The sequence below is a fragment of the Pseudomonas sp. YA1 genome (genome assembly GCF_058680555.1).
Genome location: NZ_JBZWBG010000014.1, coordinates 110657 through 165702, shown reverse-complemented (window position 1 = coordinate 165702; position 55046 = coordinate 110657). Strand labels below are relative to the sequence as shown.

Genomic DNA, 55046 nt, shown 5'->3' with positions numbered 1-55046 from the left:
CACGTTTACCGACGTGTGGGTGACGCTGCGCTTCCTTTTCTGGACCGTCTTCTCCAGCGCCTCGCCGTTGGCCTCGCAGCGCTCCTCGTACGCACCGGTCTCGCGGGTGACGGTATAGGACAGGTACCTCACCTCGAACTCGTAAAGCTCGTAGTAGCGCGGCGTCAGTGCGAGGCTGAACAGCTCGGAGTACGACGAGGTGGTGACGTGGGCCGCATGGGTCTTGGAGGCGGGATCGCGGAAACGCAGGGTCAGGCGGGTGGACGGGTCGTTGCTGCCGGTGTTCTCGAAGCCGACCACGCCGGTGACGAAGCTGGGCGGATCGCCGGCGCGCATGGAGAACCAGGACGACACCGAGCCCTGGTTCGCCGGGTTGATGTTGCAGCCCGCCAGCGATGCCATGCAGGCGAGCACGGCAGGTAGCTTTCCTTTTCTGGGCGTCATTGAAATCCCTTTGCTCGCGACAGGAGGAAAATATCGTTAGGAAACAACGTTGGAGGCCGGCAAGGATACCCGACTGGCGCACGGGTCGCATCATTATGACATCACGCCGCCCGCCGGCGTTGCCGCGACCGTTCGTCGAACCTGTGAATTCCGGTAGTTTCCCTTGCCGTCGCTGGCGTCCCAGGATCGGGATTTCCTGTGTTCGCCGGGAGGATCCTGGCGTGTCCACGACCAGCCTCTGCCCCTCCGCCACGCGGGAACACGGTCCCGGCGCGAAACGCGTCCTGCCTCTGCTGTTCCTCACCTGCCTGCTGGATGCCGCTGGCGTCGGCCTGATCGTGCCCCTGCTGCCGACGCTGATCGGCGGCGTGGCGCCGCTGGCGGTCCGCGACGCGGCCACCTGGGGCGCCGCCCTGGTGATGACCTTCGCGCTGCTGCAATTGTTCTTTTCGCCGGTCCTCGGCAGCCTCAGCGACCGCTTCGGACGCCGCCCCGTCCTGGTCCTGGCGATGCTCGGCTTCGCCCTCAGCTATCTGCTGCTGGCGCTGGCCGACAGCCTCTGGATGCTGTTCCTCGGTCGCGCGCTGGCCGGGCTCACCGGCGCCAGCGTGGCCACCGCGATGGCCTGCGCGGCTGACCTCGGCACGCACGGGCAGCGCACCCGGCACTTCGGCTGGCTGTACGCCGGCCTCGCCCTGGGCATGATCCTCGGCCCCGCCCTCGGTGGGCTGCTGGCGGTGCACGGCACGACGCTGCCGCTGTTGCTGGCCGCCGGCCTGTGCCTGCTCAACGCCCTGCTCGCCGGCCTGTTCCTCGAGGAAACCCTGCCCCCCGCGCGACGCCGCCGGCTGGATCCGAGGCGGATGAACGCCTTGCGCTCGATCAGCGGCCTGGCTCGGCAACCCGGGGTCGGACGCCTGCTGGCGGTGCTTGCCCTGGTATTCCTCGGCCTGCAGGCGGTGATGGTGGTCTGGCCGTTCTTCGTGATCGAGAAGTTTCACTGGAGCAGCGCCTGGATCGGCTACTCGCTGGCCCTCTACGGCGTACTCGCGGTGCTCGCCCAGACCCTCGGCGTGAACCTCTGCAAGCGGCGCCTGGACGACGCCCGCCTGCTGCGCCTGGGCCTCGCCCTGCAAGGCTGCGGCCTGCTGCTGTTCGCCCTGGTCGACTCGTCATTCTGGCTGGTCTGCGCGCTGCTGCCCTTCGCGCTCGGCAGCCTCGCCACCCCGGCCATGCAGGGGCTGCTCTCGGCCCGCGTGCCGGTCGATCGCCAGGGCGAGTTGCAGGGCGTGCTGAGCAGCCTGATGAGCCTCGCCGCGATCGTCGGTCCGCCGCTGATGAGCGGCCTGTTCCACTGGGGCAGCGGTCCGCTCGCGCCAGTGCCCCTGGCCGGCGCGCCATTCCTCGCCGGCGCCCTTCTCGTTCTGGCCGGGCTGGTCCTGGCCTGGCAACTTCGACCTACGGGAGAAGACCGATCATGGACCGGATAGACATGGGCGTGCTGGTGGTGCTGTTCAATCCTGGCGACGACGACCTGGAACACCTTGGCGAACTGTCGGCGGCCTTTCCGCAACTGCGCTTCCTCGCCGTCGACAACTCGCCGCACAGCGATCCGCAGCGCAACGCCCGGCTGCGCGGGCAAGGCATCGCCGTGCTCTACCACGGCAACCGGCAGGGCATCGCCGGCGCCTTCAACCAGGGGCTCGACACGCTGTTCCGGCGCGGCCTGCAGGGTGTGCTGCTGCTCGACCAGGACTCCCGTCCCGGCGGCGCCTTCCTCGCCGCCCAATGGCGCAACCTGCAGGCATGCAACGGCCAGGCCTGCCTGCTCGGTCCACGGATCTTCGACCGGGGCGACCGGCGCTTCCTGCCGGCCATCCACCTCGACGGGCTGGCGCTCAGGCAACTGTCCCTGGACGGCCTGACGACCCCACAGCGCACCTCGTTCCTGATCTCCTCCGGCTGCCTGCTGACCCGCGAGGCCTACCAGCGCCTCGGCCACTTCGACGAGGAACTGTTCATCGACCACGTGGACACCGAGTACAGCCTGCGCGCCCAGGCGCTGGACGTGCCCCTGTACGTCGACCCGCGGCTGGTCCTCGAGCACCGCATCGGCACGCGCAAGACCCACCGCCTCGGCGGTCTCAGCCTCAGCGCGATGAACCACGCCCCGCTGCGCCGCTACTACCTGGCGCGCAACGGCCTGCTGGTCCTGCGCCGCTACGCCCGGTCCTCGCCGCTGGCCCTGCTGGCGAACCTGCCGACCCTGACCCAGGGCCTCGCGGTGCTCCTGCTCGAACGCGACAAGCTGCTCAAGCTGCGCTGCCTGGGCTGGGGCCTGTGGGACGGCCTGCGGGGGCGCGGCGGCGCACTGGAGCGCAACCGCCCGCGCCTGCTGAAGCGCCTCGCCGGTCCGGCCGTGGCGTCCGTAGCTTCCGGCAAGGCCAAGGCCTAGTCGGCGAAACGCATTCCCGCATAGGGCGCTTGCCGGCACGCCGCGAGCCGGCTGCGCAGGTCGCCGACGTGGGCCTCCAGGCGATGGCCGTCCGGGTCGAGGAAGTAGAACGAATCGCCCTCGCTGCGGTTCTGCTTCCATTCGCGCACGCCATGCGCGCGCAGCTGCGCGGCGAAGCGGGCGAAGTCCGCGGCGGCGATGCCGAAGGCGTAGTGCGTGTAGTCCGCGGCCGGCCCGCCGTACTGCGGCTCCCGGGACAGGCACAGCCACAGCGAACCCAGTTCGAGATAGGCGCCCTGGTCCCAGCGCGCTTCCAGGCGAAAGCCGAGAAGATCGCGGTAGAAGGCGATGCTGGCCGGCAGGTCGGCGACCGCCAGGGTCAGGTGATTGAGACCGGTGAGCATGGGGGCTCCTTGCAAGGTGTGGCGGGAGGTCGATTCAGGCACGTCCCAGCCAGTCGCCGCGGATCATTTCCATCAGTTGGCGCAAGCCGGGTTGCGGCTGGCGTCGGCTCGGATAGTAGAGGCAGAACGGCGCGCCCATCGAGGTCCAGTCCGGCAATACCAGTTGCAGCCGGCCGCTACGCAGCTCCTCGGCGATTCCCACCTCCAGGCAGTAGGCCAGGCCGACACCGTCCAGGGCCGCGGCAACCGCCGTATTGCTTTCGTTGACGCTGAAGGGGCCGGGCACGTCGACCTCGACCATCCGCTCGCCGTCGCCCAGTTCCCATTTGTAGAACGAGTTGTCGCCCAGGCGCATGCGGATGCAGGCGTGCCGCAACAGGTCGTCCGGCCGCTGGGGCACGCCGTGGCGCGCCAGGTAATCGGGCGACGCGGCCACCACCCAGCGCAGCTCCCCGGTCAATGGCACCGCGACCATGTCCTGGGGCACCGTGCCGCCGTAACGGATGCCGGCGTCGTAGCCGTCGGCGACGATGTCGACCATGCGGTCCTCCACCGAAAGTTCCAGTTGCAGGTCCGGATACGCCTCGGTGAAGCGCCTGAGGACCGGCCCCAGCAGCAGCCGCGAGGCATCGCGCGGCACGTTCAGGCGCAGCCGGCCCACCGGCGAGGTGCGATAGGCATCGAGTTCGCCGAGCGCCTCGCCGATCACCTGGAAACCATCCTCCAGCTTGGCCGCCAGCGCGCTGCCGGCATCGGTCGGCACCACCGAACGGCTGGTACGGTTGAGCAGCTTCACCCCGAGCCGCGCCTCGAGGTTGCGCATGCTGTGGCTCAGCGCCGAGGTACTGACACCCAGCTCCTGGGCCGAGTGGCGGAAGCTGCGGCGCCGGACGATGGTCATGAAGACGTTCAGGTCGGCGAGTTCGGAACGGGTGAAAGCCGGCATTCCAGGGCTCCTGGCAGTTCTCGGAGGTCAATGCAGCATTGAGCCACATTCAATCTCGGGTGATCTAGAGTAATCGCTCCGTGCCGCCGAGCGCATTGCCGGCAAGCGTTTTCCCGATCTGCAGGAGTATTTCCATGAGCGTTGAAAGCATTCGCATCGAGGGTATCGACACGCCGGTCTCGCGCATCGGCCTCGGCACCTGGGCCATCGGCGGCTGGATGTGGGGCGGCGCTGACGACGCGACGTCGGTGGAAACCATCCGGCGTGCGGTGGAATCCGGGATCAACCTGATCGACACCGCGCCGGTCTATGGCTTCGGCCATTCCGAGGAGGTCGTCGGCAAGGCCTTGCAGGGCCTGCGCGACAAGGCGGTGATCGCCACCAAGGCGGCGCTGGAGTGGAGCGACGCGGGCATCCACCGCAACGCCTCCGCCGCACGCATCCGCCGGGAGGTCGAGGACTCGCTGCGGCGGCTGAAGACCGATCGCATCGACCTGTACCAGATCCACTGGCCGGACCCGCTGGTGGCGCACGAGGAAACCGCCGGCGAACTGGAGCGCCTGCGCCGCGACGGCAAGATCCTCGCCATCGGCGTGAGCAACTATTCACCGGAACAGATGGACGGGTTCCGCCAGTTCGCTCCGCTGGCCAGCGTGCAGCCGCCCTACAACCTGTTCGAGCGCGCCATCGACGCCGACGTGTTGCCCTACGCCGAGCGTAACGGCATCGTCGTGCTGGCCTACGGTGCGCTGTGCCGCGGCCTGCTTTCCGGACGGATGAACGCCGAGACCCGCTTCGATGGCGACGACCTGCGCAAGTCCGACCCGAAGTTCCAGCAGCCCCGCTTCGCCCAGTACCTGGCAGCGGTCGCGCAACTGGAGGAACTGGCTCGCGAGCGCTATGGCAAGTCGGTGCTGGCCCTGGCCATCCGCTGGATTCTCGATCGCGGCCCTACTGTGGCACTGTGGGGGGCGCGCAAGCCGGAGCAGTTGAACGGCATCGCCGACGCCTTCGGCTGGCGCCTGGACGACGAGGCCATGGCCCGCATCGAGCGGATCCTCGCCGAGACCATCCAGGATCCGGTCGGTCCCGAGTTCATGGCGCCGCCCAGCCGCAACGCCTGATCGGACGGCCGGGGCGGCAACGCCCCTGGCCGCTGGCCTGACGGAGCGGCGGAAGGCAAAATGGCGGTTTTTCTCAAGGACTGCCGGATCAGTTATGGAAAACGTCTACAAGACCCCGGAAGCGCCCCTGGTGGAAACCCACGGCGCGAAGCGGGCGCATTTCTTCGTCACTTCCCTGGGCAAGATGAGCGTGCTCTTCCTCGTCACCCTGGGGCTGTACGGCGTGTACTGGATGTACAAGCACTGGAAGGCCCAGCAACCGCAGATGGAACGGCGGATCAGCCCGGTATGGCGGGCGATCTTCGGCATCTTCTTTTTCCACGCCCTCGCCCGGCGGATCCACCAGGCCCTGCCGGAAGAGCGCCAGACACTATGGAGCCCGAGCAAGGATGCGACCTGGGCGGTGCTGCTGACGGTCGCGGCGAACCTGATCAGCCACCTCACCGACGTGGTCCCCGCGCTGGAGCCCTACTCGCTGCCCTCGCTCCTGCTGCTGCTCACGCCGCTTATCCCGATGCGCAACATCCAGCGCCAGGCCAACCTCGCCAGCGGCGACCCGCAGGGCACGGGCAACGCCGGCTATTCGGGCTACAACCTGCTGTTCATCGTGCTAGGCGCGCTCTACTGGCTGCTGATCCTGATCGGTTCCGCGGTGATCCTCTTCGGCTCGTCCCAGGGCTGAGCCGCCTCAGCCGGGAAACGCCCGGCGCAACAGTTCGGGCAGCACCTCGCCGGCCGGACCGACGAGACAGTGCTCGCGCGGATGGCGGGTGCGCACCGGTTGCGGGTTCACATGCACGACGCTGGCACCGTGCTCCAGCGCCAGTCCGGGTATCCGCGCCGCCGGCTGCACCACGCCGGAAGTGCCGACGCTGAGCAACAGGTCGCACTCGCAGGCCGCGGCGAAAGCCTCGCGCAGCGCCGCCTCGGGCAGCGCCTCGCCGAACCAGACCACGCCCGGCCGGACCTGTCCGCCGCAGGCCGGACAACGCGGCGGCTCGATCCGTCGTCCCTCTTCCGGCTCGACCGAATCGGGCAAGGCGTCCCGGTAGGCTGCCGCGCAGGTCGCGCAACGCGGCGCGTGCAGGCTGCCATGCAGGTGAAGGACGTCGCGGCTGCCGGCGCGTTCATGCAGGTCGTCGACGTTCTGGGTGACCAACCGGGTGTCGGCGATCCGTCCGCTCAATGCGGCAATCGCCCGGTGCGCGGGATTCGGCTGGACACCCAGCACCTTCAGGCGGCGCCACTCGTACCAGCCCCAGACCAGCGCGGGATCGTCGGCGAAGGCCGCGGGCGTAGCCAGGGCCGCCGGATCGTAGCGCGCCCAGAGACCGCCAAGGGCATCGCGGAAGGTGGGAATCCCGCTTTCCGCCGACACCCCGGCGCCCGTGAAGATCACCAGGCGGCGGGCGCCGGCGAGCAGTTCGACGACAGCGCGCATCTCGCTCCTCCGCTTACAGCGCGGACAACGCGCGGTATTCGTCCTGGGCATGCTGGTCGGTCATGCCGCTGACGAAATCCTGGAGCATGCGGCAGCGGTGGTAGAACTCCCACTGCCGCTGCAACGGGTCCTCCGCCACACCTTTCATGGCCTCCAGGTAAGCCTTGATCTGCTGGCTCGGCAGGCGCCGAACCAGCAGTTGCGGATGCGGCGCGGCGGCCTGGCGACCTTCGGCGAGGGCCTGGAACTCCTCGGCCGGCAGGCGCAGCAGCGGCGCGTAGAAATCCAGCAGGCCCTGGATGATGCGGTAGCCCTGCAATTCCAGGGTTTCCACCTCCGGATGGCAGAACACCCATTCCATGGCCACGTCCTTGAACGTCTGGACGATGGCGTGCGGCAGGCTGCCGTCCTCCATCAGCGCGCGGCCGAGGGTGCCGGCATGAACCGCTTCGAGGTTGTCGATGAACTGCTGGGCGGCGTGCTGGACCAGCGGGTGGATCATTTTCACCCGCAGGCGGATGAAGAATTCGCTGACCTTGTTGATCGGCTCCCGCTCGGCCTTTTCCAGCGAGTAGTCGACCATCCGCTGGAAGCTCATGTTGTCCGCGTCGCCGGGAATCGGTGCGTCCGGCGAATGGTGGACGGCAAACTTCTTCACCAGCAGATCCGCCAATTGACGGATGTCGAGGATGCCTTTTTCCACCGAGTCTTCGATATCGGCCAGGCAATAGGAGATATCGTCGGCCGCTTCCATGATGTAGGCCACAGGGTGGCGAGTGCCCGGGCGCATGCCGAGGACTTGGCGCAGTTCGTCGACGAAGGCTTCCTCGGAAAGATAGAAGCCCGGCTTCTTGTTCAGGTAGTGGTTCGCCGCTGCCTTGTCCGGCTTCGGCTCGTAGGCCGGACGCACGTACTTGAGCAGGCCGGCGGTCTGCGTGTAGGTGAGGTTCAGGCGCAGCAGCTTCACCACCAGGCGGATGGCCTGGGCGTTGCCTTCGAAATGCTTGAGGTCGGTGAGCATGCGCTGCTGCAACAGGCCGTCGCCCTGGCCCGGCGGTACGCGGCGCTCGAACAGGGCGTCGAGATTGCGTTCGAACCAATCGTTGATGGCGTACTCGCCGAAATGACCGAACGGCGGATTGCCGACGTCGTGCATCAGGCAGGCCATTTCCACCAGGCTTTCCAGCGCGCCTTCCAGCCCGTCCAGGCCGACCTCCGCGGCACGCGGGCCCAGTTGGCGGAACAGCGTGCGGACGATGAAACGCCCGGTCTGCTGCACTTCCAGGGAATGGGTCAGGCGGCTGCGCACCGCCGCGTTGCGCTCCAGCGGGAAGACCTGGGTCTTCTGCTGCAGGCGCCGCACGGCGGCGGAATTGACGATGCGCCCGCGGTCGCTTTCCAACTGGTAGACGATGTCTTGCAGATCGGTATTCCCGGCATGTCCGTAGGTTTCCCTGTCATGCGGACGCTGGCGGGATATCCGCTCCTTGAAATCCACGGCCCCTGGCATCTGGCGCTGTTCTCCACTCGGTCGGCTGCGAACCCCGAGCCTAGCGCGTGGCGGCGGTTTAACCAAGGTCGCGACAATCCGTCCCACTACCGTTCGCGGTCCGCCCTCTTCCCCGGGCGGCGGCAACTGGCAGAATACCCCGCTCGGCACCAGCGACCCCCGCCGCAGAACGGGGGCGCCGCCGATCATGCGTGCGCCCATAGAAACAGGAACGTTCAGGGAGGTTCCGCATGAGCATCACATCCACCGACATCTGCCAGGCCGCCGATGCCCTCAAGGGGTTCGTCGGTTTCAACCGCAAGACCGGCCGCTACATCGTGCGTTTCAGCGAAGACTCCTTCGGCATGGACGTAGCCGACGACAGCATCACGCCCACCAGCGAGTTCGTCTGGAGTTCGGTACGCGACGACGTCATGCGCCTGGGCCGCGAGCAGTTGCAGATCCTGCTGGAACAGAACATCAACGAACGACTGAACATCGGCGAGCCGCTACTGGTCTATCTGCGCCGCCAGGACCTGCCGGAAATCACCGCACAACGCCAGTTGCGCTGAGCGCCGTCGATCGCCACCCGCGCCGGGCGCTGCGCCACGCATTATGCTGGAAGCGTCCGCCGCCGTCCGGCGTCGCGGACGCCATCGGCCATCCGGCGCGCCACGCAGGTGCTGCGTGGGGAGGTGAACGCCATGAGCAAGGGACTGAACGCGAAGAAGGAAACTCGTAGGAAACCGCTGAAAACCGCCCAGGAGAAACGCCTGGCGAAACGAGCGAAAAAACACGCTCCGGCGGCGCCGCTCGGCACCCCATCGCGGAGCTGAGCCAGGCCGGAGCGGAGCCGCAGGCGCAACCGCTCAATCGTCCGCGGCGGGGTCCAGGTCGGGGAACAGCACCTCGGTGAAGCCGAACTTGCTGAAGTCGGTGATTCGCGAGGGATACAGGCGGCCGATCAGGTGGTCGCACTCGTGCTGCACCACCCGCGCATGGAACCCTTCGACGCTGCGGTCGATCGGCTGTCCCTGCGGGTCCAGGCCCTGGTAGCGGATGCGCCGATGGCGCGATACCGCGCCGCGCAACCCCGGCACCGACAGGCAGCCCTCCCAGCCCTCTTCCATCTCGTCGTCCAGCGGGGTGATCCGCGGGTTCAGCAGGATGGTCGGCGGCACGGCCGGGGCGTCCGGATAGCGCTCGCTGCGCTCGAAACCGAAGATCACCAGTTGCAGGTCGACGCCGATCTGCGGCGCGGCCAGCCCTACCCCGCCGACGTGATGCATGGTTTCGAACATGTCGTCGATCAGCCGTTGCAGCTCCTCGCTGCCGAGCAGTTCGGACGGCACCGGCTGCGCAATGCGCAACAGGCGCTCGTCACCCATCTTGAGGATTTCCCGGATCATGCCGCCCCCTGATAAAGGTCAGTAACGTCCTACATGCTCAGCCAGAAAACCAGACAGGACAAGACGCAAAGAGCTTCCATCTCCGGCAATTGCGTCATTGGTTTGACACCGAACGGCTTTCTTTCCCGGCACATCCGGTAATATTCGCCGCACACCGACTACACTGGCCAGTCGTACCACCCCGCTACGTTTTCCTGGAGGAAACCTTTTTGCCTTCGTTGCCCACCTTGCAGCCCCTCGACCTCTACAGGCGCACCCTGGCCTGCCTGGTCCTGGCGGTTTCCTGCCTGGGCAGCGGAGGCCTGTGGGCGGACGACGCACGGACGTCGGTCGAGCAACGCAGCAACGCGGTCAGCCAGGTTCTGCTGGGCATATTCAGCTACGTGCGCTGGCCGAAGGAACCGGCGGTTCTGCAACTCTGCGTGGTCGGCCCGACCGAGTACGCCGACGGCCTGCTCCGCGGCATGGTGCAGGCCAATGGCAGGCGCGTGCATGCGGAACGCCGCGCGGTGGACAACCCGGACCTCGGCACGCTCTGCAACGTGATCTACCTCGGAGTGGTCGACGAGCGCGAGCGCCAGCAGGTGTTCCACAGCCTGGCCGGGCATCCGGTCCTGTCCATCAGCGAGCGTGGCACCGAATGCAGCGTCGGCAGCATGTTCTGCCTCAACGTCGGCGGTCCGCGCATCACCTTCGAGGCCAATCTCGACTCCATCGCCCGCAGCGGCGTACGCGTGCACCCGAGCGTATTGAAACTGGCAAGGCGGCAGGCCACTCCGTGATGAACCGTCGTCGTCGCTATACGGGTTCCAATCCATCGCTGCGCCGGGTGCTCTATCGCGCGCACCTGGGCGTGGCGCTGGTCGCGGTATTCACCGCCGGGCTGGCAGTGACCCTGGTCGGCCTGCTGACCCTGCGCGCCTACGCGGACCCCAACCAGCAACTGATCGCCCGTTCCATCAGCTATACCGTCGAAGCCGCGGTGGTCTTCGGCGATGCCCAGGCCGCCGAGGAATCCCTGGCGCTGATCGCCTCCAGCGAAGAGGTCTCCAGCGCCATCGTCTACGACCGCCAGGGGCAGCCCCTGGCCAGCTGGCATCGGGAAAGCACCGGGCCGCTGCACCTGCTGGAACAGCAACTGGCGCACTGGCTGCTCAGCGCGCCGACCGAACAACCGATCCTGCACGACGGCCAGAAGATCGGTTCGGTGGAGGTGAAAGGCTCCGGCGGCAGCCTGCTGCGCTTCCTGCTCACCGGTTTCGCCGGCATGGTCCTGTGCCTGCTGCTTACCGCCCTGGGCGCCTTCTATCTGTCGCGGCGGCTGGTACGCGGTATCGTCGGCCCGCTCGACCAACTGGCGAAGGTCGCGCATACCGTGCGCCGCGAACGGGATTTCGAGAAGCGCGTACCGGAAGCCGGCATCGCCGAGCTGAGCCAACTGGGCGAGGACTTCAACGCCCTGCTCGACGAACTCGAATCCTGGCAGGCGCGCTTGCAGGACGAGAACGCCTCGCTGGCGCACCAGGCCCACCACGACAGCCTGACCAGCCTGCCCAACCGCGCCTTCTTCGAAGGCCGCCTGAGCCGGGCGCTGCGCGATGCCAGCGAGCACCGCGAGCAATTGGCGGTACTGTTCATCGACAGCGACCGTTTCAAGGAGATCAACGACCGCCTCGGCCATGCCGCCGGCGACACCGTGCTGGTCAACATCGCCATGCGCATCCGTGGGCAGTTGCGCGAAAGCGACCTGGTGGCGCGCCTGGGTGGCGACGAATTCGCCGTCCTGCTCGCACCGCTGGCGTCCGGCGCCGACGCCCTGCGCATCGCCGACAACATCATCGCCAGCATGCAGGCGCCGATCCGGCTCAGCGACGGCAGCACGGTGAGTACCTCGCTGACCATCGGCATCGCCCTCTATCCCGAGCACGCGGATACCCCGGCGGCGCTGCTCCACGACGCCGACATGGCGATGTACATCGCCAAGCGCCAGGCCCGCGGCAGCCGGCGCCTGGCGGAACTCAACGACCCCCGCATCCTTCAGGAAGAAAAGGAGATAGACAGTGCTACCCCAGAGGCTCCACCCAAGTAGATTGCTCGCCCTCGCCCTGTTCAGCCTTGTGCTGGGTCTGACCGGTTGCCAGACCAAACCGCCGCAGACCGGCCTGAGCGCCGAGCAGATCGCCGTGCTCCAGGAGCAGGGCTTCGAACTCCGCGACGAAGGCTGGGAGTTCGGCATGTCCAGCAAGGTGCTGTTCGGCAACAATCTCGACCGTCTCAATCCCGACAGCCGCAACACCCTGACGAAGATCGCCCACGCCTTGCTCGCGGTAGACATCGACAAGGTCCGCCTGGAAGGCCACACCGACAACTACGGCGACGAAGGCTACAACCAGAAGCTCTCCGAACGGCGCGCCGAATCGGTAGCCGCGGTGTTCCGCGAAGCCGGCATGCCGGCGGCCAACATCGAGGTCCGCGGCCTGGGCATGAGCAAGCCGGTGGCCGATAACAAGACCCGCGCCGGCCGCAGCGAGAACCGCCGCGTCGCCATCATCGTTCCCGCCGAGTAATCCTGCGCTCGCGGGCTGCGTACGGCCCACCCGTACCTGGCCCGTCCATCGCCCGGCCCCGCCGCCACCCCGCTTCCGGCCTATGTTGAAGGAAGAAGCCAGCAGACCGGCGTACCGGCCGCCGCTGCCGCGGATGCTAGACTGAATGCTGCGCAAGAAACCGACAATCCCGGCCGACCTGCCGCTTGCGGGTGCTCCGGGATTCACCGACAGGGGGTATCGACCTTTGCCTGTTCGCCCAAGGAACAGGCCGTCAGACGATGGGAGGCATGCCATGAACCGGCATTACTACATCAGCGACAACCTCGACGAGCTGGAACGGCTCGAAGCCGAACTGGAAGCCAGCGGCATCGCCACCGAGCAGATCCACGTCCTCAGCGAAAAGGACGCGGAGACCGGCCAGCGCCATCTGCACGAAGTCTCTCCGTTCATGAAGAAGGATGTGGTCCGCTCCGGCCGTGTCGGCCTGTTGGTCGGCCTCGTCCTGGCCATCGTCGCCGTGGCCTTCGCCTATGCCAGCGGCTGGACGGAAACCGCCGCCGGCTGGATTCCGGTGATCTTCCTCGGCGCCGTGCTCTGCGCGTTCTGCCTGTGGGAAGGCAGCTTCTTCGGCCTGCAGCGCACCAACCGCGCCTTCCGCCCCTTCGAAGAACGCCTGCACCAGGGGCAGCACCTGTTCTTCGTCGATGTGAAGAACGCCCAGGAGCCGATCCTGGTCAACGTGGTGAGCCACCACCCGCGCCTGCAGGACGCCGGCACCGGCCCCGCGGTCTCTCCGCTGCTGCTGGGCTGGCAGCAACGCTGGCGGCAGTTCCGGCGGATGGTCTGAGCGGCGGGGCCTGCGCACCGCGCAGGTCCTGCGCCGTCCCTCCGGCTGCTAGAATATCCGGCTACCCGCCCGCCATCCCGGCCGGCGCGGCCCGTCAGGAAACTCCATGAAACTCGATAAAGCGGCAGCCATCGCACAGCTCAACCAGGCCTTGGGCATGTCCGTGCTGGATGCCGGCAACACCCTGCTCGCCCGCTTCAACAAGAGCAAGAACGTCTGGTGGTTCGATATTCCGCTCAGCCAACTGAAGGCCGGCAAGTTCCTCAACCTGCTGCTGGCGAACCCGGCCGGCGATGCAGTGGAGCACCTGAAGGTGCCCACCGGTTTCCTTCGCCAGCAGCAGGACAGCCTGGAACTGCGCGACAAGAACGCCCGCCGGCCGACCCTCAGCCTGGAGCTGAGCGCGGACCCCGGCAAGCGCCTGCGCGACGTCCGCCCCGGCGGCGCTGGCCTGGACTTCGCCCCGTTCCTCCAGCCCTGAGCGGAAACCTCAGCGCGGCAGTTCGATGCGTTCCGGGTGGATCAGGATCAGGCCTTTCTTGTAGAGACCGCCGATGGCCTTCTTGAAGGTCCCCTTGCTGACCCCGAAGAGCCGGTGGATATCTTCCGGCGAACTCTTGTCGCTGAGCGGCAGGCTGCCGCCGGCCTCCAGCAGCCGGGCGAGAATCTGCTGGCTCAGCTCGACGGCGGCCTCGGCGCCGACCGGCTGCAGGCTCAGGGCGATCTTGCCGTCCGCGCGCAATTCCTTGATGTAGCCCTGTTCGCGCATGCCGCTGCGGAGGAACTTGAACGCCTCGTTCTTGTGGATCAGGCCCCAGTGCTTGCCCTCGATGATCGCCTTGAAGCCCATCTCGGTACGCTCCACCACCAGCAGGTCGACCGCCTGGCCGACGCTGTAGCGCGGCGGCAGGTTGTCCAACTGGCGGTCCAGGCGTGCGGTGGCGGTGATGCGGTTGGTGCGCTTGTCCAGGTAGACGTAGACCACGCAGTAGTCGCCGACCTGCAATGGACGCTTCTCTTCCGAATGCGGCAGCAGCAGGTCCTTGGGCAGACCCCAGTCGAGGAACAGGCCGATCCGGTTGATCTCCACGACCTTCAGGCTGGCGAAACCGCCGACCTGGACCTTGGGCGTCTGGGTGGTGGCGATCAGGCGGTCGTCGCTGTCCAGGTAGATGAACACGTTGAGCCAGTCGCCCACTTCGCTGGGCTGGTCCTTCGGCACATAGCGCTTGGGCAGGAGGATCTCGCCGTGCTGGGTACCGTCGAGATAGAGCCCGAACTCCGTGTGCTTGACCACCTGCAGTGAATTGAAACGCCCGATGACCGCCATGTTGTCTCCCCCTGTCGAAGGGGCGGCATTCTACCGGGCGCCACGCAGGCGGGCGGAAGTTTTTGCCGGTGCGCCGACGCCGCTCATCGCCTTGCCGGCCGTTCGCGCCGAAACATCCTGAACCACGCGGACATTTCCCAAATGCCGACTGTCTACTGGCAGTAAGCACAACGATGTTTCAAAATCGTGAACCCTAAAGACTTTTTTGGAACATCCTTATCAAGGATTCTCGCTGCCGCTCATCAGGAGTTCCTGTGCGTCCACTCAGCCGTTGGCTCTCATCTTGCGGCTCGCTTCTGGCGCTGGCCGCGCTGTTCCTGGTCGTTCCCCTCGCCGGCCGCTACTGGCTCGGCTGGTCGACGCCGTTCGGCTATCTCTCGGACCTGGCCCTCGGCAGCCTGCTGGTGCTGCTCCTGCATCGACGCTCCCTGTGGTTCGCGCTCCCGGTCATGCTGCTCTGGTGCCTGTTCCTGATCGGCAATGCCGAACTGGTCGGCGCGGTCGGGCGCATGCCGGAACCTTCCGACCTCAAGTACCTGCTGGATCCGCAGTTCGTCAGCAGCTCCACCCAGGGCGGCGGCCTCGCCCACCTGCCACTGGCGCTCGGCCTCGGCGGCGCGACATTGCTTTGCGTGCTGCTCTGGCGCCGCCGCGGTCCGCGCCTGCCGCGCTATGCCTACGCGCTGCCGGCGGCGTTCCTGGCGGCGCATGTCGGCCTGCAATACCTGCGTCCGAGCGATGCTGACCAGTGGCAGCAGTACAACCTGCCGCACAAACTGCTGGCCAGCGCGCTCAGCAGTGGCCAACTAGCGGTCGAAGACTGGCTCGCCGGCGACCGTCCGGACACCCCGCCGGACGTCGCCGGGCTCAACCAACTCGACCTTTCCGGAACGCCGCTGCTGGCCGGCGGAGGGCGCGCGCGCAACGTCCTAATCGTGGCCATGGAGGGAATCCCCGGCGCATATATCGCCGCCAACCGCGCCGCCATCAACAGCAGCTACCACGAAGCGCCGATGCCCAGGCTGAGTGGCTGGGCCGAACGGGCGATGACCACCCCGGACTACGTGCTGCACAGCCACCAGACCATCCGCGGCCTCTACGCCATGCTCTGCGGCGACTACAGCAAGCTCGACTCGGGCACGCCGAAGGGCGTCGAACTGCTCAACAACCCGGCCCGGGCCAGGGAGTGCCTGCCCGCCCAGCTGCGCCAGCACGGTTTCAGCACGCACTTCCTGCAGGGTGCCGGCCTGCGCTTCATGGCCAAGGACAAGGTCATGCCGCAGATGGGCTTCGACAAGACCCTCGGGCGCGACTGGTTCCGCAACAAGTCCTACCTGGAGTTTCCCTGGGGCATGGACGACAAGGCCTTCTTCGAGGGCGCCGCGACCTACGTGAAGCAGCTGCGCCAGCAGAAGAAACCCTGGATGCTGACCCTGCTCACCGTCGGCACCCACCAGCCCTACTCGGCGCCTGCCGACTACCTGGCCCGCTACCCGAACGCCAAGCAGGCCGCGGTGGCCTATCTCGACGACGCGATCGGCGCCTTCCTCGCCGACCTGGAGAAACAGGGCGTGTTGCGCGACACCCTGGTGGTGCTCACTTCCGACGAATCCCACGGTGTCGACCAGGTGCGCCTCGCCTCGGCCTGGGGCTTCAACCTGGTGCTGGCACCGGAACAGGCGGCGCTGCCGCCGATCAAGAGCGGCGTCTACGGCCACGTCGACCTCGCCGCGTCCGTCCTCGACTATTTCGGCTACCGCGTGCCGGCGGGGATTTCCGGGCGCTCGCTGTTCCGCGACTACGCCAGCGGTCGCGAAATGATGTCCTACACCAACGGCATGCTGCGCCACCACGACGGCAAGGCCACCTTCGTCGAGTGCGATTTCCAGCAGGTCTGCCGGCGCTACCGCAGCGAGGGCTTCATCGCCGACGAAGCCGAGTTCCTCGGTCGCTTCAGCGGACGCCAGGCACGCCTGGTCAGCCAGCGCGCCGCCGTCCTCGACCACTCCGTGCAACAGGCCGGCCAGTTGGGCCAGGAGTTCCAGTTCGCCACCCACGAACGCATCCGCCTGAAGCCGGAAACCCACAACGACTGGACCGACAACCTGATCGGCGCGCAATACCTGGAGATGCCGAAGAACAGCAGGACCACGGTCACCCTGAAGATCCGCGCCTTGCAGATGGACCGCAACGGCGCCCGGGTGACGCTGAAGACCAAGGAGTTCGAACGCGACGTTCCCATACCGGTACCGGACATCCCGCGCCTGCTCAAAGGCAAGCCGCTGGACATGAGCTTCACCTTCGACAACCCGGAAGCGCGCAAGGCCTTCTCCTTCCACTTGCTCGCCGAGGGCCGCGGGATCATCGAGATCAGCGACTTCCACGTGGTCACGGCGGCCAACCCGGAACCCGTGGAAAGCCGCAGCCAGGTCGCCGAAGCGGCGAAGGAGCAGCCGTTGCTGAGCCCCCTGAAAAGCCTGTTCGCCAACCGCCCCGAAACCGAGGAAGCGGAACGCGCGGACGCCCCTCGGGAGCGCACCGTCATCCCCGAGCAGAAGGCCCTGATCCTTTCGCACTGACCGCGCCGGAGCGGCCCGCCCGGCCGCCGCGCGCTCCCCGCTGAACCCAGCGCTGTCGCTGGCGTCGAAGATTCGCAAGCAACCAGGCGAAACGGAGAACGGCATGAAGCACCTGGCATTCCTCGCCCTCGGCGGACTCCTGCTGGCGCCCCTGGCCGAAGCGGCCAGCTTCGATTGCGAAAAGGCTGAGCGAGCGGACGAAAAGGCCATCTGCGCGAACCGGGCGCTGAACGACAAGGACGTCGAGATGAGCGTCAAGTACCACTTCCTCCGCGGCCTGTTCGCCATGGGCGGCCGCGGCGCCATGCAGGACCGGCAGCAGGACTGGCTGCGTGAGCGCCGGCGCTGCGGTGGCGACACCGACTGCCTCTCCCGTGCCTACGCGCAGCGTATCGACGAGCTGGACAAGCAGTACGCGGGTATCGACAAGCCGCTCTGAAGCTAGCGTCCGCCGACGGCGAACTGCAGTTCCGCCAGGCGCGCATAGAGCGGGTTCTCGGCGATCAGACGGGCGTGGCTACCAATCGCCACCAGCCGCCCCTGGTCGATCACCGCGATGCGGTCGGCGCTCTGCACCGTGGCCAGGCGATGGGCGATCACCAGGGTGGTACGTCCGCTCATCAGGCCTGGCAGGGCCTGCTGGATCAGGTGCTCGCTTTCCGCATCCAGGGCGCTGGTCGCCTCGTCGAGCAGCAGCACCGGCGCGTCTACCAGCAACGCCCGGGCGATCGCCAGGCGCTGGCGCTGGCCGCCGGACAGGCCGATGCCGCCCTCGCCCAGGTGGGTGGCGTAGCCCTGCGGCAGACCCAGGATGAACTCGTGGGCATGCGCGGCACGCGCTGCGGCCTCGACCTCGGCGGCGCTGGCATGCGGACGGCCGTAGCGGATGTTTTCCTCGACGCTGCCGAAGAACAGCGCGGGGTTCTGCGACACCAGGGCAAAGCTGCGGCGCAAGTCGGCCGGGGCCAGTTCGACGATCGGCTGTCCGTCCAGCAGCAGCCGTCCCTGCTGCGGATCGAAGAAACGCAGGAGCAGATCGAACAGGGTCGACTTGCCGGCACCGGAAGGTCCGACCAGGGCCAGGGTTTCCCCCGGTTCGACGGCCAGGCTGATGTCGTCGATGGCCCAGTGTTCGGGACGGGTCGGATAGGCGAAGCGCACCGCCTGCAATTCGATCCTCCCGCTCACCCGCGCCGCCAGCTTGCGTGGTTGCGCTGGCGGGCGGATCTCGCTGCGCGCCCTGAGCAGCTCGGCGATGCGCTCTGCGGCGCCGGCAGCGCGCTGCAATTCGCCGATCACCTCGCTGAGGGTGCCGAAGGCCATGCCGACGATCAGGCTGTAGAAGACGAACGCGGCCAGTTCGCCGGCCGAGATGCTGCCGGCGATCACGTCGCGGCCGCCGACCCAGAGCATGATGCCGACTGCGCCGAGCACCAGCACGATCACCACGGTGATCAGCCAGGCGCGCTGGGCGATGCGCTTGCGCGCGGTGTCGAAGGCGCGTTCGACGGTGCCGGCGAAGCGCTGGCGATCCTGCGCCTGGTGGTTGTAGGCCTGCACGGTCTTGATCTGACCGAGGGTTTCACCGACGTAGCTGCCGACGTCGGCCACCCGGTCCTGGCTTTCCCGCGACAGGCTGCGCACGCGGCGGCCGAACAGCAGGATCGGGGCGATCACCAGCGGCAACGCCAGCACCACGATGCTGGTCAGCTTGGCGTTGGTGACGAACATCAGCAGCACCCCGCCGACCAGCATCAGGGCATTGCGCAGGGCCATCGACAGCGAGGAACCGATCACCGTCTGCAGCAGCGTAGTGTCGGCGGTCAGGCGCGACTGGATCTCGGAGCTACGGTTGGTTTCGTAGAAACCGGGATGCAACTCGATCAGGTGGTCGAACACGCGCTTGCGGATATCGGCGACGAAGCGCTCGCCGATCCAGGACACCAGGTAGAAGCGCACGAAGGTGCCCACGGCCAGGCCGAGCACCAGCACGAAGAACAGCAGGATGTAGCGATTGAGCAATTCGGGCGAGGCGGTGAGGAACCCCTGGTCCACCAGCAGGCGGATACCCTGGCCCAGGGACAGGGTGATCGCCGCGGTGAACAGCAACGCCACCAGGGCCCCGAGCATGCGCCAGCGGTAAGGCGCCATGAAGCGCCAGGCCAGGCGCAGGGCGATACGTTGGCGGGAGGAGAAAATGGCTGGCATGCGGCGCTCGCTCGGCGGCTGGGGTTCCGCAGGTTAGCACCGGGAACGCAGCGAGGCGATGCATGCCCCGGCCGGCAGCGCGATGATATCGACGTATATATCCGGGCAACTTAGCCGATAACTAATCGTGAACTTTTCATTATTCTCGATATAGGCGAGTTAGAGCCCCGGAGAACTTTTTCGCTCAATTAGTGCAAACATTGGAATTCATGCCGGGATGCGCGAAGGAGTTATCCACCTGGCGGTATCCTGCGTCGCCCGGGGTCGGCGGGACATCCAGCCGCGGAGACCTCGAGCAGTTCGCCGCCGGCTCGCCAATGCCGCAGCGCCTCGCTCGGGTATTGCCTAACGGACTTTATAGAAAACAGCAGGTTACGTCCGAAATCTGATCGACAATATTCAAGATGAAATAAAACGCCGCTTCGGTTATAATGAACGGCCATATTTAATGCAGAGACAGGTCCCCGGATATGGCCATCATGAAGAAAACCGTCGCGCCGAAAGCCGCCAAGCCGGCTCCCGCGGTCGAAACCCGCGAATCCATCGAAGCGCAGGTCGCCGCCTTCCTCCAGGCCGGCGGCGAGATCCAGAAGATCGCCAAGGGCGTCAGCGGCCAGGTCTACGGCCCGTCGCGGCAGATCACCATCAGCAAGAAGCGCTGATCGCCCGCCCCTCGCCGGGGACTACGAAGGGGATGGCAGGCCGGCACGCAGATGTGCCACGCTCCATCCCCTTTTTCATTGCCTGAATCCCGAGCCCTTCATGCCTGGCCATCCCGATCCACTGCACGGCGTCACCCTGGAAAAACTGCTCACCGAACTGGTCGCCCACCACGGCTGGGCGGAGCTTGGCAAACGGGTCGACATTCGTTGTTTCAGGAACGACCCGAGCATCAAGTCCAGCCTCGCCTTCCTGCGCAAGACGCCCTGGGCCCGGGAAAAGGTCGAGGCGCTCTACGTCCAGCTCAAACGCAACCAAGGCTGAAGGCTAGCGCGCCAACCCCAGGCGCAGCAATTGCCCGTCCTTCTGGTCGGTGAGCAGGTAGAGATAGCCGTCCGGGCCCTGCCGCACGTCGCGGATGCGCACCCCGAGATCGCCCAGCAGGCGCTCTTCGTGGACGACCCGGTCGCCATCCAGTTGCAGGCGGATCAGTTCCTGCGTCGCCAGCGCGCCGATGAACAGGTTGTGCTGCCAGGCCGGGAAGCGCTGCGCATCGTAGAACGCCATGCCGCTGATCGCCGGCGACTTCTCCCAGACATGGTGCGGCGCCTCGGTACCGTCGACGGCCTTGCCCCTGGCTTCGGGGATCGGCAGCAGGGTGTAGTTGATTCCATGGGTCGCCAGCGGCCAGCCGTAGTTCCCGCCGGCCTGGGGTATGTTGATCTCGTCGCCGCCGCGCGGGCCGTGCTCGTGGGTCCAGAGCTGGCCGGTCCAGGGATTCAGCGCGGCGCCCTGCTGGTTGCGGTGGCCATAGCTCCAGATCTCCGGCCGCGCGTCTGTACGGCCAACGAAGGGATTGTCCTTGGGAACGCCGCCGTCCGGATACAGGCGGACGATCTTGCCCTGCAACTTGTCCAGGTCCTGCGAGGTGCTGCGCTGGTTGTTCTCGCCGAGGGCGATGAACAGGTGGCCCTTGCCGTCGAAGACCAGGCGCGAGCCGAAGTGATGGCCGCTGGAAAGCTTCGGCAACTGCCGGAAGATCACGTGGAAGCCCTCCAGCCGTCGCTTGTCCGCCGATAACCGGCCGCGTCCCGCCGCCGTTCCGGCGCGGCCGTCCTCGCCGGCCTCGGCATAGGTCAGGTAGACCAGCCGGTCCTCGGCGAACCCCGGCGACAAGGCAACGTCGAGCAGTCCCCCCTGGCCGCTGGCGAAGACCCTGGGTACGCCTTCCAGCGGCGCCGACAACTGGCCCTCGGGACTGACGAAACGCAAGCTGCCGGGCCGCTCGGTGACCAACATGCCCTGGTTGTCCGGCAGGAAGGCGACGGCCCAGGGATAGGCCAGACCGCCAACCACCGGGGTGACCTCGACGGCGCCCAGCTCGCTGTCGTGGCGACCGGCGTCCACCGCCTCGGCCGACGGGGCGAGCAGAGCGACGGCGCTCAGCAGGATGGCATTCAAAGACAGGCCCGGCATGCGTTCTCTCCTTCCCCAAGCGAAAAACACCACTCTAGTCGCAGATCCGCCGCGCCTGGCGGTCCGCACACGGGCTGTAACAAACCCGCCCCTCAAAGCAAGGCGACCATTTCCTTGAGGGTCACCGCCCAGGTGCCCTTGGCATTGATATAGCGATAGCCGAACCGGGAACCATGCGCCTCGCTGGTGATCACCGCGTTCCAGGCCTGCCCGCGCGGCAGGTCGTGGGCCGGGTCGAGGAGCAGGAAGGCGCGCTCGCTCATGCCGATGGCCAGGCCCCAGTGGCGGATATCGCTACCCTTGCGGCCGTGGAAACCGAGCACTACCGGAAAGCCGGCCTCCAGGTATTCGCGGGTGTGCCGGACCAACCTGCGCCCCTCGCCCTTGAGGGCGAAATGCTCGGTATCGTTGATCTCGGCCAGCAGCTCCAGCAGGTCGACGCCGGTGGTGCCGACGCGCAGCAGCGGGCCGTGCTGGTCCAGCGCCTTCATCAGGCGCCCGTAGCGACTGCGACTGTCGACCCGCTCCAGGCCCTTGGCCTGGCGCCGGCGCAGTTGGCCGCGGACCAGCATCGCCATGACCAGGCAGTAGGGCCCGCAGGCGCCGTCCATGTCGCCCTGGCGCAGATGGACCTTGTCGCCATTGGCGTTGCACAGGCCGCCGCTGCCATCCTCGTCCAGGTCCCATTCCAGGCCATCGATCAGGCGTGACTGCATGAGGGTCTCCTCTCCGGTTCCTTAAGTTGGGACCGAGCGGGCGCCGAATCATTCCTCGGCGCCCATCGCCACAACGAGTAAACTGGCGGTCTTTCATTCCAGTAGCCTCGCCATGACCGACCCGATCCGCCTGTCCAAACGCCTCGCCGAACTCACTGCCTGCTCGCGCCGCGAAGCCGAGCTGTACATCGAGGGCGGCTGGGTCAGCGTCGACGGCGAAGTGATCGAGGAGCCACAGTTCAAGGTGCTCGACCAGCGCGTGGAGCTGCTGCCGGGCGCCCGCGCGGAAACGATCGAACCGGCCACCCTGCTGTTGCACAAGCCGGCCGGCTGGCGCCACGACGATTTCGAAGGTCTGCTCGCCGCGGGGCGGCGCTGGAGCGATGACCCCAGTCCCTTGCGAGCGCTGAAGAAACACTTCGCCCGCCAGCGTCCCACCCTCGCGCTGGACAGCGAGGCTTCCGGGCTGGTGGTGTTCAGCCAGCAGCACGGCGTACTGCGCAAGCTGGTGGACGACGGTGCACGGCTGGAGCAGGAATACCTGGTCGAGGTCGCCGGCGACCTGGCCGCCGGCGGCCTCGAGCGCCTGCGCCACGGCCTCGCCTACCAGGGCCGCAGGCTATCGCCGTGCAAGGTCAGTTGGCAGAACGAAAGCCACCTGCGCTTCGCCCTCAAAGACGTGCTGCCCGGCCAGTTGCGCTTCATGTGCGAAAGCGAGGGGCTGGAAGTGCGGAGCATCCGCCGCCTGCGCATCGGCGCGCTGTCGCTGGCCAGGCTACCGCTCGGCGAATGGCGCTACCTCGGCCTCCACGAACGCTTCTGAGCGCTCATTCGAGACCACGCAGGGCGCGCCCCGGCGACTGCCCGCAGACCCGCCGGTACATGGCGATGAACGCACTGTCGCTGGCGTAGCCCAGGGCGTGGGCGACCTCGGTCACCGAGCGGCCTTCGGCCAGGCGTCTCCGCGCTTCGAACAAGCGAGCCTGGGTTCGCCAGCGAGAGAAACCCAGGCCGGTCTGCTCGGTGAACAGACGCGCCAGGGTCCGCCCGCTGGCGCCGACCTCGCGTCCCCATGCCTCGATGCTCCAGCCCAGCGCGGGTTGCGCCAGCAGCGCCTCGGCCACCTTCAGCGCCCGCGCATCGCGCGGCATCGGCAGGCTCGCGGCGTGTGCCGGGGCGGTCGCCAGTTCATCGAACAGTGCGCGCAACAGCGTCAGGTGCCGCCCTTCCAATTGCAAGTCGGCTGCCCAGCCGGTCATGCGCAGGATCAGTTCGCGCATTAGCGGCCCGACCTCGAGGACCTGGACGCTGTCCGGCAGCTCGGCGAACGCCGAGGGTTCGAAGTACAGGCTACGGTAGGCGAAGCGCCCGTGAAGGACCGTGCGATGCGGCACGCCGGCCGGCAGCCAGGCGGCCTGAAGCGGCGTCAATTGGCAAATGCGCTCGGCGAAATACAGCGTGACGCTACCGGCCGCCATGTACAGCAACTGCGCGCGCCGGTGGCAATGCCAGTCGCTGCGGTGGCCGGTGCTGTCGACCTCGAGGCCGACCACCGGGCAGCGGGCGAGATCGGGATCCTCGACCCGTTCGTAGGGATAGCGCGGCACCTTGTCCTCTTCGCGATGTTTTCCGTCCTGACCGCAGCATTCTGCCAGGCGCAGGCGGCCTAGGCTTGGCTCTTTTTTCCGGAGCCATCATGCCTGACCGTCCTCGCCCTCCCCTGCTGCTGGTGCTCGCCCTGCTAGCCCTGCCGCAAGTCGCCGAAACCATCCTTTCCCCCGCGCTGCCGGCCCTGGCCAGCCACTGGCGACTGGACGACGCTACCAGCCAGTGGACCATGGCGCTGTTCTTCGTCGGTTTCGCCCCCGGCATCTGGCTCTGGGGCTGGCTGGCCGACCGCCTCGGCCGGCGCCCGGCTCTGCTCGGCGGGCTCGGCCTGGCGGCCCTGGCGACCTTCGGTGCCTGGGCCAGTACCGACTATTCCTACCTGCTTGCCTGTCGCCTGGTCCAGGGCCTCGGCCTGGCGACCTGCTCGGTGACGGTGCAGGCCAGCCTGCGCGATGTGCTGCAAGGCACGGCGTTGATGAGCTATTTCGTCACGCTCGGCGCGGTGCTGGCCTGGTCGCCGGCAGTCGGCCCCCTCGGCGGCCAGTGGCTGGCTGACCTCGGCGGGCACCCGGCGGTGTTCGCCACCCTGGCGGTGCTGCTCGCCTCGCTGGCGGCGCTGGTCGTCCCGGCCTGGCCGGAAACCCGTCCGCTGCTGGCGGGCACGCCCGAGCCCGCGACCCTGGCGATCTTCCGACGGGTCCTGGCCGACCGACCGCTACAGACGCGCGCACTGCTGGTGGCGGTGCTCAATGTACTGGTGTTCTCCTTCTACGCCGCCGGGCCGTTCATGGTCGGCGACCTGCCCGGCCTGGGCTTCGGCTGGATCGGCCTGGCCATCGCCCTTGCCGGGAGCCTCGGCGCCTTGCTCAACCGACGCCTGCCGCACACCTGGAACAGCGCTCGCCGGGTACGCCTGGGCCTGGCGCTGGCGGCCGCCGGCGCGACAGCGCAGACGCTGTTGGCCGCCGGCGGATACGCCGAAGGCCCGTACTGGGCCCTGCCGGCCCTGCCGATCTTCGTCGGCTTCGGCGTGGCGATTCCCAACCTGCTGGGTCCGGCGCTGTACGCCTACGACGATTGCCGGGGACGCGCCGGAGCCCTGTTCGGGCTCGCCTACTACCTGCTGATCGGCCTCGGACTGGGCGCGTCCACCCTGCTACCGTTCGACCGTCCCTGGCCGCTGGCGGCGTACTGGAGCCTGCTGGGCCTGGTCGCACTGCTGCTGGCCAGGCGGCTGCCGGAATGAAAGCGGCGCCAGGTACGCCCGTGCAAACCGGACGACCGGCCCGGAAAGCCGGATAGGGCGGCCGTCGCGACGCTGCTATGCTGTGATGGCACAGCGCCCACGCGGACCCGCAGAACGTGGCCAGAACGACGCTCGAATCGATCCAGCACGCCATCGAGGTGAATTCGTCCCTGGCCCTTCCCATCGCCCTGGAGAATCTCTCGCGTCTGACCCACCTCGCGCTGCTGACCGTCCCCTTCAACCTGATCCACATTCTGGTGTTTTCCCTGAAGGACTTCCGCCCGGACCTCGGCCATCAGCTCTGGCGCCAGGAAATCATGTACGCCCATGGCGCCATGGCCCTGCTCTTCGGCGGCATCGGCCTGCTCGCGCTATGGCTGCGCCGCCAGCCACCCAAGCTGTGGCGCATGCGCCTGCTGATCCTGCTGGGCGGCGCAGGGATCATAGGCTTCGGCGTCGCCATCGCCTGCATCGACCAGCGCATCACCAGCAACATCACGCCGCTGCTGCTGGCCTGTTTCGCCTGCGCCATGTTCATCCTGATCCGCCCGGCCTACGCGGTGCCTTTCTACGGCCTGGCCATGCTGGTCTTCCAACTGGCGATGGGCTACGCCCAGGCCGACCCGCAACTGCGCCTGTCGAACCAGGCCAACGGCCTCACCGCGTTCGGCCTCGGCCTGCTGCTGTCGCTGATCCTCTGGCACGGGCACGTGCGCAACCTGCGCCAGCAACGCAAGCTGGAGTTGCAGCGGCAGGAGCTGGAGGAGAAAAATCGCCAGTTGGAGTACCTGGCCGGTCACGACCCGCTGACCGGCCTGTTCAATCGTCGCGAATTCGACCAGCTGGTGCTCATGGAACTCGCGCGCATCGCTCGCCAACCGCAGCCGCTGAGCCTGCTGATGGTCGACCTGGATCACTTCAAGTACATCAACGACCGCTATGGGCACCCCTTCGGCGACGAGGTCATTCGCCATGCCGCCAACCTACTGCGCGGCAATACCCGTAGCAGCGACAGCGTGGCGCGCCTGGGCGGGGAAGAATTCCTCCTGCTCCTGCCCGACACCGCCGAGCAGCAGGCTCGCAGCCTTGCGGAAAAACTCCGCGAACGCCTCGAAGGTACCCCGCTGGCGACGCAGGACGGCGTGCTCTGCCTGACCGCCAGCTTCGGCGTGGCCAGCCTCGACGGAGGCGGCCAGGCCAGCTACGAGCAGCTCTACAGCGCCGCCGACCAGGCTCTCTACCGGGCCAAGAGCAGCGGTCGCAACCGGGTCGAAGTGATTCGCCTGGCCAGCCTCGCGGAAAGCCTGCGGTAACAATTGATCGGCCGGCCCTGACGAGCGGTCGGTCAGCCGCCCGAACCTTGGTTAAGATGGTCCGTGGCGCTCTAGCTCGCCGCTCTTCCTGCCCTTCCGACCTGCCCGACCTCGCCCGGCCCCATGCCGCGGCCTTGCCGTTGGCGTCGTGCGGGAAGACCGGCGCAGCGCCGTTGTCCGCATTACCAGGGGAGAACCATGCTCAAGCACCTGCTCGTGCTCACCTGTGCCCTGCTCGCCAGCTCCTCGGCCCTGGCCCAGGTGATGGCCCGCGACCTGGGCGATTTCGAACTCAAGCTGGCCACCAGTCCGACCCGCAGCATGGCCCAGGGCCTGGTCACCCCGGGCAGCTCCGGCAGTTTCCACGGCGGCCTCGACCTAAGCCACGAAAGTGGCTGGTACATCGGCAACTGGACCTCCAACCTCGACCCCGGCAAGCCCACCGAGATCGACTCCTACGCCGGCTTCAAGCGCCCGCTGAACAACCGCCTGGGCTACGAAATGGGCCTGATCCGCTACAGCCGCCCGGAGCAGCCGGCCAACGACGCAGCCGAACTCTACGGCGGCCTGTCGATCTTGGGCAGCCGGCTCGGCGCGGCCCTGAGCAGCGACCCGGGGCGCAACGACACCACCCTGTTCGCCGACCTCGGGGTCAACCCGCCGTTCGGTTTCGACGTCACCCTGAAGTACGGCAACCATCGCCTGGACAACCCGGCGAGCCTCAGCGGCGGGGGCTACGTGAGCGTCTTCAACGACTGGTCGGTGAACCTCTCGCGGCCCTGGCTGGGCATCGACCTGAACCTGTCCTACAGCGGCACCAGCCTGACCGGCAGCGATTGCAGCGCCTACTCGGGACACAACAGCTACTGCGACACCACGTTCATGCTGAAGGCGTCGCGTCCGTTCTTCTGAGTCGTCAGTCGTCCTGGCGGCGGGTACGCTGGGCGAGTTCGTCGAGCTGTTTCTGCTCGCGCTTGTCCTCGGCCTGGCGCGCCTCTTCCAGGTAGCGCTCGACCAGCTTGCGCAGCCCTTCCAGGCGGGCGTATCTCTCCTGCCAGTTGAGCCGCGCCTTGTCCACCGCCTCGCGGTGCCAGGTCACGCTGTTGGCCTGCTGGGCGACGGCGGTCTCCAGTTGCGAGAGGAAGCGCTGGTAGTTCATCAGCCACTGGCCGCTGACGCCCTTCTGGCCCTGGCTGATCCATTGCTGCTGGTAGTCGTTGCGGTAGCGTTCCAGCTCCGCCAGCTTCTGCTGTGCCGCGAGCAATTGCTGCTGGCACCTGCCCAGCTGGGTCGCGGCATCCCGCTCGGCCTTGCTGGCCATGTCCACCACCGGCGCCAGCCGCGCCGCACGCTTCTCCATGCCTCAGGGCGCCTCAGGCCTGCCCGCCGGCGAGCAGGCTCGCCAGCCGCGCACGGCTTTCCGCCAGGCTTTCGCTTTCGTCGAGGCCCTGGCGCAGGAACTGGCGCATGACCGGGAAGCGCGCGATGGCCAGGTCGGTCTCGGGATCGCCGCCGGCCACGTAGGCACCGACGCTGATCAGGTCGCGACTCTGCTGGTAGCGCGACCAGAGCTGCTTGAAGCGCTGGGCGTCGCGCAGGTGCTCGGCCTCGACCACCTGCGGCATCACCCGGCTGATCGAAGCTTCGATATCGATGGCCGGATAGTGGCCTTCCTCGGCCAGCCGCCGGGACAATACGAAGTGCCCGTCGAGCACGCCGCGAGCGGCGTCGGCGATCGGGTCCTGCTGGTCGTCGCCCTCGGAGAGCACGGTGTAGAACGCGGTGATCGAGCCGCCACCGGCTTCGGCATTGCCGGCGCGTTCCACCAGCTTCGGCAGCTTGGCGAACACCGATGGCGGATACCCCTTGGTCGCCGGCGGCTCGCCGATGGCCAGGGCGATCTCGCGCTGGGCCTGGGCGTAGCGGGTCAGCGAGTCCATCAGCAGCAACACGTTCTTGCCCTTGTCGCGGAAGTACTCGGCGATCCGCGTGCAGTATTGCGCGGCACGCAGGCGCATCAGCGGCGCGTCGTCGGCCGGCGAGGCGACCACCACGGAGCGCTTGAGGCCTTCCTCGCCGAGGATCTCGTCGATGAACTCCTTCACCTCGCGGCCCCGCTCGCCGATCAGACCGACGACGATGATGTCGGCCCTGGTGAAGCGGGTCATCATCCCCAGCAGCACCGACTTGCCCACCCCGGTACCGGCGAACAGGCCGAGGCGCTGGCCGCGGCCGACCGTGAGCAGGCCATTGATCGAGCGGATGCCGACGTCGAGAGGTTCGCTGATCGGGTGGCGCTTGAGCGGGTTGATCGTCGGGCCGTCCATCGGCACCCAGTCTTCGGCGCGCATCCCGCCCTTGCCGTCGAGGGCGCGGCCGGCGCCGTCGAGCACCCGGCCAAGCATCGACATGCCCATCGGCAGGCGCCCGGTGTCCGGCAGCGGCACGACCCGCGCGCCAGGCGCGATGCCGGCGAGGCTGCCGACCGGCATCAGGTACACCTTGCTACCGGAAAAGCCCATCACTTCGGCCTCCACCTGCACCGGGTGGTAGCCGCTTTCGTTGATCACGTTGCAGCGGCTGCCGACCGCGGCCTGCAGGCCTTCGGCTTCGAGGGTCAGGCCGACCATGCGCAGCAGGCGGCCCTCGACCACCGGCTGCGCCGGCAGCGAGACAGCCTCGGTGTAGCCCTCCAGGCGCCTGGCGAAACTGGTTCGCTCAAGGCGCATCGACGTCTCCGGGGGCGTCGAGGTCGATCCGGATGTCGCTGGCCAGCGGATGGGTCGCCTGTTCGCGCTGTTGCTCGAACAGTTGCTTCACTGCCTGCGCCAGGCGCGTCTCGATGGTCGCGTCGATGCGACTGTGTTCGGTCTCGATGCGGCAGCCGCCGGGCAGCAACGAATCGTCCTCGAGAATCCGCCAGCTCTCTTCGTGGCGCTCGCGCAGCGCCTTGACCCGCTCGAAGTCCTGCGGGTTGACATGGATACGGATGTTCGCCGCGCCCATCGGCAGCAGCTTCAGAGCCTCGCGCAGGACCTGGCGGACATGGCTGGAGTCCATGTGCAGTTCGCGCTGGATCACCTGGCGGGCAACGTGGTTGACCAGGTTGACCATGCCCTGCTCGATCAGGGCGTCCTGCTCGGCGATGGGTTCCAGGAGCTGCGTCATCAGGCGCTCGAGACTTTGCAGGCGCTCCTTCAGCGCCTCCTCGGCTTCCTGCCGCGCCTTCAACTGGCCGGCGTGGAAACCGTCGCGCTCGCCGGTGGCGAAGCCTTCGTTGTAGGCGTCCTGGCGGATCGCCTCGATTTCCTCCAGCGTCGGCGGCTTGACGGTCTCCAGCTCGACCTCTTCCACCGCCGGCGGCGCCGGCGCGGGTTCGGCGACCGCGGGCACCTGCGGCGCGGCAACGGCCGGCTCGTCGCGCGGCTCGTCGAAGCTCGGCAACGACCAGAGGCCGAAGGCCGCCACGTCCTTGCCGCGGATCAGTTCGCTGGGATTGTCTTTGTCCTTGTCGTGGGGGACCACCTCAGATCATCTCCTCGCCACCCTTGCCGCCCAGCACGATATCGCCGGACTCGGCCATGCGCCGGGCAATGGTGAGGATTTCCTTCTGCGCACCTTCCACTTCGCTGACCCGTACCGGCCCCTTGGCCTCCAGGTCGTCGCGCAGCAGCTCGGCGGCACGCTTGGACATGTTCTTGAAGACCTTCTCGCGGATCGCCTCGTCGGAGCCTTTGAGCGCCAGCACCAGTACGTCCGAGGAGACTTCCCGGAGCAGCGCCTGGATGCCGCGGTCGTCGACGTCGGCGAGGTTGTCGAAGACGAACATCAGGTCCTCGATCTGTCCGGACAGGTCTTCGTCGACCTCGCGGATCGAATCCATCAGCTGGCCTTCGATGGAGCTGTCGAGGTAGTTCATGATGTCCGCCGCGCGCTTGACCCCGCCCATGGTGGTGCGGGTGGCGTTGGAGTTGCCGGCGAACTGCTTCTCCAGGATCAGGTTGAGTTCCTTCAGCGCCGAGGGCTGCACGGTGTTCAGCGAGGAGACGCGCAGGACGATATCCAGGCGCACCTTGTGGTCGAAATGGCTGAGCACCTCGGCGGCCTGGTCGGGATCGAGGTAGGCGACCACGATGGCCTGGATCTGCGGGTGTTCGTAACGGATCACGTCGGCCACGGCACGCGGCTCCATCCACTTCAGGCTGTCCAGGCCGCTGGTGCTGCCGCCGAGGAGGATGCGGTCGATCAGGTTGTTGGCCTTGTCCTCGCCGAGGGCCTGGGTGAGCATCTTGCGGATGTAGCCGTCGGCACCGACGCCGAGGCTGGTCTGGTCGCCGACCACTTCGACGAACTCGCCCATCACCTGCTCGACCTGTTCGCGGTGCACGTTGCGCATCGACGCCATGGCCACGCCGACCCGCTGCACCTCTTTCGGCCCCATGTGCCGCAGCACCTGCGCCGCGTCGGTCTCGCCGAGCGACAGGAGCAGGATGGCGGCCTTGTCGACCTTGGTCAGTTTGGCGGCGAGACGATTCTCACTCATGGCACTTACTCATCGGCGTTGATCCACTCTTTCACGACCTGGGCGACGCGGCCCGGGTCCTGTGCGACCAGGTTCTTGATCGCGTTCAATTGCGCATCATACCCCTCCGTGGGGCTCGGCAGGAGGATGCTCGACGGCCCGCCGATGCTCACCCGGTCGTCGGCCAGCGAGCCTTCCAGGCCACTCTCGCCCAGCGCCAGGTCGCCGTCGCGACCGCCGCCGCCGGCCAGCGACTTGCCCTTGCCGCCGCCGGTGATGTTGCTCAACACCGGACGCAGCACGCCGAACACCAGGACCAGGATGAACAGCACGCCGAGCACCTGCTTGACGATGTCCCAGAACCACGGCTGCGAGTAGAACGGAATGCTGTCGATCTCTTCGGCCTGGGCCGGGGCGAACGGCGCGTTGATCACGCTGACGCTGTCGCCGCGGCTGGCGTCGTAGCCCACCGAATCCTGTACCAGGCGGGTGAAGCGCGCCAGTTCGTCGGCGCTCCAGGGCTGGTGGCTGACCTCGCCGGTCTTCGCGTCGACCTTCATCTGGTCGTCCAGCACCACCGCCACCGACAGTCGGCGCAAGCGCCCCTGCTGCTGCTTGGTGTAGCTGATCGAGCGGTCCAGTTCGTAGTTGCGGGTGGTCTGGTCGCGCTTGTCGGTCGGGTACGGCGCCAGCTCCGGCTTGCCGGTCTTCGGATCGATGATGGTCTGGCCGTTGGCGTCCTTCAGCGGCTGGCCCGGCGCGACGTAGTCGGCCGGCGCGCTGGCGGTGGCCTGCTGCGGAGCGCTGGCCGGGCCCGGCGGCTGGTTCGACAGCGCCCCCGGCACGCCCTGCGGCCCGGACGAATTCTGCCGTTCCTCGTTGTTGCGTTGCTCGCTGCGCAGGGCCGGCTGGTCCGGGTTGTACATCTCCGAGGTCGACTCGACCGCGCTGAAGTCGACGTCGGCGGACACCTCGGCCTTGTAGCGACCGTTGCCCAGCACCGGTTGCAGGATATTGTGCACGCGCTGGGTGAGCAGGCCTTCCATGCGCCGGGTGAAGTCGAACTGCTTGCCGGCCATGGTCAGCTCGGAGAGTTCCTGCTGGTCGGAGAGCAGGTTGCCCTTCTGGTCGACCACGGTGACCTGCGACTTGTCCAGCTCCGGCACACTGGTGGCGACCAGGTTGACGATCGCCATCACCTGGCTCGGCTCCAGGCTGCGACCCGGATACAGCTCGACCAGCACCGAGGCGCTGGGCTTGCGGTCGTCGCGGACGAACACCGAACTCTTCGGGATCGCCAGGTGCACGCGGGCGGCCTTGACGTTGTTCAGGCTCGACACGGTGCGCGCCAGCTCGCCTTCCAGGCCGCGGCGGTAGTTGGTGGCTTCCATGAACTGGCTGGTGCCCAGCGCCTGTTCCTTGTCGAGGATCTCGAAACCGACGTTGTTGTCGGTCGGCGCCACGCCGGCGGAGGCCACCTTCATGCGTGCCCGGCCGAGGTCGTCGGCCTTGACCAGCAGCGCGCCGGAGTTGGGTTCGACCTTGTAGGGAATGTCCGCCGCGGTCAGCGCTTCCACCACACGGTTCGCGTCGACCCCGTTGAGGCTGCCATAGAGCGGCTTGTAGTCCGGCTGCTGGGACCAGAGCACGACGGCGAAGCCGATCGCCACGCTGGCGGCGAGACCGACCAGCAGGCCGATCTGGCGCAGCATGGTCATCTCGGAAAGGTTGTCGAGGAACGACAGTCCCGGGAAGGATTTCTTCAGCATCCCGGCACCGCCGCTCTTGGCGGGAACCTGGCTGTCGATCAGTGCATCGGCCATGAACTAGTTATCCTCGCGCCGCTCAGACCGGCATCTGCATGATGTCTTGGTAGGCCTGGACCAGTTTGTTGCGCACCTGGGTCATGGCCTGGAACGACACGCTGGCCTTCTGGCTGGCGATCATCACGTCGGTCAGGTCGACGCCGCTCTGGCCGACCTCGAAGGCGTTGGCCATCGCGGTGGAGGCCTGCTGGGTCTCGTTCACCTTGTCCACGGCCTGGGAGAGCATTTCCGAAAAGCTCGGCGCCCCCACTTCGGCCGGCGCCTGAACCGGTTTGGCCTTGGCCATGGCTTCCATTTGCATGGAACGCATTTCCAGCATCAGACGATTGAACTCGACACCCTGACTCATGACTCTTCCTCCAACAGCCGCGGCTTTTTTGACGCCGCCCGGCACTTTGCAGAGGAGTTAGCAACAAGGGTGCCAAGTCGACCCCAAGGCCCGGCATCGGCGTTCGCCGCCAATGCCCGCGACCGCTGCAGGGTCCGTCCCTGCTCCGGTTATCGGCAGGCGCGCACGCTCGAACAGCCCCGGGCGACGACCGGCGGCGGACGCAAAAGGCCCGCACGAGGCGGGCCTGGGGAACATGGCGAGCACTCAGATGGCGTAGAGATAGGCCTCCACGTCCATCCCCGCGTCGCGCATCTGGGCGAGCTTGTAGCGCAGGGTCCGTGGGCTGATGCCAAGGCGCTCGGCAGCCTCCTTGCGGCGGCCGCGCTCGGTGCGCAGGGTATCGATGATCACCTGGAATTCGCGGCGACGCAGGTCGTCGCCCAGCGCGCCGCTAGCGTCCTGGCCTGCGGCCGGCGACGGAATCTCGACGCTCGGCGGGGTGGCCGGTGGCATTGCCGGCATGGGCACCGGGGCCGCGAGCGGCATGCCGATCGGCGCGGTGAGGCACAGGTCGGCGGGCTGGATCAGGCCGCCCTGTTGCAGGATCAACGCACGCTGGATGGCGTTGTCGAGTTCCCGTACGTTGCCCGGCCAGGCATGCCGGACCAGGCACTGGGCGGCCTCGGGGCCGAGCGCCACCGCGCCGAGGTTCATCTTGCGGCTGTGCTTGCGCAGCAGACGCTCGGCCAGCGGCAGGATGTCCGCAGGGCGTTCGCGCAGCGGCCGCCAGGCCAGTGGGAAGACCGACAGGCGATAGTAGAGGTCCTCGCGGAAACGCCCCGCCGCGACTTCCGCCGCGAGGTCGCGGTTGGTCGTGGCAAGCACGCGGATATCCAGGTTGATCGGCTTGCGCGCACCGACCCGCTCCACCTCGCGCTCCTGCAATACGCGCAGCAGCTTGGCCTGCAGGCCGAGGGGCATTTCCGATATCTCGTCGAGAAGAATGGTGCCGCCGTCGGCCAGCTCGAACTTGCCGGGCTGGGCGGCAATGGCGCCGGTGAAGGAACCTTTCTCGTGGCCGAACAGGGTGGCCTCGAGCATGTTGTCCGGGATCGCCGCACAGTTGATCGCGATGAACGGCTTGCCGGCACGCGGCGATTGCTGGTGGATATAGTTGGCCAGGACTTCCTTGCCGGTCCCGGACTCGCCGGAGATCAGCACGGTGGAATCGCTGCGCGCGACCCGCGCGGCCAGTTCCAGCAACTGCCGGCTGGCCGGCTCCAGGGCCACCGGACCATCCTCCTCGCTGCCCGGCAACTGGCCCAGCGCATGGCGTGCCACCAGGTCGAGCAGCGCCCGCGCCTCGAACGGCTTGACCAGGTAGTCGGCGGCGCCCTGGCGCATCGCCTCGACGGCGCGATCGACCGCGCCGTAGGCGGTCATCAGCAACACCGGCAGGTGCGGGTAGCGTGTACGGATCAGGCCGAGCAACTGGTGTCCGTCCATGCCCGGCATGTTCACGTCGCTGATCACCAGGCTGAAGGCTTCGCGGGCCAGGACCGGCAGCGCCGCCTCCGCCGAGTCCACGGCGACGAACTCGTGACCGCCCAGCAGCAGGGTGTCGCTGAGGGCTTCGCGTAGTGCGCGGTCGTCTTCGACCAGCAGGACTTTGGCTGCCATGGGGTTACTCCTGAATCGCAGAAAGAGGCGCCGCCGGAATCAGCGGCAGGATCAAGGTGGCGCAGGTGCCGCGCCCCGGCCGAGAGCGCAACTGCAATTGCCCCTGGTGGGCGCGCGCCACGGCCTTGACCACCGCCAGGCCGAGCCCGGTACCGGTGGTCTTGGTGGTGAAGAAGGGTTCGCCCAGGCGCGCCAGGGTCGCCGGGTCCATGCCCGGTCCGTTGTCGCTGACGCTGAGGCGCAGGCTGTCGGCGCGGGCATAGAGATGCACCTTCAGGCGCAGTTCGGGCCCGCAAGCCTGGATCGCGTTCTCCACCAGGTTGAGCACGGTGCCCACCAGGGTGTCGCGATTGCACAGCAGCTCGCCGCCGCGCGCCTCGCACTGCCAACGCACCTGGAGCCCCTGGACATGGACTTCGGCCGCCGCGCGCAGGCTGTCGAACAGCGCCTTCGGCGCCACCCGGTCGGTCAGCGGCAGCTCGCCGCGGGCGAACACCAGCATGTCGCGTACCTGATGCTCCAGTTCGTGCAGGCGCTCCTTCAGGCGCCCGGCGAAGCGTTGCTGCTGGTCGGTCGGCAGCGCCTGCTCGCTGAGGTGCCCGGCATAGAGCAACGCCGCTGACAACGGCGTGCGGATCTGGTGGGCCAGCGAGGCGACCATCCGCCCCAGCGCCGACAGGCGCTCGTGGCGCGCCAGTTGCTCCTGGAGACGGCGGGTATCGGTGAGGTCGTTGAGCAGGATCAGTTGCCCCGGTTCGCCATTCAGCGAGCGGGTGGCGATGGACAGGCGACGTCCGTCGCGCAGGGAAATCTCGTGACCGTCATCCTCGCGCGGAGCGAAGCAGCGGGCGATCACCTCACGCCAGAGCATGCCCACCAACGGCTCGCCAAGCAGGCCCAGGGCCGCCGGGTTGGCCTCGCGGACCACGCCATGGGCATCGATGACGATGACGCCGCCGGGAAGCAGGTCGAGCAGGCTCTGCAAGCGGTTGGCCAGGCGCTCCTTTTCCGCCAGCTCCTCCATGCGCTGCGCGCTGACCAGGGCCAGTTGCCCTTTCAGCTCGGTAACGCGCTCCTCCAGCAGGCTGTAGGACTCGCTGAGCTGGCTGGACATCTGGTTGAACAGCGCGAAGGCCTGCTCGAGGCCGGCGCGGCTGGTGGCCTCGGCCGTATCGGCTGGCTGCTCGGTGAAGGCGTTGAGGGCTGGTTGCATTGCGTTTCTCTCGGTCGGCGCGACGTCATGGTTCTGTCGGTCGACGGAGATATAGCAATACCCGTGCCTAAATTTTTTTCATTTGAAAATCAAAGCGTTGCGAAACGACCTGTCAATCATCCGACAGGTCGTCGTCACGCCGGCTCATGCCGTACTTGCGCATCTTCTCCACCAGCGTGGTGCGGCGGATGCGCAGGCGTTCGGCGGCCCGCGCGACCACTCCGCCGGCGTCGTCGAGGGCCTGCTGGATCAGGCCCTGCTCGAGGTTGGCCAGGTAGTCCTTGAGGTCCAGGCCTTCGGCCGGCAGCATCGCCGGCGCGTCCATTCCCGGCAGCCCGGCGTTGATCGCCGCGCGCTCTTCCAGCTCTTCGCGCAGGCTGCTGGCGAGTTGCTCGTCCTCGTCGTCGACATGGCGGAATTTCTTCGGCAGTTCGCCGACCCCGATCACCCCGTAGGGATGCATGATCGCCAGGCGCTCCACCAGGTTCGCCAGTTCGCGGACGTTGCCCGGCCAGTCGTGGCGGCAGAGCGACATGATGGCCGCCGAGTTGAAGCGGATCGACCCGCGCTTCTCATGCTCCATCCGCGAGATCAGTTCGTTGAGCAGCAGGGCGATGTCTTCCACCCGCTCGCGCAGCGGCGCCATCTCGATGGGGAATACGTTGAGGCGGTAGTAGAGGTCTTCGCGGAAAGTGCCGTCCTCGATCATCTTCTCGAGGTTCTTGTGGGTCGCGGCGATGATCCGCACGTCGACGTTCTGCGTCTTGTTGCTGCCGACCCTTTCGAAGGTGCGCTCCTGCAGCACGCGCAGCAGCTTGACCTGCATCGGCAGCGGCATGTCGCCGATCTCGTCGAGGAACAGGGTGCCGCCGTTGGCCAGCTCGAAGCGTCCGGCACGACTGGTGATGGCACCGGTGAAGGCGCCCTTCTCGTGGCCGAACAGTTCGCTTTCCAGCAGTTCCGCCGGGATCGCCCCGCAGTTCACCGGGACGAAGGGCCCCTCGCGGCGCTTGGAATGGTAATGCAGGTTGCGCGCCACCACTTCCTTGCCGGTGCCGGACTCGCCGAGGATCAGCACGCTGGCATCGGTATCGGCGACCTGCTGCATCATCTGCCGCACCTGCTGGATCGCCCGGCTGGTGCCGACCAGGCTGCGGAACAGGTTCGGCTCGCGGGAGCGGCCGCGCTCGCGGGCCTGGTCGTACATCTCGCGGTAGACCTGGGCGCGATGCAGGGAGTCGAGCAGCTTGTTGTAGCTGGGCGGCATCTCCAGGCTGGCGAGCACCCGGCGGCGCAGCTCTTCCGGCCAGTCGGCCGGGGCCGGCTCGCCGATCAGCAGGATCGGCAGGTACTCGTCCCAACTGGCCAGCTGCTTCAGCAGCTCTACCGCCCCGCCCTTCGACTCGACGCTGCCGAGCAGCACGCACAGGGCTTCGCGACTGTTGCTCAGGCCCGCCGCTACCTCTCGCCAATCCTCACTGTTGCAGGTCAGCTGATCTTCGCCGAGGAAGTTGAGAATGACTGCCAGGTCGCGACTGCGATCGAGATTGTCGTCAATCAGCAAGAGTTTGGTTTCGCGCCACATTTTGATCAGCTGCCTTGCATCGAATGGGTCTCGCTCGACCCGAAAGAGGGCTGGGACTAATGCCTATTTCTAATAAGCAGCCAGCATTTGGCCACTAGTTAAGTCAAATGTGAACGATTAGTCAATTTTATGGCGTGTTTTTTTTGCTGTTTCCGACAGGGAGAGGCAATAAAAAACCCCTACAGACCGCATGGAAAGCAGTACTGGCAGGGGTTTTTGGGGATATGTAAATTTTTCCGAAAAGCCTTGCGCCAAAGTAACGGCACAAAGCCATGAAAAACTTATCCGAACATCTGGTAGACCTTGGCGCCTTGCTTCGACTGGTTCAGCTGGATCAGATCGGTGGCCAGCTTGCGCTGCTCGCCCTGGCAGACATCGATCAGCTCGCGATACAGCGCCAGCAGCTCTTCCATCCGCGCCCGCAAGGTGGCTTCGTCCTGTACATCGAGCATCGCCTCGTCGACGGCCTGGCGGCAACGCTGGTCGAGTTCACCGATGGCCTCCCAGTTCTGGCTGGCCAGGGCAACGCGCAGGGCGCTACCGGTTTCTTCAAGGATCTGTACAGCTGCACTCATTGCTTGGTCCCTCTGGGGATGCCTCTCAGGGGGCAATCGCATCCCAACCGGATTTGATGTTGCGCAACAGCTCGGAAACTTCCTCGAGCTTGCCCGCGTCGTTCTTCAAGTTGGCTTCCGTCAGGCGCATCGACATATAGGCGTAAAGGCGGTCGAGGTTAGCTGCCAGCTCGCCGCCCGCCTCGAAGTCGAGCCCTTCGCGCAGGCCACCGACGATGGCGATGGCCTTGCCGATCAGCTCGCCCTTCAGCGCCACTTCGCCGCGCTCCAGGGCTCCGCGGGCCTGCGCCATCCGGGTCAGGCCGCCTTCCATCAGCATCTGGATCAGGCGATGCGGGCTGGCATCGATAGCCTGAGCCTGGGTACTGACATTCTGGTATTGCCGCATGGCTGCCATTGCGTTCATCGACGGTTGCCTTGTTCGGTGACTGATACGCTCTATATCGGTCGGCTACCGCGATTCTTTAGCGCCGTTCGTTGTCTTCGCCCTGCTCTTCAGCGCTGCCAATGGCATCCCAGGCCTGCTTGATCTGGCCCAGCAGCGCCTCGACCTCGTCCAGCGGACGCGGTGTGTCGTCCAGCGCGACACCAGCCAGGCGGCGGGTCATGTAGTCGTACAACGCATCCAGATTGCCGGCTATCTCGCCGCCCTGCTGGTGATCGAGGCCAGCCTGCAAGGCGCCGATGATCGACAACGTGGTGCCTACCGCTTCGCCGCGCAGCGCCGGGTTGCGCTCCAGCACCGCGCGCCGGGCCAGGGCGATGCGTTCGAGCGCGCCGTCCAGCAGCAGCTTGACCACCTGGTAGGGCGGGACGTCCTGTGCGCTGCCTACCTGCCGGTAGGTATCGATAGGACGCGACATCAGCTTTTCTTCACAAGGCCAGGCAGGCTGCTAAGAGCCTGGGCCATGCGTCCGCTGGTCTGGTTGAGCTGGCCGATCAACTGGTCCATGGCGGTGAACTGCTTGAGCAAACGATCCTGTAACTGCTCGACCCGGCGATCGAGCGCTTGGCGCTGGGTATCCACCGACTTGATGGTGTCCTGCAATCCATCCAGGCGCTGCTGGAGCACACCGCCGGTCTGGGTGTAAGGCGTGAGCTTGTCGTCGAGACGCTTCATCAGGCCGGTATCGCCGGTGAACAGAGCGGAAACCGACTCGAACTTGTCCTTCAGAACCTTGTCGAGTTTCTTGTCGTCGATCTCCAGGGTGCCGTCTTTCTTGGTGGTGATACCCATGTCGGCGAGCATGCGGACATCGGTACCTTGCCCCGGCTGGACCATCTCGTTGCGCATGGTGGTGAGCAGGTTGCGCACGCTGCTGTCACCGACCAAGGCACCGACCACGGGAGCCTTGTCGTCGCCCACCTTGGTCACGCCGGTCAGTTCCGAAGTCACGCCGACCAGCTTGTTGTAGGCCTCGACGAACTTCTTGATGTTGTCCTTGACGCCGCCACGGTCCTGCTCGACCGAGATGGTGATCGGCTTGTTGGTGTCGGTGACCGTCTTCAGCTCGAAGGTGACGCCGTTGATGACCTTGTCGACCGTATTGGTCGGGCTTTCCAGGGTCAGGCCGTCGATGCTGAACTTGGCGTTCCTGGCCTGGGTGATGTAGCCGCTGCTGCTGGAGGAAGTACCGTCCAACTGGGACAGGGTCAGCTTGCCATCGGCGCCGACGCTGCCGATGTTGAAGTTCTCCAGGCCGGAACTGCCCTGGACGAACACGTCCTTGCCGGCGCCGGAATCCTTGCCGGTGAAGACCAGTCGCGAGGTTCCGTCTCCAGGGTTGTTGACGATGTTGGCGCTGATGCCCTTGTCCTTCAGCTGCGCGTTGAGCGAGTCGCGCACTTCGGCGAGGGTCGCGCCCGCCGCGACGTTTACCGTGACGCCGGCATCGTCGGCGCCCTGCTTGATGGTCAGGGTGCCACCGGAAGTGGTCTTGTAGCCATCGGCAAACGACGCGGTGGCCACCTTGCTGACGCTGGCCAGCTGGGTCACTTCGAGCTTGTAGATACCCGGCAGGGCGTCCTTGGTGGCGGTGGCGGTGGCGAACTTCTCGTCGCTGGTGCTCGCCGAGCGCTTCTGGAACAGCTCGGGCTTGTTCAGCTCCTTGAGGATGGTCTGCAGGTCGGAGATCGCGCTCTTGAGCTGGCCGATGCCGGTGAACTTGGCGGTGGTGTCGCTTTCCAGGCGCTTGAGCTGCGCCTCCTTCGGCGCCTTCTCGGCCGCCACCAGGGTGGAAACGATGTTCTTGATATCAAGGCCCGAGTTGTAGCCGTTGATCGTCGTACTGTTCGCCATCTTGCTTCACCTCGTCAGCTCATTGACGCTTTGTCCTTCCAATTCCAACAGACAGTCAAAAGACGTGCCAATTCCGCTCAGGCTTCCGCCTTGAACAGCAGGCTGCGCGCTTCGTCCAGTCGCTCTGCCAGGCGCAGGGCCTCTTCGGAAGGGATTTGCCGGATGACTTCTCCGGAAGTCGAATCGGTCACCTTGACCACTACCCGCCCCGTGGAGTCGTCCAGGCTGAAACTCAGATCACGGCGGATGCTCTGGGTGAACTTCTCGATGGAGGAAACCGCCTCCTCGACCGCAGCGCGTTGCTCCTTGTCGCCCATCCTGACGTCGCCCGTCCGTTGCGCGCTTGCGCTGGCGGCCGCCTCGCCGGCCTGGCCGGCCGGGCGTGCGCCATCGGAAGAAGACGCCGAGCCGAACAGCCGGATTACCGGAGCAGCCGTCGAATTGTTGACATTGCTGACGTCCATCGTCGCTACCTCTCAATGAGATACGAGGGGAAGCGCGCCAGCGCTCCCCCTCGTGACTTCACCTTGACCTCGCCGAAGCTTAGCGCAGCAGGCTCAGAACCGACTGCGGCAGCTGGTTGGCCTGGGCCAGGATCGCGGTGCCGGCTTGTTGCAGCACTTGGTTCTTGGTCAGGTTGGCGGTTTCGGCTGCGAAGTCGGTGTCTTCGATCCGGCCGCGAGCAGCCGATACGTTCTCACCGATGTTCTTCAGGTTGTTGATGGTGTTGTCGAAGCGGTTCTGCACCGCACCGAGGTCGGCACGCTGGGCGTCGATCTGCTTGATCGCCTCGTCGATCACCAGCACGGCGGACTGAGCGCCCTTCGCGGTGGAGATGTCGATCTTGGCGACGGTGTCGTTAGCCTCGGTGAACGTCGTGGTGCCTGCCGCGGTGCCTGCGCCGGTGCTGCCGGTGTCGGTGATGGCTACGCCGGAAACCGCACTGGTAGTACCATCCGCACTAGCCTTGGACACGTAGCTGATCTGCGCGCCGTCGGTGAAGGCACCGATGCCGACGTTGGCGTCGTTGACCGCAGCGGCGATCTTGGCAGCCGCCTGCTCGGCGGTTTCGTTGCCCTTCATGTCGACCTTGACGTTCACGGCGCTGCCGCCAGTGATGCCGATCGCGATGTCGACGGTGCCCGAAGCGGTTGCAGCAGCGACCGCACCGCCGCCAGTAGCCGTGAAGTAGGTGCCGTTCAGCGACTCTGCGCTCATCTCGTCGATGCCGACGCTGATGATTTCGTTGGCGGCCGAACCCACCTGGAAGCTGGCGACGCCGAAGGAACCGTCGAGCAGCTTGCGGCCACCGAAGGTGGTGGTGTTGCTGATACGATCCAGTTCTTTCTGCAGTTGCTTCACTTCGCCATTCAGAGCGGTACGCTCGGAGTCGCTGTTGGAGCCGTTGGCCGACTGCAGGGACAGGTCACGCATACGCTGCAGGATGTTGGTCGACTGCTGCAGGGCGCCTTCAGCGGTCTGCGCCAGGGAGATACCATCGTTGGCGTTCTTGGTAGCCACGTTCAGGCCGTTGACCTGGCTGGTCAGACGGTTGGCGATCTGCAGGCCGGCGGCGTCGTCCTTGGCGCTGTTGATGCGCGAACCGGTGGACAGACGCTGCAGCGAAGTGTTCAGCGACGCGGAAGAGTTGTTCAGGTTCCGCTGAGTGTTCAGCGAAGCGATGTTGGTGTTGACGGTCAAGGCCATCTTGATGCCCTCCAAGGACGATATGTTTGCCTGAGCTTGCGACCTCGGGTGGGCATCGCCCAGGCACCCCTAAAGTTCGCATTCGTGATCTTTATCGGCGCTTCCCTGGGGAGCTTTAGGTTTTTTTTTGACCATCCTCGTTTTTCATGCATCGTCCCCGTCGGAGGGGTTCGCGCAAGGCCTCCCAAGCGCTGCGGACAGCGCGACGGAAAGCCCCGCCGGCCGCTCAGTCCGGCATCCAGGCACGATACCAGGCGCGCAAACGCTCGCCGTCGAGCATCCAATCCGCCAGCACCCGTTCGCGCAGGTGATCCCCTGCCCTGGCCGCGGCATCCAGGTCGCGGGTATGCATGCGGATCGCGTCCACCCAGTCGCGGAAACGGTTCTTCACCCGCGTCACCGGCAGATCGTCCTGGTAGCAGCGCACGTCGCTGCAGACCACCGGGAAACCGCAGGCGCCGTATTCCAGCAGGCGCAGATTGCTCTTGCACTCGTTGAACAGGTTCTGCTCCACCGGCGCCAGCGCCAGGTCGAGATCGAGAGCCGCCAATGCCCGCGGATAGCGTTCGATAGGCACCCCCGCATGCACTTCCCTGACGAAGGGACGGATGGACGGCGGGCACATGCCGAAGAACACCCAGTCGACTTCGTCGGCCAGCTCCCGGACCACGTCGGCGATCAGTTCCAGGTCGCCGGTATGGCTCGAGCCGCCCGCCCAACCGACACGTGGCCGCTCGCCACGCCGCCGCTGCGCCCGCAACCCCTGCCACCACCCCACCGGCAGGCGGTTCTCGATCACCCGGATATCCGGGTGGAAACCGGCGAAGGCCTCTGCCAGGGCCGGCGTCGACACCACGAAGCGGTCGACGTAACCCAGCCCGCGACGCAACGTGCGCAGGATGTCCTTCGGCAGGTGCTGGCGATGGGCGCTCTTGAGGGGCACGTTGGGCAGATAGTCGTCCAGCTCGTAGACCTTGAAGGCCCGCGAGAACGCCTGCATCCGCCGCATGGCCTCGAGACGCTCCTCGCCGACCTGGCGCTGCAGCACCAGTACGTCCGGGTCGTAGCGCTCCAGATCGGCCACGTGCATCAGGCCGATCGACAGCGCGCCATCGATGGATGCCGACTCGCGCAACGCGCTGAACGGCTGGATCACCCGGTAATGGCCGCAGCCGAACAGGTCGGCGGGGTGCGCCAGGACAGTGGGCAAGGGCCGCCACCCCTGCAACGGGCGCCAGGCCAGCTGCGGGTCGGCCAGCTTGAAACCGCCTTCGGCCTGCAACGAAAAGCCCGGGTTATAGGCGGGATCGCGCGCCAACAATGGTAGCCAGCGCGCGTACAGCGCATCTTCTTCCTCGACGCTCGCCGCCGTCGTGGCAGGCGCATCTAGCAACAGCCGCGCGCGCGGCGTCCATACGTTCAGGTAGCCCGCCTGGACCGCCCGCAGGCAGATGTCGACATCGTCCCAGCGCGTCAGCGCCTCGTCGAAACCGCCCAATTCGAGGAACAACTCGCGGCGCATCAACAGGCATTCGCCAGCCACCGCCGAGTAGTTCTGGTCCACCTGCAGGCGCTGCAGGTAACCGGCGTCCTCGTGCGAACGCCCTTCGAAGGCCCGCCCAGCCGGTCCGCACAAGCCGAGCAGCCAGCCGGCGTGGCAGACCCGTCCGTCCGCCGCCAGGAGCTTGGCGCCTACCGCGCCGACTTCCGGACGCTGGCCATGGTTGAGTAACTGCTGCAGCCAGTCCTTGTCGAGGATGCCGCTGCCGGCATCGAGCCAGAGCAGGAATTCGCCGCGCGCCCGGGACGCCGCCAGGTTGCGCAGAGCCCCACGGGACAACTGCCCATCGCCTCGCAGCACCCGCACCTGCTCGACACCCATGCCTTCGACGGCGAGCAGCCATTCGCGAACGTCGGCCGCTTCGCCACCCTGTTCCAGCAGAAGGATCTCGTAGTTGGGATAGGCGGTATTCTCCAGCACGGTTTCTACGCAACGCTGGAGCTGCGCCAGGCGCTCCCCGGCCAGCACCAGGATGCTGACCGGCGGTTGCCCGGCGTGGCCGTAGTCCAGCTCGTAGCGCCCCGGCAGCCGGCTTCCGACTGTTGCCTGCGCGTAGCCACGGGCGCGCAGGTGGCCTTCGATAGCCGCACGCTCGGCGGCGCTGTCCTGCAGACGCAGCGCTTGGCCAGACAGCAGTGGCTCGCTGATGTGTCCGATACAGCCCAGGCCCTGCTGCTCGACGAGACGCAACTGGTAGGCCAGCTCGAAAGCCTCGCCGGCGGTCTCGTCGAATCCGCCCGTGGCAAGCAGCGGCTCGCGACGGAACAACCAGTGCCGGGACAGGCCGGTGGGGAAACTGAGCAGGAGGTCGAGATTCAGGTCCGGGCGCAACGCCGCGCCCAGCTCGCCGTCATCCAGGCGCATGAGTTCGTCGGCGTACACCGCCTGGCAGCTTTCCGGTGCCGCCAGCAGGTCCAGCGCCGCCACCAGCAGGCCGCTGACAGTGAATTCGACGCCCGCCTCGACCAGGAGCAACCAGTCGGTATCAAGCCGGGCAAGCGCCTGGTTGATCGTCGGCACCGGCCCCGCCTCTGGATCGAAGAGCATCGCTCCGTTCCGCGGACTCGTGCCCAGCGGCGCGAACAGGTGGCTCTCGACACGTGGATACGAATTGACGTGTTCCAGGCTCTGCAGGGTGCGCTCCACGGCCTCGGTATCGCCGTGGGCATCGAGCACCAGCACCGCGAAGCGCGGCCCACCACCCTGCTCCTGCAGGAATCGATCGATCAGCACCTTCTGCACCGCATCCGGCCGCCGCGCCTCCAGCCAGGTCGACAGCGTGACGCTACCGAAGCCCGCCGCCCGCCTCAGCGCGGCGAGCAGGTTGACCGGCTTGAAGACACGGGCGTCCAGGCGGGTGATCGGTGCCACCCGGACGAAGCGGTTGTCGGCGGCCTGGCGATACCAACCCAGTTCGCGGATAGCCAGGCGGAAGTCGGCATGGCCCTGCTCGCCGATACCGGGCTGGTCGCGCCCGATCTGGCTGAACTGCTGGCGGGAGACGCGGAAACGGGTCAGCGGCCGCGACAGGAACGCCAGGTCGCCACGCTGTAGCAACTGCGCACACATGGCCAGGTCGCCGATCCAGTCGATGGCCCGGCCGTTGAGCATCATCAGGCGCTCGCAGATCTGCAGCAGCGCATCGCGCCGGGCCATCAGGCAACTGGGTTCACCGATGAAGTTGATGGTGTGGTCGGCGAGGAACGAGACCAGCTCGCGACCGTCGATCAGGACGTCGCCAGCGAACGGGAAGCAGGTCGCCAGGATGTCCGGCAGCGGCTGCCCTTCCTCGTCGATACGCAACCGCCGCGACGAGGCCAGGACCACGTTCGGCTCGCGCTCCATCGCTCCCACCAACGCCTCGACGCACTCGGGAAGCAACACGTCGTCGTCGTGGAGAAACTTGACGTACTCGCCCTCCGCCAGGCGGATGCCTTTAGCCGTGCTGCCCAGCTCGCCGAGGCGCGTCTCGTTACGGAAGTAGCGGATCGGGAACGCCGCGGAGGCGCGCTTCTGCTCGACCAGCGTAGCGATCCGCTCGTCGCTGCTGTCGTCGCAAATGATCAGCTCCAGGGCCGGATAGGTCTGCCCGAGTACGCTGTCGAGGGCGTCCTCGAAGTACTCCAGCTTGTAGGTCGGCATGACGATGCTGACACGAACGTTCGCGCTCATTGAGCCATTCCTGAGTAATTGGTGCAGCGCATGGTGATCGGAAGGGCCGGGCCATGGCCCTTCGTGTCGTCGCTCCCGGTCTCGACGCCCCGCGGCGGAGCATCTGCTCCGACGAGCGCGTCAGCGCCCTTCACGGAGAGCATCGGGCCAGTCGACATAGAGGATCGTGTCGTAGAAATACAGCGAGTAATGGCGCAGGCGCAGCCGGGCTCCCGCAGCGATCCCGTCGATCGCGGCGACGATGTCCAGCAGGTCCTGCACATGGTGGTAACAGGTGATGGCCATGCGCGGCCGGCACTCGTCGATCAGCCGCGCGGCCCCCCGCAGAACCCGTGCCTCATGGCCTTCCACATCCATTTTCAGCAAGGTCATGACATCGAGGACATCGTCGAGCCGCACGCACGGCACCTGCACGGTGCCGTCTATCTCGACCCTGCTTCCCATGGTGCCGTGGGCTGCGAATGCGAGATGGCCGCCGGTATCGGACACCGCCTGGTTATGCAGATGGAGACCGACACTTCCAGCAAGCGACGCATGCATGAGCCGGTAATTCGCCGGATCGGGCTCGAAGGCATGGATCGAAGCATATTCATGACGAGCCGCCAGCATGAACTTCTTCACCGTATCGCCATCGTAGGCACCGATATCCACGTAATGCTCGTCGCTTCGCAAGACGATCGGATGCTCGGGGCCCCGGTACAGGGAAAAGTATTCCTGCTCTCCCGGACACAACACGTCCAGCAACGCAGCGCGGTTGCCGTCCAAACGCAGGCGCATGATGGCTTCCAGGGTCTTCCGGCTTCGCTCGTCGGCCAGGCGCTCGCGCAGCGAGACGAACTCGGCGTGATGCTGCATCGCCAATTCGCGAGTCAGCGCGCCGGTCTGGTAGACCAAAGGAATATCCAGCAGGTAGAGAAGCTCGGGCAGATCGAGGGTGATGCATTGCGCAGTCTTCGCCAGGTGATCCAGCGTCAGCCAGGTAGGCAGCGAATAGGCACAATTCACCGCGGGTTTCCCTGCGTGGCATGGTTCCTTCAACTGGGCGGTAGGAATCACCTGGTCGAAACCATCGGGAACGCTATTGCTGGCGAAAAGCACATCGTCCACAGCAATCAGGCGAACCCCAGGCAGACGCTGTGACAAACCGGCAACCACCTGTGAGCGGAACACCCCTCCAAGATAGGAACTAGGCACCAGCACCAATAGATATCCGCTCCGTTCGCATCGCGAAAGGAAGTCCGCCTGCGTCACCTCGTTTCCCGCCATCATCGACAGCTCCCCGCTCATAGGATGCGTGCCCCATCGGGCATGAGTTCATCGTAAAAGGAGTAATTGGGCAGTTCCCGGGGAAGCCTGCCCGGCAACAACCATTCGCAGTGTCGCCCCACCCGGGAGTCGGCGAGCGCGACGCTGCCCGCACCCAGCGTGCTGCCCTGGCCGATCTCCACTCGCCGTCCCAACTGCACGCCAGCGAGCAGCGTGCTACAGGTTCCGACCCGGCAGTCCTCCTCCACCAGGACCTGCAGCTCCAGCCAACTGCCAGTGCCGATGCGGGCAGGACCGGCGAGCACGCAACCGGCGCCGACGAACACGTTGCCCAGCAGTCGCACGCCTTCGCCGACGATGGCCTGAGGCGAGACGATATCGAATAGCCGGTAGCCCGCCAGGCGGATATCCGCGATGAGCTTGTGGCGGGCGTAGTTCACCGCCCGCTCGTCCAGCGCCACGAATACTTCGCTTTCCGCAGCGGGGTAGCGTTCGAGCAGAGGCGCAATATCGAAGTTGTGTCGATCCGCAGCATTCAGCTCCAGGACCCGGTGTTCCAGTCCCCGTTCCCGCGCAGTACTGTCCGCCCGTTCGAGCGCGCGCCCTTCCCCGACGATGATCGCCTGCTTCATGCCCTCTCCCCCAGTACCTGCGCGCGATACCACAGGTGCTGGCGCACCAGCTGCACCTCGTAGTCGCCGTGCATGAACGGCGGCGAATGTGCGCCCAGCCCCTCCTGGAGGCGTTCCAGGACCAGGGTGTCCTCGCCGATCACGTTACGCTCGCCGCGAATCAGGGTGCTCAGCAAAGCGCTGAAATCGGTCTTCGGATCCTTGCGCCGAGCAGTCATCATCCACAGGTGGTAGTCGGTCTCGCCGGGTGCCACCGGATCGTACTGCTGGAGCAGGAAGTGCTCGCCACGGACGCTGCAGAAGTTCACGTTCGGGTAGATGAACCAGTTGTAGTAGGCGTGCTCGTCGCCGTAGCCCTCACAGAGGTCGGAGAACCAGCTCTTGTAGGGCTGGATCGGCGCCTTGGTGGGGAAGCTCAGCGAACGCAGCTCCGGCGTTTCGCCTTCCTGCAGCAGGCGCAGCACCTCGGATGGCACCGCAGCCTCGCGTGCCAGACCGCGCACCGGGGCGGTCATCACCGGGAGGAAGGTCTTCGGATGGACGAAAGGAACATGGTTGTAGTCCTTCACGTTCTCCATGTTCAGCTTCCAGTTGTAGCGCACCTTGTGGCAGCTGTAGATCAGCCGCGTATCCAGGTGCGAGGAGACCTCCCGCAAGGTTTCCAGGAATCCATCGTCGAACTGCTCGCGCAGCGGCAGCGGGTCGTCCGCCAGGTTGACGAACAGCAGTTGCCCCACCTCTTCCAGGTGCAGCTTGCGCAAGCCGATCCGCGCCCGCTCCTCGGCGCTGAACTGGTACAGACTGGAGTTCGGAATGCCCTGTAGCTGCCCCTCGGCGCCGAACGACCAGGCATGGTACGGGCAGACCAGCGGTCGCTGGCCGGTGCATTCGGTCTGGATGGCCGACAGACGATGCGGACACTGGTTGAGAAAGGCCCGGATGCCGGACTCGGTACGCTGCACCACGACCGGCACGCCGGCGATCTTGCGGGTGAAGAACTGGTTGCGCTCGCGCACCATCGAACTGAAGCCGACGAAGATCCAGAGCCTGCCGAACAGCCTTTCGCGCTCCAGCGCGAGCGTCTGCGGCTCGGTGTAGTGCGCTGCGTCCAGCGCATGGCGAGTCATGTCCACATCCACAACCTTCACTTGCTGAAAATAACCCGGGCCGGATTGCCGACCACGGTCTGTCCGGCCGCCACGTCCTTGAACACCACCGCGCCCATGCCCACCACGGCGTCTTCGCCGATACTGACGTCGCGGGCGATCATCGCCCCGGAGTTGATCACCGCACGATCGCCCACCTTCACGTAGCCGGCCAGCAGGCAGCGCGGGCCGATGTGTACATAGTCGCCGATGACCACGTCGTGGCCGAGCATGGTTTGCTGGTCGATGAAACCGTAGGCGCCGATACGGCAGTCCACGCCGCTGCTCACGTCGTAGCCGAAGAAGGTCGGGCCGTAGCTGGTCCGCACGCCAAGGGTGCAGCGGGTGCGGATAGCGACGAACTCGGCGCCCTTCGCCAGCAGGCATGCGACCTGCTTCTGGCGACTGAGCGGATCGCCGACCGCGGCGACGAACAGTTGGTCAGGCTCCGCGACGAAGCTCTCCGGATACCCGAGCCACGGGTAGTAGAGCGACTCCGCGACCGCGTCGGGGCCGCGCTCGTCGAGAAACCCGCCGATCACCCAGTCGATGCCGTGACCGTAGTCGACCTGCAGCTGGGCCAGCACCTGACGCCCCAACCCACCGGCGCCGAGGATGATGATCCTCTTCATTGCATCGTCCTCAACTGATGGTCAGGCCGCCGTCCATCACCAGGGTCGTGCCGGTCACCCAGCGGCTGGCATCGGAAAGCATGAAGATAGCGGCGTTGGCGATATCCTCGGGCTTGCCGAAGCCCATCGGGTGGTTGCTGCGTTGACCGTCCATCGAACCGACCGTCTGGGTGGCTGCATCCAGAAGCGGTGTTTCCACCAGTGATGGAGACAGGCAGTTAACCCGGATGTTGCGCTTCACCACTTCCATGGCCAGGCAGCGGGACATGGCGATCAGAGCGGCCTTGGTTCCCGAGTATGCCCCCACTCCGGCAACCCCGATGTGGGCGGCGATGGAAGCGATGAACAGGATCGAACCGCCGGGCGCTACCAGGTTGCGCTTGAGCAACGCCTGGGTAAGCAGCATCGGCGAGTCGACATTGATCGACTGGACTTCATGCAAGTGCGCTTCGGTCATCATCCGCACTGGACACAGACGGGAAATACCGGCGCTATGCACCAGTCCATGGATTTCGCTGTCGACAGCCGCTACCACCGCAGCGCGCTCCTCGGCTACCCGAAGATCGGCCTGGACAGCACGGTGCGGCAGCTCCGAGATCGACTGCAAGGTTGTCAGGCATCCATCCAGGCGGGTCTGGTCACGTCCGGTAACGATCAGCTCGGCGCCCATCCGCGCGCAGCTCTGCGCGATGGCCAGGCCCAGGCCGGAGCTGGCGCCGGTGACCAGGATGCGCCTGCCCGACAGGCTGAAGGGATTGAAGGAAGTCTCGTCGTTCACTTGGCTGATTCCGCGTTCAAGGCTCTCAGGATTCGATCAGGTCGGGGAACTTCGCCCCTTCGATATCCACCAGGCAGGTACCCCAGGACAGGCCGATACCGAAGCCGCAGAGCAACACGCGATTGCGGCCGGCCTCGAGTTCCCGGTTGATCCGCGCGGTCATGGTCACCGGCAGGGAGGCGCCGCTGGTGTTGCCGAAGTCGCGCAGGGTCGAAGGCACCTTCTCTACCGGCAGGCCGAGCTTCTTGCGGATGGTCTCGTTGATCATCCGGTTGGCCTGGTGGAAAACGAAGTAGTCCACTTCGTCCTTGCTCGCACCGGCATAGTCGAGCAGCTTTTCCACCGCCGGCGGTACGCGCTGGGTGGAGAAGCTGAGCACGGCGGTGCCGTCGAGCTGCAGGTCGATGGCACGGTGCCAATGGTCGTTCTCGTCCTCGCGGAACGGCATCAGGTGCTGCACGCCGACCGGTTCGCGATGGCCGCCCACCGGCAGGATGATGGCCTTGTAGCCGCTGCCGTCGCTGTTCAGGTCGAAATGCATCGGCGGCGCGCCTTCGCAGAACTCCAGCGCCGTCGCGGTGCCCGCGTCGGAGAAGATCGGATCGTTGACACTGGCGCCGCGGTCGCCGACCAGCACAAGGCCCTTCTTCACCCCGCCGGCGGCAATCAGCGAACCCAGCAGGTTGAGGGCGAACGGATAGGCCGAGCAACCCAGGTTGACGTCGAAGGCCACGGTGGAATGCGGCAGCCCCAGGCGGTCCTGGAGGATGATCGCGGTAGCCGGCGCCAGGTAGTCGGGAGACTGGGTCACGACGATCAGCGCATCGACCTCCTCGCGCTTCCACTCCAGGCTTTCCAGCAGGCGCTCGGCGGCGTCGAAGGCCAGGTCGGAGAAGCACTGCCACTCCTGCGCCATGCGCCGCGTCTCGATGCCGATGTTGCGCACCAGGCGTTCGCGCTCGGCGCGCAGCTGCGGCTTGCAGTCGGTCAGGTTGGAGATAACGCGCTTGGGGACGCAGGTCGCCATCCCGGCGAAACGGACGTTCTTCAGCGTGGATGTGGCCATGGTCAGAGTCCGAGCATCTGGTAGAGGTCGCCCACCGTGCGGGCCTTGATCAGGTCTTCGCCGGTGATGGTCTTGCCGTATTCCATGTCGAACATGACGATGACCCCGAGCGCGGCCAGCGAGTCCCATTCCGGCAGGTCTTCGAGCTGGGTGTCCATGCTGACCTCGACGGGATTCTGGAAATCGGTGGCGGAAAGGAAGTCTTCGATGAATTTTGCTTGGCTCATTTCTTGTCTACCTGAGTGAGGCGGTTGTTCATTCTGTTATCGGTCGCGACGGGCTCAACTTGATGCCCGCCGCCGCGGCATGGCGGCGGAAGCGATCAGGCCGGCGACGAACTCGACGTCTGCGGCGGCCAGCCCGGGATAGATCGGCAGGCACAGCACCCGCGAGGAAATCGACCGCGCCACCGGAAGATTGGCGGGCGCCGCCGAGGGCAGCGAATGGTACATGGGGAAGTCGCTGATGAGTGGGTAGAAGTAGCGCCGCACCAGCACATCCCTGTCGCGCAGGCGCTGGTACAGCTCGTCGCGCGAAAGCGGAAAATCGTCTTCCACCAGGATCGGGAAATAGGCGTTGTTGGCGAAGGTCTGGGTACCAGGCCGGAGGCACTGGATGCCAGGGACTCCGGCCAGCAGGCGCCGATAGCGCTCGGCGATCTCCCTGCGCTGCTCCAGGGCCTGGTCGACGTGCTTGAGTTGCAGCAGCCCGAAGGCAGCGCCGACCTCGTTGAGCTTGCCGTTGATGCCGGGCATGACCACCGTGACCTCGTCGACGAAGCCGAAATTCTTAAGGTGGTTGAGGCGTTGCCGGGTGTTTTCGTCCGAGCAGATGATCGCACCGCCCTCGAAGGTGTTGAACACCTTGGTGGCATGGAAGCTGAGGATGCTCAGGTCGCCGTGGCGCAGTACGCTGCCGCCGGCGTCGCGCACGGCGAAGGCATGCGCGGCATCGTAGATCACCTTCAGGTGGTGGATATCGGCGATCCGCTGGATCGCCTCGACATCGCAGGGGTTGCCGTAGCAATGCACCGGCAGGATCGCGGTGGTCTGCGGGGTGATCGCCGCCTCGATCCGCGACGGGTCGAGATTCATGGAGTCCTGGTCGATGTCCACGAAGATCGGCTTGAGCCCGTTCCACAGCAGCGCGTGGCTGGTGGCGACGAAGGAGTACGGCGTGGTGATCACCTCGCCGGTCACCCGCAATGCCTGCAGCGCGGTGATGAGCGCCAGGGTGGCGTTGGCGAAGAGCACGATGTGCTTCACCCCCAGGTACTCGCACAGGGCCTCTTCCAACGCATGGTGCATGTCGCCCCCGTTGGTCAGGAAACGGCTCTCCCAGATCTTTTCCAGGTAGGGGATGAACTCTTCCAGGGGCGGCAGCAGCGGGCTGGTGACCGGGATCGTCTTGTTGTTCATGTAGGGCCCTGATGAATGGATACTCAGGCGAGTAAAGGGCGAAAAACCCGAGCACGCCACTCTATGCAAGGCCCGTACCCAAAGAGCTTGATGCAGGTCAAAGCCCCTGGTCGCGCGGCCCCTGGCTGTTCCACAGGCGCTGCGGCGCGAATCGGCAGTCAAACTTCTGACAAATTCTCCCGTGTTTCCGTAGACCTTGCGGAACATACCCTCCAGCGACACAGGTACAGTCCCTGCGAACGAAAAGGCCCATGACGGAGTCATGGGCCCTGTTCCACAGAGGGACTGTCACTTCAGGTAGTTGAACAGGCTCAACCCCTGGATCTTCACGTAGCTCTGCTGCGCGGCATCCATGATGGTGGACTGCAACGACAGCCGCGACAACGCCTCGGCGTAGTCCAGGTCCTGGATCTGCGACATCACCGACGCATTCACCAGCTTCACATCGTCGATGAAGGTCTCGGTGCTTTCCACAGTATTCAGGCGCGCGCCGATCTTGCCCTGGCCGCCATCCACGGCGGCAGCCACGGCGGAGAGGTTGGTCAGGGCCACCGCCGTCGCATCGCGGATGGCGTCGTTGCCGGCCTGGTTGTCGGTGGAACTTTCCAGGGCCTTGCGCAGGTCCGACACCACGTTCAGCAGGCTGCGCTTCTCGCTGCCCGGCTTGTAGTTGACGTTGAACTCGTCGCCCGCCTTCGGCGTGCCGTCGATCGTCACGCTGACGCCGGCGTAGAGCACCTTGTCGATGGTCTTCGGGTCGTCGTCGATGGCGCCCTTGGACAGTTGCCAGGCCGGCGGCGAATTCGGATCGTAGGTGGTCCAGTCATAGCCCGGAGGCAGGCTCTTCGGATCGTAGACCACATACTCCTTGTCGCTGACGAAGTGGATGTTGAAGCCGTCGGTTGCCGCAGGCGGGTTGCTCGCCGGGAACTGGCTGTCGAAGGCCAGCTCGTCCTCGACCAGGCCGACCGAGATGCGACCGTCGCCGGTATTGCCAGCCGCCGCCTTGGTATCGAGACGAGCGGCATTGACGATGTCCTCGAACAGCACCTTGCCGCTGTCGCTGACCGGAATCCGCGTGCTGCTGGCGATCTGCACCTCGCGCTGGCTCTCGTCGCCCATGTAGCTGTAGGTGCCGTCCTCGTTGCGCACGAACGGCTGCACCGAGCCCTGGGACCCGGAAAACAGGTATTTGCCACTCGCGTCGCGGCTGTTGAGCAGGTTCAGCAACTCGTCCTCGCGCTGGCGCAACTCGCTGGCCAGCGACTTCTTGTCGTTGGAGTCCAGTGCGCCGTCGCCGGCCTGGCCGGCGATCTCACGGATGCGCTGGAGGACGTTGCCAACCGAACGGAGGATGGTTTCTTCCTGGCTCAGGCTGTTCTTCGCCTCGGTCATGCCGGTCTTGTACTGCTCGTTCAACCCCTGCTCCTGGTCCAGGCGCAACAGGCGTACCGAACCGACCGGGTCGTCCGCCGGGGTCAGGATGCGCTTGCCGGTGCTGATCTGCTCGAAGGTACGGTTCAGGTCCGCATAGTTGCGGGAAATCCCGTTGACCGAGTTGTTGAAGGCCTGGATGGTGGAAATGCGCATGGTGGCGGTCTCGCTGGCTTAGGCCCCGTCGAGAGAACTCAACGGAACGCTCCAATCAGAGTATCGAACAGAGTGCGGGCAACTTGAATCACCTGGGCCGAGGCACCGTAGTACTGCTGGAACTGGATCAGGTTGGCCGCCTCTTCGTCGAGGCTCACCCCGGACAACGAATCGCGGCTGTCCTGGGCCTGCTTCAGCACCGTGGCGCTGGCCTCGCTGCTGGCACGCACCTGGGCGGTCAGGGTGCCGACCCGCTCGACCAGGCCACCATAGGCCTCGTTGTAGGTGGAACCGGTGTTGTCGGTGCCGCCGACGGTCGGCTTGGTCTGCAGGGCCAGCAGGTTGAGAGCGTTGCGGTTGTCGGAAATGCCCTTGTCGTTGAAGCCCAGCTTGAAGCTGTCGGAGTTCTGCGGTACGCCGCTGAGCTCGAATTCGTAGCTGTATTTCTGCCCGCTCGGGTCGGTGAACGCCATGCGCACGGTATTGGTATTGCCGCTGGTCAGCGTCGGGCTGCCGGTCAGGGCGTTACCGTCCTTGTCGACGTAGCTCCAGCCGGCCGGCAACGGCGAGGACAGGGTATAGGTCTTGCCGTCGGCGCTGAGCGTCGCGCCCAGGCTGATCCCGTTGGGCCCGAACGCGCCCTGTAGCACCGCCGGGTCCACCGGCGACGGACCGCTGGTGAGGGTCGGCGCGCCGATCTTGCCGGTGCCGCGGTTTTCGGTGGTCGATTCGGTACGCGCGGTACCGGCGAACGCCAGTTGCGAGGCATTCTTCAGCGTCGCCTCGATATCCGCCGCGCCACGC

At 66.3% G+C, this 55046-nt stretch carries 56 protein-coding genes (2 of these 56 running past the window's edge); 19 read left to right on the top strand and 37 right to left on the bottom strand.

What is annotated here, in order from left to right; genetic code table 11:
• Positions 1-354, bottom strand: the 5' portion of a protein-coding gene (locus tag AC4OR5_RS20935; protein ID WP_073647482.1) for a hypothetical protein. The gene continues 336 nt to the left of window position 1, outside the view; the window shows 354 of its 690 coding nt (coding positions 1-354); it begins with the start codon at positions 352-354; the stop codon falls past the left edge of the window.
• Positions 355-665: 311 nt separating this feature from the next.
• Between AC4OR5_RS20935 and AC4OR5_RS20930 the strand changes: the two genes are divergently transcribed.
• A complete protein-coding gene (locus AC4OR5_RS20930) occupies positions 666-1934 on the top strand; it encodes an MFS transporter (protein WP_058159972.1) in 1269 nt (422 codons plus the stop codon).
• Positions 1922-2899 carry a rhamnosyltransferase gene (locus AC4OR5_RS20925; RefSeq protein ID WP_058159971.1) on the top strand — a complete coding sequence of 326 codons (978 nt, stop codon included), beginning with the start codon at positions 1922-1924 and terminating at the stop codon, positions 2897-2899. The genes AC4OR5_RS20930 and AC4OR5_RS20925 overlap by 13 nt, the downstream gene beginning before the upstream one ends.
• Here AC4OR5_RS20925 and AC4OR5_RS20920 read toward each other — a convergent pair.
• Both AC4OR5_RS20920 and AC4OR5_RS20915 read right to left on the bottom strand, forming a co-directional pair.
• Positions 2896-3303 carry a FosA family fosfomycin resistance glutathione transferase gene (locus AC4OR5_RS20920; RefSeq protein ID WP_003082280.1) on the bottom strand — a complete coding sequence of 136 codons (408 nt, stop codon included), beginning with the start codon at positions 3301-3303 and terminating at the stop codon, positions 2896-2898. The genes AC4OR5_RS20925 and AC4OR5_RS20920 overlap by 4 nt on opposite strands.
• A gap of 34 nt (positions 3304-3337) precedes the next feature.
• A complete protein-coding gene (locus tag AC4OR5_RS20915) occupies positions 3338-4249 on the bottom strand; it encodes a LysR family transcriptional regulator (protein WP_003086503.1) in 912 nt (303 codons plus the stop codon).
• Positions 4250-4383: 134 nt separating this feature from the next.
• Here AC4OR5_RS20915 and AC4OR5_RS20910 point away from each other — a divergent pair, with 134 nt between their 5' ends.
• Together AC4OR5_RS20910 and AC4OR5_RS20905 are read left to right on the top strand one after the other, a co-directional pair.
• Positions 4384-5373, top strand: a complete 990-nt coding sequence (locus AC4OR5_RS20910) for an aldo/keto reductase (protein ID WP_003082273.1) — start codon at positions 4384-4386, stop codon at positions 5371-5373.
• A 94-nt stretch (positions 5374-5467) separates the two neighbouring features.
• Positions 5468-6055 (top strand): DUF4234 domain-containing protein, encoded by a 588-nt coding sequence (locus tag AC4OR5_RS20905; RefSeq protein WP_023112253.1) that lies wholly within the window; start codon positions 5468-5470, stop codon positions 6053-6055.
• Positions 6056-6061: 6 nt separating this feature from the next.
• Here AC4OR5_RS20905 and AC4OR5_RS20900 read toward each other — a convergent pair whose 3' ends face one another.
• Both AC4OR5_RS20900 and dgt read right to left on the bottom strand, forming a co-directional pair.
• On the bottom strand, positions 6062-6814 hold the full coding sequence (locus AC4OR5_RS20900; RefSeq protein WP_003086499.1) for an SIR2 family NAD-dependent protein deacylase: 753 nt from the start codon (positions 6812-6814) through the stop codon (positions 6062-6064).
• Between the two features lie 13 nt (positions 6815-6827).
• Positions 6828-8324 (bottom strand): dGTPase, encoded by a 1497-nt coding sequence (gene dgt / locus AC4OR5_RS20895; RefSeq protein WP_003109104.1) that lies wholly within the window; start codon positions 8322-8324, stop codon positions 6828-6830.
• 230 nt (positions 8325-8554) lie between these two features.
• Here dgt and AC4OR5_RS20890 point away from each other — a divergent pair, with 230 nt between their 5' ends.
• A complete protein-coding gene (locus AC4OR5_RS20890; protein ID WP_003082265.1) occupies positions 8555-8875 on the top strand; it encodes a DUF2025 family protein in 321 nt (106 codons plus the stop codon).
• 132 nt (positions 8876-9007) lie between these two features.
• Positions 9008-9139, top strand: coding sequence for a hypothetical protein (locus tag AC4OR5_RS20885; protein ID WP_003086493.1), 132 nt, complete (start codon positions 9008-9010; stop codon positions 9137-9139).
• Between the two features lie 33 nt (positions 9140-9172).
• Here the strand turns inward: AC4OR5_RS20885 and def are convergent, their stop codons facing one another.
• The gene (def, locus tag AC4OR5_RS20880; protein ID WP_003086490.1) at positions 9173-9712 is read right to left on the bottom strand and encodes a peptide deformylase; all 540 of its coding nucleotides are present in this window, start codon (positions 9710-9712) and stop codon (positions 9173-9175) included.
• Between the two features lie 209 nt (positions 9713-9921).
• Here def and yfiR point away from each other — a divergent pair, with 209 nt between their 5' ends.
• From yfiR to AC4OR5_RS20855, 5 genes are all read left to right on the top strand, one after another.
• A complete protein-coding gene (yfiR, locus tag AC4OR5_RS20875) occupies positions 9922-10494 on the top strand; it encodes a small colony variant regulatory diguanylate cyclase inhibitor YfiR (protein ID WP_015503338.1) in 573 nt (190 codons plus the stop codon).
• Positions 10494-11801, top strand: a complete 1308-nt coding sequence (gene tpbB / locus AC4OR5_RS20870) for a small colony variant regulatory network diguanylate cyclase TpbB (RefSeq protein WP_003116327.1) — start codon at positions 10494-10496, stop codon at positions 11799-11801. The genes yfiR and tpbB overlap by 1 nt, the downstream gene beginning before the upstream one ends.
• On the top strand, positions 11773-12279 hold the full coding sequence (gene yfiB / locus AC4OR5_RS20865) for a small colony variant regulatory network protein YfiB (protein WP_003145479.1): 507 nt from the start codon (positions 11773-11775) through the stop codon (positions 12277-12279). The genes tpbB and yfiB overlap by 29 nt, the downstream gene beginning before the upstream one ends.
• A 274-nt stretch (positions 12280-12553) precedes the next feature.
• Positions 12554-13108 (top strand): magnesium transporter, encoded by a 555-nt coding sequence (locus AC4OR5_RS20860; RefSeq protein ID WP_003109108.1) that lies wholly within the window; start codon positions 12554-12556, stop codon positions 13106-13108.
• 106 nt (positions 13109-13214) lie between these two features.
• Positions 13215-13589, top strand: coding sequence for a hypothetical protein (locus AC4OR5_RS20855; protein WP_003082252.1), 375 nt, complete (start codon positions 13215-13217; stop codon positions 13587-13589).
• 9 nt (positions 13590-13598) lie between these two features.
• Here AC4OR5_RS20855 and AC4OR5_RS20850 read toward each other — a convergent pair whose 3' ends face one another.
• Complete coding sequence (locus AC4OR5_RS20850; RefSeq protein ID WP_003082250.1) at positions 13599-14438, bottom strand: CvfB family protein; 840 nt, start codon at positions 14436-14438, stop codon at positions 13599-13601.
• 254 nt (positions 14439-14692) lie between these two features.
• Here AC4OR5_RS20850 and AC4OR5_RS20845 point away from each other — a divergent pair, with 254 nt between their 5' ends.
• Entirely contained in the window at positions 14693-17017 is a 2325-nt protein-coding gene (locus tag AC4OR5_RS20845; RefSeq protein WP_058159970.1) for an LTA synthase family protein, read from the top strand.
• A gap of 103 nt (positions 17018-17120) precedes the next feature.
• Complete coding sequence (locus tag AC4OR5_RS20840; RefSeq protein ID WP_003086480.1) at positions 17121-17456, top strand: lysozyme inhibitor LprI family protein; 336 nt, start codon at positions 17121-17123, stop codon at positions 17454-17456.
• A gap of 2 nt (positions 17457-17458) precedes the next feature.
• Here AC4OR5_RS20840 and hcuC read toward each other — a convergent pair whose 3' ends face one another.
• Positions 17459-19225 (bottom strand): hydrophobic compound transporter HcuC, encoded by a 1767-nt coding sequence (hcuC, locus tag AC4OR5_RS20835; RefSeq protein WP_058159969.1) that lies wholly within the window; start codon positions 19223-19225, stop codon positions 17459-17461.
• Between the two features lie 470 nt (positions 19226-19695).
• Here hcuC and AC4OR5_RS20830 point away from each other — a divergent pair, with 470 nt between their 5' ends.
• Positions 19696-19887: a PFL_1563 family small protein gene (locus tag AC4OR5_RS20830; RefSeq protein ID WP_003109112.1), complete on the top strand. Its 192-nt coding sequence runs from the start codon at positions 19696-19698 to the stop codon at positions 19885-19887.
• A gap of 100 nt (positions 19888-19987) precedes the next feature.
• The gene (locus AC4OR5_RS20825; protein ID WP_003082243.1) at positions 19988-20209 is read left to right on the top strand and encodes a VF530 family protein; all 222 of its coding nucleotides are present in this window, start codon (positions 19988-19990) and stop codon (positions 20207-20209) included.
• A 3-nt stretch (positions 20210-20212) separates the two neighbouring features.
• Here the strand turns inward: AC4OR5_RS20825 and hcuB are convergent, their stop codons facing one another.
• Together hcuB and hcuA are read right to left on the bottom strand one after the other, a co-directional pair.
• Positions 20213-21361, bottom strand: a complete 1149-nt coding sequence (hcuB, locus tag AC4OR5_RS20820; protein ID WP_015503341.1) for a hydrophobic compound transporter HcuB — start codon at positions 21359-21361, stop codon at positions 20213-20215.
• Between the two features lie 92 nt (positions 21362-21453).
• Positions 21454-22077, bottom strand: coding sequence for a hydrophobic compound transporter HcuA (gene hcuA / locus AC4OR5_RS20815; RefSeq protein ID WP_003086467.1), 624 nt, complete (start codon positions 22075-22077; stop codon positions 21454-21456).
• Positions 22078-22189: 112 nt separating this feature from the next.
• On the opposite strand from hcuA, the gene AC4OR5_RS20810 reads away from it, so the two are divergent.
• Entirely contained in the window at positions 22190-22900 is a 711-nt protein-coding gene (locus tag AC4OR5_RS20810) for an rRNA pseudouridine synthase (RefSeq protein ID WP_003086466.1), read from the top strand.
• A 4-nt stretch (positions 22901-22904) separates the two neighbouring features.
• Here the strand turns inward: AC4OR5_RS20810 and AC4OR5_RS20805 are convergent, their stop codons facing one another.
• Complete coding sequence (locus AC4OR5_RS20805) at positions 22905-23684, bottom strand: AraC family transcriptional regulator (protein WP_024947639.1); 780 nt, start codon at positions 23682-23684, stop codon at positions 22905-22907.
• Positions 23685-23773: 89 nt separating this feature from the next.
• Here AC4OR5_RS20805 and AC4OR5_RS20800 point away from each other — a divergent pair, with 89 nt between their 5' ends.
• The 3 genes from AC4OR5_RS20800 to AC4OR5_RS20790 all read left to right on the top strand — a co-directional run bounded on the left by AC4OR5_RS20800 (position 23774) and on the right by AC4OR5_RS20790 (position 27156).
• Positions 23774-24931: a multidrug effflux MFS transporter gene (locus tag AC4OR5_RS20800; RefSeq protein ID WP_024947640.1), complete on the top strand. Its 1158-nt coding sequence runs from the start codon at positions 23774-23776 to the stop codon at positions 24929-24931.
• Positions 24932-25047: 116 nt separating this feature from the next.
• On the top strand, positions 25048-26244 hold the full coding sequence (gene roeA / locus AC4OR5_RS20795) for a diguanylate cyclase RoeA (protein ID WP_003086463.1): 1197 nt from the start codon (positions 25048-25050) through the stop codon (positions 26242-26244).
• Positions 26245-26442: 198 nt separating this feature from the next.
• A complete protein-coding gene (locus AC4OR5_RS20790) occupies positions 26443-27156 on the top strand; it encodes a TorF family putative porin (protein WP_058159967.1) in 714 nt (237 codons plus the stop codon).
• 4 nt (positions 27157-27160) lie between these two features.
• Here AC4OR5_RS20790 and fliJ read toward each other — a convergent pair whose 3' ends face one another.
• The 26 genes from fliJ to flgK form a co-directional block, all read right to left on the bottom strand.
• Positions 27161-27604 carry a flagellar export protein FliJ gene (gene fliJ, locus AC4OR5_RS20785; RefSeq protein WP_003082220.1) on the bottom strand — a complete coding sequence of 148 codons (444 nt, stop codon included), beginning with the start codon at positions 27602-27604 and terminating at the stop codon, positions 27161-27163.
• Positions 27605-27617: 13 nt separating this feature from the next.
• On the bottom strand, positions 27618-28973 hold the full coding sequence (gene fliI, locus AC4OR5_RS20780) for a flagellar protein export ATPase FliI (protein ID WP_003086458.1): 1356 nt from the start codon (positions 28971-28973) through the stop codon (positions 27618-27620).
• Complete coding sequence (fliH, locus tag AC4OR5_RS20775) at positions 28963-29769, bottom strand: flagellar assembly protein FliH (protein WP_003082217.1); 807 nt, start codon at positions 29767-29769, stop codon at positions 28963-28965. The genes fliI and fliH overlap by 11 nt, the downstream gene beginning before the upstream one ends.
• 1 nt (position 29770) lies before the next feature.
• Positions 29771-30787 carry a flagellar motor switch protein FliG gene (fliG, locus tag AC4OR5_RS20770; protein WP_003082212.1) on the bottom strand — a complete coding sequence of 339 codons (1017 nt, stop codon included), beginning with the start codon at positions 30785-30787 and terminating at the stop codon, positions 29771-29773.
• Positions 30788-30792: 5 nt separating this feature from the next.
• Entirely contained in the window at positions 30793-32589 is a 1797-nt protein-coding gene (fliF, locus tag AC4OR5_RS20765) for a flagellar basal-body MS-ring/collar protein FliF (RefSeq protein ID WP_003109118.1), read from the bottom strand.
• 22 nt (positions 32590-32611) lie between these two features.
• Complete coding sequence (gene fliE / locus AC4OR5_RS20760; protein ID WP_003086454.1) at positions 32612-32941, bottom strand: flagellar hook-basal body complex protein FliE; 330 nt, start codon at positions 32939-32941, stop codon at positions 32612-32614.
• Between the two features lie 246 nt (positions 32942-33187).
• Positions 33188-34603 (bottom strand): sigma-54-dependent response regulator transcription factor FleR, encoded by a 1416-nt coding sequence (gene fleR / locus AC4OR5_RS20755; RefSeq protein ID WP_022580172.1) that lies wholly within the window; start codon positions 34601-34603, stop codon positions 33188-33190.
• A 4-nt stretch (positions 34604-34607) separates the two neighbouring features.
• Positions 34608-35816, bottom strand: a complete 1209-nt coding sequence (gene fleS / locus AC4OR5_RS20750; RefSeq protein WP_003086450.1) for a sensor histidine kinase FleS — start codon at positions 35814-35816, stop codon at positions 34608-34610.
• A gap of 112 nt (positions 35817-35928) precedes the next feature.
• A complete protein-coding gene (fleQ, locus tag AC4OR5_RS20745) occupies positions 35929-37401 on the bottom strand; it encodes a transcriptional regulator FleQ (RefSeq protein ID WP_003086448.1) in 1473 nt (490 codons plus the stop codon).
• Between the two features lie 281 nt (positions 37402-37682).
• A complete protein-coding gene (locus AC4OR5_RS20740) occupies positions 37683-37976 on the bottom strand; it encodes a flagellar protein FliT (RefSeq protein ID WP_003086445.1) in 294 nt (97 codons plus the stop codon).
• A 25-nt stretch (positions 37977-38001) separates the two neighbouring features.
• On the bottom strand, positions 38002-38382 hold the full coding sequence (gene fliS / locus AC4OR5_RS20735; protein ID WP_003158217.1) for a flagellar export chaperone FliS: 381 nt from the start codon (positions 38380-38382) through the stop codon (positions 38002-38004).
• A gap of 58 nt (positions 38383-38440) precedes the next feature.
• Entirely contained in the window at positions 38441-38839 is a 399-nt protein-coding gene (gene fliS, locus AC4OR5_RS20730; protein ID WP_058159965.1) for a flagellar export chaperone FliS, read from the bottom strand.
• Positions 38839-40275, bottom strand: coding sequence for a flagellar filament capping protein FliD (fliD, locus tag AC4OR5_RS20725; RefSeq protein ID WP_003086438.1), 1437 nt, complete (start codon positions 40273-40275; stop codon positions 38839-38841). The genes fliS (AC4OR5_RS20730) and fliD overlap by 1 nt, the downstream gene beginning before the upstream one ends.
• 77 nt (positions 40276-40352) lie before the next feature.
• A complete protein-coding gene (locus AC4OR5_RS20720) occupies positions 40353-40739 on the bottom strand; it encodes a flagellar protein FlaG (protein ID WP_003086436.1) in 387 nt (128 codons plus the stop codon).
• A 79-nt stretch (positions 40740-40818) separates the two neighbouring features.
• A complete protein-coding gene (locus tag AC4OR5_RS20715; RefSeq protein WP_015503344.1) occupies positions 40819-41982 on the bottom strand; it encodes a flagellin in 1164 nt (387 codons plus the stop codon).
• A gap of 226 nt (positions 41983-42208) precedes the next feature.
• Positions 42209-45715, bottom strand: a complete 3507-nt coding sequence (locus AC4OR5_RS20710; protein WP_058159964.1) for a glycosyltransferase — start codon at positions 45713-45715, stop codon at positions 42209-42211.
• Positions 45716-45835: 120 nt separating this feature from the next.
• Positions 45836-47002: an FkbM family methyltransferase gene (locus tag AC4OR5_RS20705; RefSeq protein ID WP_077446981.1), complete on the bottom strand. Its 1167-nt coding sequence runs from the start codon at positions 47000-47002 to the stop codon at positions 45836-45838.
• Positions 46999-47613, bottom strand: a complete 615-nt coding sequence (locus AC4OR5_RS20700) for an LbetaH domain-containing protein (RefSeq protein ID WP_058159963.1) — start codon at positions 47611-47613, stop codon at positions 46999-47001. Before AC4OR5_RS20700 ends, AC4OR5_RS20705 begins: the two co-directional genes overlap by 4 nt.
• The gene (locus AC4OR5_RS20695; RefSeq protein WP_003158206.1) at positions 47610-48740 is read right to left on the bottom strand and encodes an aromatic ring-hydroxylating oxygenase subunit alpha; all 1131 of its coding nucleotides are present in this window, start codon (positions 48738-48740) and stop codon (positions 47610-47612) included. Before AC4OR5_RS20695 ends, AC4OR5_RS20700 begins: the two co-directional genes overlap by 4 nt.
• Before the next feature lie 17 nt (positions 48741-48757).
• Positions 48758-49390: an acetyltransferase gene (locus tag AC4OR5_RS20690; protein ID WP_003086423.1), complete on the bottom strand. Its 633-nt coding sequence runs from the start codon at positions 49388-49390 to the stop codon at positions 48758-48760.
• Positions 49391-49400: 10 nt separating this feature from the next.
• Entirely contained in the window at positions 49401-50168 is a 768-nt protein-coding gene (locus AC4OR5_RS20685) for an SDR family NAD(P)-dependent oxidoreductase (protein ID WP_003086422.1), read from the bottom strand.
• 25 nt (positions 50169-50193) lie between these two features.
• Positions 50194-51234 (bottom strand): ketoacyl-ACP synthase III, encoded by a 1041-nt coding sequence (locus AC4OR5_RS20680; protein WP_003086420.1) that lies wholly within the window; start codon positions 51232-51234, stop codon positions 50194-50196.
• A 2-nt stretch (positions 51235-51236) separates the two neighbouring features.
• Positions 51237-51461: an acyl carrier protein gene (locus tag AC4OR5_RS20675; protein ID WP_003086419.1), complete on the bottom strand. Its 225-nt coding sequence runs from the start codon at positions 51459-51461 to the stop codon at positions 51237-51239.
• A gap of 54 nt (positions 51462-51515) precedes the next feature.
• The gene (locus tag AC4OR5_RS20670) at positions 51516-52652 is read right to left on the bottom strand and encodes a DegT/DnrJ/EryC1/StrS family aminotransferase (protein WP_003086416.1); all 1137 of its coding nucleotides are present in this window, start codon (positions 52650-52652) and stop codon (positions 51516-51518) included.
• A 288-nt stretch (positions 52653-52940) separates the two neighbouring features.
• Positions 52941-54242, bottom strand: coding sequence for a flagellar hook-associated protein FlgL (flgL, locus tag AC4OR5_RS20665; protein ID WP_003086414.1), 1302 nt, complete (start codon positions 54240-54242; stop codon positions 52941-52943).
• 38 nt (positions 54243-54280) lie between these two features.
• Positions 54281-55046: the 3' end of a flagellar hook-associated protein FlgK gene (flgK, locus tag AC4OR5_RS20660; protein ID WP_023084524.1), read on the bottom strand. Its footprint extends 1283 nt past the window's final position; the window shows 766 of its 2049 coding nt (coding positions 1284-2049); its start codon lies off the right edge, out of view; the stop codon is at positions 54281-54283.

Coding starts and splice junctions, on each gene's coding strand:
- AC4OR5_RS20910 (WP_003082273.1), top strand. CDS start 4,384: ATGAGCGTTGAAAGCATTCGCATCGAGGGTATCGACACGCCGGTCTCG.
- AC4OR5_RS20830 (WP_003109112.1), top strand. CDS start 19,696: ATGGCCATCATGAAGAAAACCGTCGCGCCGAAAGCCGCCAAGCCGGCT.
- fliG (WP_003082212.1), bottom strand. CDS start 30,787: ATGAGTGAGAATCGTCTCGCCGCCAAACTGACCAAGGTCGACAAGGCC.
- AC4OR5_RS20850 (WP_003082250.1), bottom strand. CDS start 14,438: ATGGCGGTCATCGGGCGTTTCAATTCACTGCAGGTGGTCAAGCACACG.
- flgL (WP_003086414.1), bottom strand. CDS start 54,242: ATGCGCATTTCCACCATCCAGGCCTTCAACAACTCGGTCAACGGGATT.
- AC4OR5_RS20740 (WP_003086445.1), bottom strand. CDS start 37,976: ATGAGTGCAGCTGTACAGATCCTTGAAGAAACCGGTAGCGCCCTGCGC.
- AC4OR5_RS20905 (WP_023112253.1), top strand. CDS start 5,468: ATGGAAAACGTCTACAAGACCCCGGAAGCGCCCCTGGTGGAAACCCAC.
- fliS (WP_003158217.1), bottom strand. CDS start 38,382: ATGAACGCAATGGCAGCCATGCGGCAATACCAGAATGTCAGTACCCAG.
- AC4OR5_RS20840 (WP_003086480.1), top strand. CDS start 17,121: ATGAAGCACCTGGCATTCCTCGCCCTCGGCGGACTCCTGCTGGCGCCC.
- fliI (WP_003086458.1), bottom strand. CDS start 28,973: ATGCGCCTTGAGCGAACCAGTTTCGCCAGGCGCCTGGAGGGCTACACC.
- AC4OR5_RS20680 (WP_003086420.1), bottom strand. CDS start 51,234: ATGGCCACATCCACGCTGAAGAACGTCCGTTTCGCCGGGATGGCGACC.
- AC4OR5_RS20920 (WP_003082280.1), bottom strand. CDS start 3,303: ATGCTCACCGGTCTCAATCACCTGACCCTGGCGGTCGCCGACCTGCCG.
- tpbB (WP_003116327.1), top strand. CDS start 10,494: ATGAACCGTCGTCGTCGCTATACGGGTTCCAATCCATCGCTGCGCCGG.
- AC4OR5_RS20860 (WP_003109108.1), top strand. CDS start 12,554: ATGAACCGGCATTACTACATCAGCGACAACCTCGACGAGCTGGAACGG.
- def (WP_003086490.1), bottom strand. CDS start 9,712: ATGATCCGGGAAATCCTCAAGATGGGTGACGAGCGCCTGTTGCGCATT.
- AC4OR5_RS20900 (WP_003086499.1), bottom strand. CDS start 6,814: ATGCGCGCTGTCGTCGAACTGCTCGCCGGCGCCCGCCGCCTGGTGATC.
- AC4OR5_RS20825 (WP_003082243.1), top strand. CDS start 19,988: ATGCCTGGCCATCCCGATCCACTGCACGGCGTCACCCTGGAAAAACTG.
- AC4OR5_RS20720 (WP_003086436.1), bottom strand. CDS start 40,739: ATGGACGTCAGCAATGTCAACAATTCGACGGCTGCTCCGGTAATCCGG.
- fliS (WP_058159965.1), bottom strand. CDS start 38,839: ATGTCGCGTCCTATCGATACCTACCGGCAGGTAGGCAGCGCACAGGAC.
- AC4OR5_RS20670 (WP_003086416.1), bottom strand. CDS start 52,652: ATGAACAACAAGACGATCCCGGTCACCAGCCCGCTGCTGCCGCCCCTG.
- fliD (WP_003086438.1), bottom strand. CDS start 40,275: ATGGCGAACAGTACGACGATCAACGGCTACAACTCGGGCCTTGATATC.
- fliF (WP_003109118.1), bottom strand. CDS start 32,589: ATGGCCGATGCACTGATCGACAGCCAGGTTCCCGCCAAGAGCGGCGGT.
- dgt (WP_003109104.1), bottom strand. CDS start 8,324: ATGCCAGGGGCCGTGGATTTCAAGGAGCGGATATCCCGCCAGCGTCCG.
- AC4OR5_RS20675 (WP_003086419.1), bottom strand. CDS start 51,461: ATGAGCCAAGCAAAATTCATCGAAGACTTCCTTTCCGCCACCGATTTC.
- fliJ (WP_003082220.1), bottom strand. CDS start 27,604: ATGGAGAAGCGTGCGGCGCGGCTGGCGCCGGTGGTGGACATGGCCAGC.
- AC4OR5_RS20790 (WP_058159967.1), top strand. CDS start 26,443: ATGCTCAAGCACCTGCTCGTGCTCACCTGTGCCCTGCTCGCCAGCTCC.
- AC4OR5_RS20885 (WP_003086493.1), top strand. CDS start 9,008: ATGAGCAAGGGACTGAACGCGAAGAAGGAAACTCGTAGGAAACCGCTG.
- AC4OR5_RS20705 (WP_077446981.1), bottom strand. CDS start 47,002: ATGAGCGGGGAGCTGTCGATGATGGCGGGAAACGAGGTGACGCAGGCG.
- AC4OR5_RS20700 (WP_058159963.1), bottom strand. CDS start 47,613: ATGAAGCAGGCGATCATCGTCGGGGAAGGGCGCGCGCTCGAACGGGCG.
- fleQ (WP_003086448.1), bottom strand. CDS start 37,401: ATGTGGCGCGAAACCAAACTCTTGCTGATTGACGACAATCTCGATCGC.
- AC4OR5_RS20715 (WP_015503344.1), bottom strand. CDS start 41,982: ATGGCCTTGACCGTCAACACCAACATCGCTTCGCTGAACACTCAGCGG.
- hcuC (WP_058159969.1), bottom strand. CDS start 19,225: ATGCCAGCCATTTTCTCCTCCCGCCAACGTATCGCCCTGCGCCTGGCC.
- AC4OR5_RS20810 (WP_003086466.1), top strand. CDS start 22,190: ATGACCGACCCGATCCGCCTGTCCAAACGCCTCGCCGAACTCACTGCC.
- AC4OR5_RS20915 (WP_003086503.1), bottom strand. CDS start 4,249: ATGCCGGCTTTCACCCGTTCCGAACTCGCCGACCTGAACGTCTTCATG.
- hcuA (WP_003086467.1), bottom strand. CDS start 22,077: ATGCAGTCACGCCTGATCGATGGCCTGGAATGGGACCTGGACGAGGAT.
- hcuB (WP_015503341.1), bottom strand. CDS start 21,361: ATGCCGGGCCTGTCTTTGAATGCCATCCTGCTGAGCGCCGTCGCTCTG.
- AC4OR5_RS20690 (WP_003086423.1), bottom strand. CDS start 49,390: ATGAAGAGGATCATCATCCTCGGCGCCGGTGGGTTGGGGCGTCAGGTG.
- AC4OR5_RS20695 (WP_003158206.1), bottom strand. CDS start 48,740: ATGACTCGCCATGCGCTGGACGCAGCGCACTACACCGAGCCGCAGACG.
- fleR (WP_022580172.1), bottom strand. CDS start 34,603: ATGGCAGCCAAAGTCCTGCTGGTCGAAGACGACCGCGCACTACGCGAA.
- AC4OR5_RS20710 (WP_058159964.1), bottom strand. CDS start 45,715: ATGAGCGCGAACGTTCGTGTCAGCATCGTCATGCCGACCTACAAGCTG.
- fleS (WP_003086450.1), bottom strand. CDS start 35,816: ATGCAACCAGCCCTCAACGCCTTCACCGAGCAGCCAGCCGATACGGCC.
- AC4OR5_RS20890 (WP_003082265.1), top strand. CDS start 8,555: ATGAGCATCACATCCACCGACATCTGCCAGGCCGCCGATGCCCTCAAG.
- AC4OR5_RS20855 (WP_003082252.1), top strand. CDS start 13,215: ATGAAACTCGATAAAGCGGCAGCCATCGCACAGCTCAACCAGGCCTTG.
- AC4OR5_RS20925 (WP_058159971.1), top strand. CDS start 1,922: ATGGACCGGATAGACATGGGCGTGCTGGTGGTGCTGTTCAATCCTGGC.
- AC4OR5_RS20800 (WP_024947640.1), top strand. CDS start 23,774: ATGCCTGACCGTCCTCGCCCTCCCCTGCTGCTGGTGCTCGCCCTGCTA.
- fliE (WP_003086454.1), bottom strand. CDS start 32,941: ATGAGTCAGGGTGTCGAGTTCAATCGTCTGATGCTGGAAATGCGTTCC.